The following is a 53,787-nucleotide window of genomic DNA, read 5'->3' as shown; positions in this document are numbered from 1 at the left end:
AGTAAGACTCCCACCTCAAGTGAATACGAGGAAGGTAGTGGGGAGACAACTGCCCGTAAGAGCCCGATTGGTGAGGGCTAATAATTAGTGGGGGATGGACAAAACCCCCCACTGATTAAAGTTTCACTTTATCGTTTTACAAGCGTTAACGAAAAAACATAATAGAACGTGAAAATAGCTCGCCTTTATTATAGGCGAGCTATTTTTTATGCTTCTTTTTTCTCATCATTTGTTTTTTCAGTAGCTAAATGACTATGTTTTCTAGAGTAGAAGAAGTAGACGCATAAACCGACTATAAGCCAGACTGCAAAGCTGATCCATGTCGTTTTAGACAAATTAAGCATTAAATATAAACAACAAATAATAGCGACAACTGGTAGTGCAGGTACGAGTGGTGTACGAAAGCCTCGTTTTAAATCAGGATGAGTTTTCCGTAAAATAAGTACAGCAAAGCAAACGAATGTGAAGGCTGTTAACGTACCGATGTTTACTAAATTTGCTAGTAAATGTAGGTCTAAAAGTCCTGCTAATAAAGCTGCAAATACCCCAGTAATCCATGTGTTTAGTAAAGGGATTTTTACTTTTTTATTTACGCGTGATAACGCTTTTGGGAGTAAGCCGTCTCGGCTCATTGCATAAGAAACACGAACTTGTCCATACATAACGACCAAAAGAACGGTTGTCATGCCTGTCATCGCACCAACTGCAAGTAGCCCCGCAATAGTATCTTCACCAACGAAATGCAGTGCAAATGCAACTGGATCAGAAACATCTAATTGCGTATAAGGAACCATACCTGTTAAAACGAAAGATACGATCATGTATAAAACTGTACAAATAAGAAGAGAACCGATAATGCCAATTGGTAAATCACGCTGCGGTTTTTTCGTTTCTTCTGCCGCAGTTGCGATTGCATCAAAACCTAAAAAGGCGAAGAAGACAGTGGCAGCACCAGTAATAATACCGTCGTACCCGAATGGAATGAACGGTGTCCAATTTTCAGGCTTTACATATTTTGCGCCTGCTATGATAAAGGCGATAATAACTGCTAATTTTATAAGGACCATAATATTATTAATGCGTGCGCTTTCGCGTATACCAAAACTTAAAAGCCCAGTAATGAGAAGTAAAATACAAACAGCCGGTAAATCAATGAGACCACCTTTTCCTGTTCCGGGGGCCGAGGAAATAATGGCGGGAAGGTGTATATTGAACCCTTGAAGCAATGATTGTAAATATCCAGACCAGCCAACAGCTACCGCTGCAACTGCGAGTAAATATTCGAGCATTAAACACCAACCAACGATGAAGGCGACAACTTCTCCTACGGTCATGTATGCATAAGTATAAACACTTCCTGAGACTGGTATAGAAGAAGCGAATTCGGCATAACAAAAAGCTACACAAGCACAAGTAAATGCAGCAATAAGGAATGATAGCATAATACCAGGACCAGAATGTTTTGCTGCTACAATACCTGTTAATACAAAAATCCCTGTCCCAATTACGGCGCCGATTCCTAAAAACGTTAAATCGAGTGCCGTTAATGTTCTATCTAGCTGCCGTGGTGATTCAGTACTAAGCGCTTTTTTTCGTAATAATGACTTCACTTTGAACTCTCCTCCTTTAGTTTTCATCTCCATAACTGCGAATATAGTACGAGCCCATCGGAAAAGAGTATGTAAGTGAATGAAGATACAGTTATGGTATGTAGTTTTTTTGAAATTTCTGGATTAATCTTAATATAATTCAGAATATTTTGTCAAATAAAACTTTAACAAATAAAATGCCGGCTGTAAGGAGAAGCTATGTGCAGACATAGATGCAGGTTAACAATCAGTAGGGATGAAGAATAACCCACTGACTAAAGATTTACTTTATATAGTAGGAGAAGATGCTATGTTATTTTATTTCGAACTTGTTGTTATTTTACTTTGTACGAAATTAGCTGGTGATATTAGTGTTAGGCTTGGACAGCCTTCTGTACTTGGCAAATTAATCGTTGGTATTATTATCGGTCCTGCAGTACTCGGTATTATTAATAGTTCTGAACTTATTGATGAGCTTAGCGAAATTGGTGTTTTGTTACTTATGTTTATGGCAGGACTCGAAACTGATTTAGAAGAGTTAAATCGTAATTTAAAATCATCATTTGCAGTAGCGGCTGGTGGAATTATTTTTCCTTTCATCGGTGGTTATGTGGCAGGGTTGTTGTTTGGATTAATGCAATCTCATGCAATTTTTATAGGGTTATTACTTTGCGCAACATCGGTTAGTATTACAGTGCAAACGTTACGTGATTTAGGGAAGATGAATACGAGAGAAAGTACTACGATTTTAGGTGCTGCCGTATTTGATGATGTAATTGTCGTTATTTTATTAGCGTTTGTTATGAGCTTTTTAGGAACGCAAGATGTGAATATAACACTTGTTATTGCAAAGAAAATTATTTTCTTTGTAAGCATTGTTTTTATCGCATGGAAAGTCGTTCCGTGGATTATGAAAATGCTCGTACCACTTCGCGTGTCTGAAGCGTTAATTAGTGCAGCTCTTATTATTTGTTTCTCTTTTTCGTATTACAGTGAAATGATGGGAATCGCAGGTATTATTGGGGCTTTTGCAGCAGGAATTGCAATTTCGCAAACAGAGTACAAGCATGAAGTAGAACATAAAATTGAACCGATTGCTTACGCGATATTCGTACCAGTGTTCTTCGTAAGTATTGGAATGGAAATTACATTTCAAGGTATCGGAAGCCAACTTTGGTTCATTATCATTATGACGCTCATTGCGATTTTCACAAAGTTAATTGGATCAGGTTTAGGAGCAAGATTAACAGGGTTTAATTTACAATCTTCTATTAGTATTGGTGCAGGGATGGTGTCGCGCGGAGAAGTAGCGCTTATTATCGCAGCAAATGGATTAACTGCGAATTTATTAGCGAAAGAAAATTTCACAGCTATTGTCATTGTTGTTATATTGACAACGATTATTACGCCGCCACTTTTGAAGAAGTACTTTGTATAGAAAGGGCTTATCTGATGTAGGTAAGCTCTTTTTTTTATCGCAAAAAAGCAATGGTTATGCAGCATGAACAGGTTGTAATTATGGTAAAATCTACGTATATGCTAGGGTAAGGAGAGAAATAGATGAAGATTACGAGGGGAAAAGTTATAGGTGTAGTTATACTTCTTTTACTTTGCATACCATTTATTGTAGGAAAAGAATCAAAAGTGAAAGGTTTTCCGGTTTCTATTTTTTCTTCCTATGTGGAAGGGGATAATCCGAAAGAATATAAGTACACTGCATTTTTACCTGACTTCGCAATTTGGATAGACGGATGGGAAAAACAGAGATCTGAAGGTGAAATAACTGCATATAAAAAAGGGAATCGAACTGTAATTGTTCATCATCCTCCTGGTGATGATGGCTATTATCTCCATGAAGAAGAATATGCGAAATAAAAAGCAGCTGTAAGAAGTGGAGGTTAAATGGTGAAAGCTTCAACATTACTATTTAAAATTGAAAATAATATGGATCAATTTTCACCAGCTGAAAAGAAGGTTGCCATGTACATAATGGAGAACGCAGAGATTGTTCCAAATTTAACGACAAAAGAAGTGTCTACAAATGCGGGATCGAGTGAGGCGAGTGTTGTACGTTTTTGTAAAACAATCGGTATTGGAAGCTTTAAAGCATTTAAGATAGCGCTCGTTCGTGAATTAACAATTGTTGATTATAATATTAACGATTTTTCAGTGATGAATACAGAAGATGGACCGTACGATTTGTTTAATAAAGTTACATATGTGAATAAAGCTGCAATTGAGGCGAGTGTTACTGCGATAGATAAGAAGGAACTTGAGAAAGCTGCAGATAGTATTGTAAATGCTAATAAGATCATATTTTATGGTGTAGGTGGATCAGCTACACCGGCGATGGACGGAGCTTATAAATTTACTAGGCTTGGATTTACTGCAATGATGCTATCCGATTTTCATATGATGTTGCCACTCGTAACAAATTTAAAAGAGGGAGATATATTTGTGGCGATTTCAACTTCTGGGCGGACGAAAGATGTGCTTGAAATGGCGCAATATGCGAAAAGACAAGGTGCTACAGTTATTGCGATTACGAAGCTAGATCAATCATCTCCTTTATATAAAGCGGCAGACATTCGCCTTTGTATGCCGGATGTAGAGCAAGATCATCGCATTGCAAGTATTGCTTCACGAATGACGCAACTGAATATGATTGATGCTTTATACGTTATTACTTTTAATCGTATCGGTAATAATGTGATAGATCAATTTATGGAGACGAGAGAAGAAGCAGTGAGGTTACGGAAGTTAAAGTGAAAAGATGGGGCAACCCATCTTTTTTGTGTGGCTGGACATAAATTTGTTATGAAAAGAAATAAGATTTCATAAAATAAGAAAGTGATATCGGTTTTTAATTTCTTAAAGTTACAATAAAATCGTGAAATTATATTTCTAAGAAGGTGACAATATGTTAGAAAATTTATCTACAGAACATCGCAATGAGAAGACGATGAATTTAGATGAGATGAGCATAAAAGAAGTGTTACGAAGTATGAATGAAGAAGATCGAACTGTTGCGTTAGCAGTTGAAAATGAAATAGAAGAAATTGAAAAGGTTGTACAAATTGTTATTAAATCTTTTGAAGAAGATGGACGATTAATTTATATTGGGGCTGGTACGAGTGGTCGTTTAGGCATTTTAGACGCAGTGGAATGTCCCCCGACATTTGGAACAGATGACAAAATGGTTCAAGGATTTATAGCAGGTGGATTGAAAGCGTTTACTAAAGCGGTGGAAGGCGCCGAAGATCGTGAAGAGTTAGCAGAAGAAGATTTAAAAAGTATTGGATTAAACGAGAAAGATACGGTGATTGGAATTGCAGCAAGTGGTAGAACACCTTATGTAATTGGCGGATTGAAATACGCAAGTAGCGTGGGAGCGAGTACAGCTAGCATTTCCTGTAATAAAAATGCTGTGATAAGTAAATATGCAAAACTAAATGTGGAAGTGGAGACAGGCGCAGAAATATTAACAGGCTCAACACGATTGAAGGCTGGCACAGCGCAAAAGTTAGTACTGAATATGATTTCTACAGCGTCTATGATTGGTGTAGGGAAAGTATATAAAAACTTAATGGTAGATGTTCAATCTACAAATGAAAAATTGGTAGAACGCTCAAAACGAATTATTGTGGAAGCGACCGGCGCTAGTTATGAAGTAGCTACAGAGTATTATGAAAGAGCAAATCGAAATGTGAAAGCTGCAATCGTTATGATATTACTACAGTGTGAATATGGGGAAGCACTAGAAAAATTAAAATGTGCGAAAGGATTTGTGAGGAAGGCACTTTAAACTATGGGGAGGGGGATTCTATTATGAAGAAAGAAGAGATAATGGCGAGTAGGATTACGGAGCAACTTGGGGGAGTAAAAAATATTCGTGGCATTGCTCATTGTATGACGAGGTTACGACTAACGCTTCATGATGAAAGTAAAGTGAACATGGACCTTTTGAAAAAGGTTGAAGGCGTTATGGGTGTGATTGAAGATGAAACACTTCAAGTTGTCGTTGGTCCAGGAACGGTAAATAAAGTAGCAGCTGAAATGGAAGTTTTAACAGGATTACGAATTGGTGAAGTGGCAGATCATCACCTTGAAGATCTCGGCCAAGAGATAAAGTCAGGGATAAAGAAGAAAAATAATACACCAGTGAAAAACTTTTTAAGAAAAATAGGAAGTATTTTCATTCCGTTAATACCTGGTCTTGTCGCATCAGGAATTATAAATGGGGTTGCTAACTTTGCGAAAAATGCAGGTGCTGACCCGAATGCAACATGGCTGCAAATGTTACTTTTAATTGGCGGCGGTATCTTTACATTCTTAGGCATTTTAGTCGGCTGGAATACAGCGAAAGAATTTGGCGGGACACCAGTTCTTGGGGCAATTGCAGGTATTTTAATTTTCAACCCAGCGATGGCGAATGTAAAATTATTCGGTGAAGCACTCGTACCCGGACGGGGCGGATTATTTGCAGTTATTTTTGCAGCATGGCTTATGGTTGTAGTTGAAAGACAAGTTCGAAAAGCGGTGCCAAATGCAGTTGATATTATCGTGACACCACTCATTACTGTATTAGTCGTAAGTATAGTAACGATGTTAGCAATTCAACCAGTTGCAGGTTTCTTATCTGAAGGAATTACAAGTGGAATTAATGCTATCTTAAATATTGGCGGAGCATTTGCCGGAGCTGTGCTTGCCGGAACATTTTTACCTCTCGTTATGGTCGGATTGCATCACGGTTTAACACCGATTCATATGGAATTTATTAATCAAACTCACGTAACGCCTTTATTACCAGTACTAGCAATGGCTGGCGCTGGGCAAGTAGGAGCAGCGATTGCGATTTATGTAAAAACAAAAAATAAACGCCTTCGTAATGTGATTAAAGGTGGATTACCAGTAGGGTTTTTAGGAATTGGCGAACCGTTATTATACGGGGTTACATTGCCACTTGGGAAACCGTTTCTTACTGCTTGTTTAGGAGCGGCTGTCGGTGGTGCATTCCAAGCAGTTATGAAAACAGCCGCACTCGGAATCGGCGTATCAGGATTATCATTAATTCCGTTAATTGCTGATAATAAATATTTATTATATTTCCTTGGATTAGTAGTTGCATATACTTTCGGATTCATCTTTACGTACTTCTTCGGCTTTAAAGAAGAAATGGCAGAAAACATATAGAGAAAGGGATTCCTTTCTCTTTTTTTATATTAATAGAAGGAGAGATTTATATGATAGGAGTTTCAATTTATCTTTCAAAAGAGCGAGTAGAGAAACAAGAAGCATGGTTAAAAATAGCGAAAGAAAACGAATTTTCATCTATTTTTACATCTCTTCACATTCCAGAAGATGATCCGAATACGTATAAAGAGTTAATTCAAATACTTGGGAAACAAGCTCTCGAAAATGAAATGGAATTAATGGTTGATGTCTCTCCAAAATCGTTAAACCATTTAGGAATAACATATGAAAATGTGGAAGAATTATTGGAGTGGGGCATTACTGGTTTACGAATGGACTACGGCATTGCGCCAAAAGAAATTGCACGCGTATCTCATAAGATGAAAGTGGCTTTAAATGCGAGTACGATTACAGAATCATTTTGGAAAGAGTTACTTGCAGAAAATATACAAGTAGAGAATGTAGAAGCATGGCATAATTTTTATCCGCGTCCAGAAACAGGACTAGCAAAGTCATTTTTACAAAAACAAAATAAGTATTTACATGATTGCGGAATAAAAACGATGGCATTTATTCCGGGAGATGGTGAAAAACGAGGTCCTTTATATGAAGGTTTACCAACGTTAGAAAAGCACCGCTATATGCGTCCGCTTGAAACGTATTTAGAACTTGTTCAAGAGTGTGACGTCGATAAAGTGCTAATTGGAGACATAAGCGCGAGTCTAGAAAGTGTACAAGAAATCGCGATGGCGAGTAATGGGATTATTCCGGTGCGATATGAGCCATTTACAAATGAAATAGAAGCATTGAAAGTGGTAGAGAAAGTGCATACAAATAGACTAGATCCAGCTCGTGATGTCATTCGCTCGGTAGAATCACGAGAAGAAAATAAAGTGATTTTACAGCAGATGAATACAATTTCAAGAAAACGAGGCAGTATTACAATTGATAATGAATTGTACGGTAGATATGCTGGCGAAATGCAAATTGTTATAAATGATTTGCCTGAAGATAGGAAAGTAAATGTTGTTGGAATGGTGATGGAAGAAGATAGTTCTTTATTGTCTTATGTTCGTGCTGGGAAAAATTTTCAACTTTTTTCTAAGTAATAGAGTAAACGCTTGAATTAACGCTATTTTGTAAAAAACATTATCCGCAGAAAGGATAATGTTTTTTGGTTTCTTTAAAAAAGTATTTGACGAATGAAAAGAAATACCGTATCGTTTTGTCTTGTGAATAAATGTTCATCATAACAAAACAAAAAAGGAGAGTTCAGAATGAATCAATATATTGGTAATTTAATTATTCGTATCGTATTAGGAGTTACTTTTTTTGCACACGGTTTAGCAAAGTTTCAATCAGGTATCGATAATGTAGCAGGGTGGTTTACAAGCATCGGCTTACCAGGTGGTCTTGCATACGGCGTAGCAACAGTTGAATTAGTTGGTGGTATATTATTAATTATCGGTTTAGGCGTACGATATGTAGGATTGTTATTCGCTCTTATTTTGGCTGGAGCTATCGTAAAGGTAAATGGAGCAGCAGGCTTATTAGGAGATGGAAAGAATCCGGGATATGAATTAGATCTTGCATTATTATCAATGGGTGCGTATTTATTCGTTGTAAAAGCAGAAGGATATGTAGATCGTTTCTTAAAAGAGAAAGTAATGAAAACGAAGTAAATTTCATTTTTTAAGTGTTGACTTGGTGACTCGGTGTAACTATAATGATTACATCAAGTCGATTAGTGATAAAATGATTCGTATATTTTTTTATTCTAGTTGTAACTAAGTTAGTTGCAACTAGAATAAAGCTTAAAGAATGAAGGAATATAAAAGAGTAAATAAAAGTGGAGGAAATAACATGTCAAAATTACATTTAGAGGTTTTTACAGGATCTGAGCAAGCATTTCAAGTTACATCCACAATTGTATACGGAGAAAAAGATGCAATTCTTATCGATGCACAATTTTTATTAAGTGATGCACATCGTTTAGCAGCTCAAATTATTGAAACAGGAAAGAATTTAGCTCATATTTATGTAACTCATTTCCATCCAGATCATTATTTTGGATTAAATGTATTACATGAAGCATTTCCAAAAGCGAAAATTGTAGCGTTGCGAAATACAGTAGAGGATATTCGCAATACGTTTGAAAAGAAAGTGGAACAATGGAAACCATCTATTGGGCATAATGTTCCTCATCAGCCAATTGTTCCAGAAGTGTTAGAGGGAGATAAGCTTACGTTAGAGGGAAATGACTTAATCATTAAAGGTGGTCTACAAGGTGATACACCTAATAATAGTTACGTATGGATTCCGTCATTAAAAGCAGTAGTTACAGGAGATATCGTGTATAACAATACTTTCGCATGGACGTTAGAAACAGATGCTGAAGCTCGTCATAAATGGTTAGAAACATTAAGTGAAATTGAAAATCTTCATCCTGAAATTGTTGTAGCTGGACATCGTGATTATGATGCACCAAATACAGCAGATGCGATTAAGCATACTCGTAAATATTTAGTAGCATTTGATGAAGTTCTTGCAGGAAATCCTTCAAGTGAAGAAATTCAAACGGCAATAAAGGAACGATTCCCGCACGTTAAAGCGTTAGAAATTGGACTTGTTTTAGCGGCAAACGCATTTGGGGTGAAAAAATAATGGTACAAAAAACAAATTTAGAAATTGTTCGAAGCACATATGAAGGACCATCTTCTTCAAATGCAAAACATTTAGCGGAAGCTCTCTCTGAAAAAGTAGAATGGACAGAGGCAGAAGGTTTCCCATACGGCGGAACGTATATAGGTACAGAAGCTATAATGGAAAATGTATTTAGTCGTTTAGGATCAGAATGGGATAATTATAAAGCGAGTGTAAATACGTACCATGAAGTAAACGGAAAAGATGTAATCATTGCTGAAGGTATGTATTCTGGAGTTTATAAAGAAACGGGAAAATCATTTGAAGCAGAATTCGTTCATATATGGCAGCTTGAAAATGGAAAAATCGTAAAATTCAAGCAATATGTGGATAGTTATATTGTGCGAGCAGCGATGAAGGTTTAAAATGAAATAAGGAAACAAATGGAATCGGCTGTGCGCAGGCGATTCCATTTGTTTATGTGATTATTAGGGGAATGGGGAATACATAATATGAAAAAATGGATTATAGGGACAATTACAATGATTGTAATTGCGATAGGAGCTGTATTCGGTGTTACTAAACTGCTTAATTATATAGAAGAAGAGGAGAAGAGTCTTAAAGCACAAAATGTAATGGGGCAACAAGGGAAGAAAGCAAAGGAAGAGAAGCAACAAGCTAGTGAAGATGAAATTATTTCTACAATGCATAGGATGGTACATCAAAAAGTGAAATCCTCTGAAAAATGGGGATTTATTGAAATGACAAATAAGGAAATTCGTAGTGCGAAGAACGCAGTAGAAAGCAGTACGAATTTTAAACATAAATCAAAGCTACTTTCTACTTTGGAGCGTTGGGAGAAAGGAGACTTTTCACAAACGGTTGAGGAGCATAACTTTTTGTGGGAAATTCAAGGTGGTGATACCGGAAAGGCAACAGAACGCTTATCGCCAGAAGAAGAAAAACAGTATGTGAAAGAAATGAAAGGTAAATAAAAACATCGCCACTCTGGTGGCGATGTTTTTTCATTAAGAATGCTTTCGCACTAAAGTTCTAGTTGGCTGAGAAGCAACGGTTTTAAAATGAGAAAATAAATAACATCCTGTCACGACGATAATTGTCCCGGAAATTTGAATCCATGTTAGTTCTTCTCCAAGGAAAATAAATGCTAAAATAGCTGTGAAAATTGGATTGAAATTTAGAAAAATACCCGATGTAGTAGCTCCTAATTTCTGTACACCAATGTTCCAAAATACCATACAAAGGACCGTTGAAACGAGTCCTGTATATAAAAGTGATGTTATGAAGGAAGAATTAATATTGGAAACAGTGAAGTTGCCTATGTTAAATGGAAGCAATAAAATGACGCCGAAAATACCAGAATATAACGTCGCCATTAGCGGTGTAACTGTTTTTGTCGCCCATTTACTGCAAACAGAGTAAATACCCCAAATACATACTGCCGCCATCATCCATAAATCTCCGCTATTAAAATGTAGTGAAAATAAAAGTGCGAAATTTCCTTTTAAAAGGACGAGCATAACCCCGAAAAATGAAAGAATCATAGAAAGAATTTGAAGTGTATTTACTTTTTCTTTTAGAAATAGCACAGAAAATAATGCAATCGAAATAGCGTTCAATGTAGAAATAAGACCTACATTCGTTGCGGATGTTTTTTCTAGTGCTAAAAATTGAAAAATGTTAAAAAGAACGACTCCTGAAATTCCCATAAGTATTAACGGAAGTATTGCAGAGCGTGGTGGAATGATTTTCTTCTCTTTAAACCATACCATTGGTAATAAACAAATGATCGCAATTAGCCATCTTAAACTTGTCAGTGTGATCGGAGATGCATGATCGACGAGTGATTTCCCAACGACGAAATTTCCTCCCCATAATAAGCTTGTTAATAATAGTAAAAAGACATAAAAATAAGGCATGCTAAAAACCCCTTTGTTGAAATAAGAATGAACTGTAAATAATTTTAGCATTTTTCTTTATTGTCTAATATATTCTTTTGTATAATGGTAAAAATCCGATAAAATAGTTCGTTAGAAATCTCATTTACAGAAAAATATTCAGTTTTATATAAGTTATGAGATGTTTCTTCGAATAATCATCGGTAAGAAAAAAGGAGGAATTTTGATGGAGTCATCTGTTATTAAAGTGCTTGATGATTTGGATGTGAAAATTTTAGATATATTGCAGAAAGAGTCACAAGTAAGTAATGCAGAGTTAGCACGCCGCGTTAATTTATCACCAGCTGCTATGCATGCAAGAATAAAAAGATTAGACGGGGAAGGATTCATTGATAAGCAAGTAGCAATTTTAAATCAAGAAAAGCTTGGATTTGATTTATTATGTTTCATTTTTATGAGCACGAATATTCATCAGTCGGAAAAACTTGAAGTGTTAGAACGAGAATTAGAATCTATGCCTGAAGTGTTAGAATGTCACTGTTTAACAGGAGAGTATGATTATTTATTAAAGGTTGCAAATCGTGATCGTAAGGAACTGGAGCAGTTTATTAGAAAGTTGAACAAGCTTGGTATTACAAGGATACAGACAAGTTTAGCACTGCGTGAAATTAAATATTCGACGGTATTGCCGATACGAAATGAGGAACCGAGCATCGATTAAGTTGCTTGGTTTTTTGTTTATATAAAATTCAGAAAAGTGATTGACGGAGAGAAAAGAGAGATGTATTATTATATGAAATTATGAATTAAAATTCAACTAATGTTATAAATATTAACACTGGGGGCAAGGGGATATAATATGAAAATCTTTAATGCGGTTACAAGTGATGTGAAAGAAATTTATAATCTCATTGAAATGTATGCAAAAGAAGGAGTTGTTTTGCCGCGTGCTCTTTTGTCTCTCTATCAATATTTACAATGTTTATATGTTATGAAAGAAGGAGAGGAAGTCGTTGGAGTTGCTGGCTTACATGTGTTAGGAGAGGATCTTGCAGAAGTACGATCGTTAGTAGTTTCGCATACATATGCAGGAAAAGGGATAGGGCGTAAGTTAGTGAATCATGTAATGAATGAGGCGGCAAAGATAAAAGTGAACAGGGTAATTTCTTTAACATATGAAACGGAATTTTTTCAAAAGTGCGGGTTTGATTTTGTGAATAGAGAAGCATTACCAGAAAAAGTGTGGATTGATTGTAGACATTGTCCAAAAGTTGATTATTGTGATGAGGTGGCGATGATACGGTATGTTGGGTGAAATTTTTAGAGAGAAAAAAGGCCCACTATTATTTAAGAAATAGTGGGTATCTATATTTTAGTCAGAAATGAGATGTTGTTAAGAATTTGAATTCGTTTGTCTTACTGTAAAATTATAAAGCGGATCTCTAAGCTCAAAGTTATACGTAGAACCATCGACAAGTCCTACAACTTTATCGTTATCATAAAGGTCAAGCATAAATTGTGCCATTTGTTTTGCAGTATGAAATTTCGGTACAACACCATCATATTGGAACTCATCAATATTAAATGAACGTTTCGCAAATTCTGTTTCAGTTGCAGCAGGAGCTAAAACTTTTGCTTGTAGTTTTGCACCTTGTTCTTTCAGTTCGTGAGATAGTCCTTCTGTAAATGCACTTACATAAAATTTCGTAGCACAGTACGTAACAGCATTAGCCACAATCGTGTATCCACCGCCCGATGAAACGTTAATAAGCTGTGTTCCATCAACCATTGAATAATCTCGAACGAAAAGGGAAGATAGTATTGTTGGTGCTTCTATATTTACATGCAACATCGTTTCTATCTTGTTTAAATTTTGTTCAGCAATTGAGGCGAAATTACCAAAACCGGCGTTGTTAATCCACGTTTCAATTTGAAAACTTTGTAGACTTTCATAAAATTTATAAACTTCTTCAGTGACGGATAAATCGGTTTTTCGAATGATAACATCTAAGTCCGGATTCATTTCGTTAATTTTCAATTTTAATTCTTCTAATTTTGCTTGTCTTCGAGCTACAAGTATTAAGTTTTTTCCGCGAGATGCAAAGGCTAAAGCGGATTCATAGCCAATTCCTGAACTAGCACCAGTAATAACAGTATATTTCATATAAGAGCCTCCTAAATTCAAATTAATTTATCCCGCATTAACGGGCAGTAAAACTTCCACCTCAAAATTTGGCTGGAGCAAAGACGGTAGGTGGGAGATTAACTGCCCGTAAACCCCCACTGATTATAGTTTCACTTTATTATGGTTAGATTGTATTTGTTAGAGTATACTCTAATTCAAATGTTTTTTTATTATTTGGAGGCAGTAAAATGTATGAGAGTAAATGGCGTGCGGAGGGAGTATGATTATGTACACAATTAGCGAGGTAGCTAAATTATTAGGAGTGAGCACACATACATTACGTTATTATGAAAAGGAGAATATATTAATTGCAAATCGCGATGCAAATGGGAATAGATTGTATGCAGAGTCACATATAAAGTGGTTGCAGTTTGTAATGAAGTTAAAACAAACACAAATGCCGATAGCGAAAATAAGAGAATACGTTAGATTATATACAGAAGGGGAGCATACAACCGAAGCTCGTTTACAACTTTTAGAAAATCATAAAAAATCTATTCAAACTCAAAGAGAAAACTTAGTAATTACAGAGAAGATGCTTGAAAATAAAATTATTGCATACAAAGACTCGTTGGAAAGTAAATAGCGTACAAAATATTTCGTTCTTTATTGCATGTCGAAAAGGGAGTACAGGTCTTTGTTTTGGAATTTATCTATGAGTATTTTATTATACTGTGCCGATAAATTAAAAAAGAGCAGTTAGCTAAAAGCAACTGCTCGATTCAAAGGGATCTCCAAGGGGGGAATGGAGAAAATATTTTGTTACTACCATTATTGACAGATTATTAAGAAATATACACGTGGATTTAAGAAATCTAAAATATTTTTTGGTTAAGAGAATCCGGGTGTTGACACTTTATCAATTGGTCATGTAGAATATTTATGAATGACATTCAGTCATTTTTATGTGAAAGGGTTTAGATAAGCAACTTTTATATGTAGTTAGCTTAATGACGGAACAAATATAAGGATAAATGAGGATGATATTGGCTTTTTAAATAGTAGTTAGCGTGAGATTATATTTTTTTAATCAAAAATGACTGACGGTCAGTCAGTGTATAATAGAAGGTGAGAGATATGAAAAATAAAGCTTGGTTATATGTCATATTAACATGTATTTTTGAAGTCTTTTGGGTGTTTGGTTTTAATACAGCTCATACTTGGTGGCATTGGGTCATTATTGTAGGAGTTATCGCTGTTGATTTTTATTTCCTATCGAAAGCGTGCGAACATCTTGCAACAGGGACAGTATATGCGGTGTTTGCTGGGGCTGGTACTGTAGGAACTTTCCTAATGGATGTATTCCTTTTCGGCGGCAGTTTCAGTGTAGGAAAACTATTCTTTATCGTGATGGTCGTAGCGGGCGTTATCGGTTTAAAATTGGCTGATAATAAAGAAGAAACTGTGGAAGAAACTATGGAAGGAGCTGCTTAAAAATGGGTTGGATTTTCGTATTTTGTGCTGCAATTAGTGAAATAGTCGGTGTGATAGGCCTTAAAATGTATAGTAAAGATAAGACATTAGCAAATGGAGCGATTTATATAGGTGGATTTGCAACTTCCTTCGCATTTTTATACACATCTTTCTTGTTCTTACAAGTAAGTGTGGCTTATGCGGTTTGGATTGGCATTGGAACAGCAGGAGCAGTTTTATTAAATATGTTTCTGTTTGGTGAATCGAAAAGTAAGGCACGTTTGATTAGTGTAGCTCTTATCGTATGTGGAGTTACGGGATTAAAGGCTCTTTCATAAGAAATTGATATGAAAGTTGAATCTCCTAACGATTTGTTGGGAGATTTTTATTATGAAAAGTGCACTATAATTGACAGTACAGCTAGTTATTTTATAAAATGAGTGACAGTCATTCAATACGCGTGTGAAAGGGTTTAGATGATGAATAAAAAAGAGAAAATTGTCTATGCAGCTATTGAAGTGTTTCAGGAAAAGGGCGTTGAAAAAACGAAGATTTCTGATATCGTGAAATTGGCTGGCATTGCGCAAGGAACTTTCTATTTATATTTTCCTTCTAAGTTATCTGTTATGCCTGCAATAGCAGAAGTGATGGTTGAGAAGATGATACTTGCAGTGAAAGAAAAAGTACAGAACGATGCACCTTTTTCAAGTAAAGTTGAGCAAGTAATAGATGCAGTGTTTAACTTTATAGCTGAATATCGTGAAATACAAGCATTAATGTATGCGGGCCTAGCATCTACTGAACATATAAAAGAATGGGAAGCTGTATATGAGCCTCTTTATATATGGCTAAGTGAATTTTTAATTGAAGCAAAAGAAGCTGGTGAAATTCGTGATTCGGTTCATGCAGAGAGAACAGCGAAGTTATTTATTGCTCTTGTTGAATCAGCAGCGGAACAAGTTTATTTATATGATCATAAAGATGATGAGCAAGTCGAGCTACAAAAGGCAGAAGTACTAGATTTTTTAACACATGCACTACATATAAAGAAATAGTAAGATGAACCTGTCTGAAAAGGTAGGTTCATTTCTGCGGGAAACTGAATGATAGTCATTCACCCTGTATTTATGTATGTGTGGAAGGATAGAGTGAAATTCTAATGAGTGGGGGCATCTCCACTCATTATTAGCCCACAAATAGCAGGATAAAGAAAAAGTTTCTTGGGTATTATTTTTGAGAGGAACTTACGGGAAGAGGTGTTAAAAATTGAAGAAACCGATAAAAGAACAAAAGATGGTATTGATCATTCTTTTGAGTAATATATTTATCGCTTTTTTAGGGATTGGATTAATCATTCCGGTTATGCCATCCTTTATGAATGATATGAATTTAACAGGAAAGACGATGGGCTATCTCGTTGCAGTATTTGCAATGGCTCAGCTTATTACTTCACCTATTACGGGTCGTTGGGTCGATCTTTACGGTAGGAAGAAAATGATAATCATTGGATTATTTATTTTTGGTGTTTCAGAGCTTCTTTTTGGATTAGGAAAAGATGTGTGGATGCTTTATGCAGCGAGGGTGTTAGGCGGGATTAGTGCTGCGTTTATTATGCCGGGTGTTACGGCATATGTTGCTGATATTACCTCTATTCAGGAACGTCCAAAAGCGATGGGATATCTTTCAGCCGCTATTAGTACCGGATTTATTATAGGACCTGGAATTGGTGGGTTTATTGCAGAATATGGTATACGTGTACCTTTCTTTGTGGCAGCAGTGATTGCTTTTGTCGCATGCGTGATTTCTATATTTATTTTGAAAGAGCCTTTAACGAAAGAAGAACTTGCAGAGATTTCTGCTAATACGAAAGAATCAAGTTTTATCGGGGATTTAAAGAAATCTTTAAATCCAATGTATGCAATCGCATTTATTATTGTATTTGTACTCGCATTTGGATTATCAGCATATGAAACTGTGTTTAGCCTGTTCTCTGATCATAAATTTGGCTTCACACCGAAAGATATTGCTGCAATTATTACAATTAGCTCAATCTTTGGGGTAGTTGTGCAAGTATTTATGTTTGGAAAATTGGTAGACATGTTCGGTGAGAAAGTATTAATTCAAATATGTTTAGTTGTAGGAGCTGTGTTAGCGTTTGTTTCAACTATAGTCTTTAATTATTGGAGCGTGCTCCTTGTTACTTGTTTTATTTTCCTAGCATTTGATTTACTTCGTCCAGCTTTAACGACGTTTTTATCAAAAGCAGCTGGAAAAGAGCAAGGATTCGTTGCTGGTATGAACTCAACGTATACGAGTTTAGGAAATATTGCAGGACCAGCGATGGGCGGAATATTATTTGATGTAAATATTAATTATCCATATGCTTTCTCAGGAGTTGTTTTAATAGTTGGTCTCGGCATTACATTTATGTGGAGAGAGAAGCAGTTAGCTGAAAGTTTTGCGAAGTAATAAAACCCCTTACCGTTGTAAGGGGTTTTTGTTTTATCCCGCTATTTGCGGGCTAATAATCATTGGGGGATGGACAAAACCCCCAATGATTAAAGTTTCACTTTATAAACTTAATCCAAACCGCTTTAATTCAATAAATATCCCCTCTAATTGCTTTCCTTTATCCGTTAATGTGTACTCTACACGAGGTGGAACTTCTGGATATACTTTTCTCGTTATAATCCCTTGTGCTTCTAATTCTTTTAGTCGAAGCGATAATGTTTTCGGACTAATGCCGTCCATTGATTTTTGTAAATCACTAAATCGTAACGTTCCTTCGATAAGAAGGTCTCGAATAATTAAAAATGTCCATTTTGTACTAATTACGTCAAGCGTTTTAGCGATAGGACATGGGATGCCAGGTAAACCTTTCGTTAATACAACCGGATCTATATTGTTCATGGAACTAGCCTCCATAAAAATTTTTTGAATGAATTTGCTTTATCGTATCACAAAACTATCCTTTCGGTAACTATATGAAAAAAATATCACTACTTCCATAAAGGAAGTTAGTGCATATACAATAGCAATAGGAAATACAAAGGGTTTGTATGAGGAGGAGGTGATTTCCATGGTTATAAAAAAGTTGTTTACGTTCCTTAGTTTTTTTGTCATTTGCATTGTGCTTGCAGCGTGCAGTGGGGAGCAAAAAACTGAAATTCAGTTATTAAAGGAAATGCCGAAGCCAAAAGCAATGACAATGGATTCTTCATTAAGTAAAAAGGAGGCGACAGAAATTGTTCATGCAGCTCAGCGTTTTTACGCATTTTGGGATACAGGTAAGGAGGAACTTATTCCGCAGACTGTTACTGAAAAATTTTTCGATAATACATTGCCGAAAGGCCGTCCACAAGGTACTGAAGGCTTAAAATTTGCGGCGCAAAATTTTCGTAAAGTCGTTCCTGATATACATTGTGAGATTGAAGATTTATTAGTCGTTGGTGATAAAGTAACAGCTCGTCTTTCTTTTACAGGAACTCATAATGGTAAAAACATTCGTTTTTTTGCAATTGATATTTTACACGTGAAAGACGGAAAGATAACGGAAGATTGGCATTTAGAAGATAATCTTACGCTGAAGCAGCAACTGGGCTTAATAGCTGAAGAGTAAAATAAGGGAGAGAAAAGTTATGAAAAATATATTCATTATAAATGGGCATGAAAAATATGGTTCAAAGGAAGGTCGATTAAATAAAACGCTAGCTGATTGCATGATAAGTTTACTAAGTGAAAATCATCATGTGAAAACAACAACGATTCAAGATGGATACAGTATTAAGGAAGAGCAAGAAAAGTTTTTATGGGCGGATGTTGTTATTTATCAAACACCAATTTACTGGTTTAGTGTACCGGGATTATTTAAAACTTATATGGATGAAGTATATGAATACGGTTTGTTTTTTGAAGGTGCAGATGAATATGGAACAGGTGGTTTATTAAAAGAGAAGCATTATATGTTCTCTACAACTTGGAATGCACCTGAAAAAGCATTTGGAGATAAGACGAAGTTCTTTGAAGGAGAAAGTTTAGAGTCAGCGCTTAGTCATTTACATCGTGTGCAGAAGTTTATTGGTATGAGTCCGTTAAAGAGCTTTGCGTGTTATGATGTGGTGAAAAATCCGGATATTGAGAAGTTTTTGATGGAATTGAAGACTCATTTGGCTGAAGTAATTTAATAATAGTTTGCATCTTTGTGCGTAAAAAGGTTCATCTTTAAAAATGTAAAAGAAGGTACTACTAAGAGTGTAGTACCTTCTCTTGCATTCATAAAAATTGCTTAGTTTTTCTTAGCTTAAAGTCTTCATAAGCGGAATTTAACCTTTTATGAAGTACGTTGAAAATCTTTACTCATACAGGACTGTTTTAGTTTCTTTGATTTTATCAAATATTTAATATCAGAGATGTTATCATATGAAAGCTGAATATGATAATAGTTTATATACTCAAATAATGCAAAAACATAAACAAATAGTGCGAATGATAGCCCTACTAAAGGTAATTGAGGATACCAAATTACAAAATCAATAGTAAACATAATAAGTCCTGTGATAATCAATCCGATATTTATCTTTTTTAGCATTTTTAAATATTGAATAATCACAATAGGTGTAACAGATGTCTTCTCTTTTTTTAGTCGTTTCCACTTTACGTACCAGTAAACAGTTCCTTGTAGTAAGAGAAACTCTAAAAGAAGAAATGAGATCCAAAAAGAGTATAGGGAATATAAATATAATGTAGGATAAGCATAATTAATTAAGTAACTTGTAAAAATAAAAGTAATAACTGAAAATAATTCACCTGTATATAGATAGGAAAGCCTTTTTTCTAGGTTGCTTTTCATGGTTCTTCTCCTTTTATAAAAAACTTTGCATTTTAACGCAGGGATGGCTGTATCCATAACTTCGCAAAATTCGCCCAACCGAATGAATCAATTGTTACGTTTTTTAAAGAAGAGGGATAGGTTTTTCTTTTTAAAATGTGATAGTTAAATAAAATAATGTACTCAGTTTGTAAAAACTCTTCAATTTCATATATGAGCTCATAGCGCTTTTCTTTATGTTCTTCTAATAAAAATGTATCTAGCAAGCAATTAATTTGCTTCGCATAGTGCGGGTCCAAGAATCGATTGATAAAACAACTTTTATTTTTAAATACGTTTAAAAATGCCATTTCATGCTCGGCGGCAAAAACTTCTCCCATTAAAATAATATCGGCATGTTTATCAATAGAACGATCCGTATAATCTGAAACAAGGAATGGGTGAAGTTCTGCGTACACTCCTAATTGTTCACAACATTCTTTTAGGAAGTCAGCGTCGTTTGCACTATCTTTAAATGCGAAGAAGTAAATATGTATCGTTTCGCCATTATAGGTGCTCTTTTTCAAATACTCTTTCGCTTTTTCTAAAGAGTAGGACCTATTAGGAGCTTGGCGGCTTCTTTCAGGAAAGAAGCTTGATGCTGTGATTGTTCGATTTCCTTCTAAATCACGGAGGATCGTTTCAACATCATATATTTCTCTCCAAGCTTTACGAAAGTAAATATCGTGATGTGGACCAGGTTTTGTAAAGTTGAAGCTAGCGTAAATACAACCTATTTCTTCTATTTGTATATTGTGTCTTTCGTTTTCCTTTTCATTTGGTAGTTCATAATCAGCATCAATTTGCACATGATCTGGAATACGCCAAAACTCAATGCGGTCTAGTAACGCACGTTCTTTAAAATAATGGGTAAAAGCTTCAAGCACGATATTATCTTCAGAGTAATGAGTAAGTTTGAAAGGCCCAGTACCTATGTAATGATAATTTTGGATACTCGCATCATGCGGTAAAATTGCGAGTTGCATGGAACTTACATAATGTAAGAAAAATAAATTCGGTTTTGCTAAATGGAATCGTATTTGTAGTGGTGATGGTGTTTCAATTTGAACAATTTCTTCTGTTAACCATTCGAAAGGAGATTGAATTTGCTTTAATCTTTCAAATGAAAATTGCACATCTGTAGAAGTTAAAACCGTTTCATTATGAAAATGTATATCTTTTCGTAAATAGAACGTCCATGTAAGCTGGTCTTCACTTAATTCCCACGTATGAGCAATGTGCGGTTCCATTTTTTCGGTAACATCGTTATAAACGACTAATGTATCAAAAATTTGACTAGTAAGATGGCTCTCTGTTGTGACAGCCGCAAAAGCCGGATCTAGCGGCATTACTTTTCGTGATATGGGGATTTTTAATATATCGTACATATCATTTGAAGGTTCATAGCCAAAATGATGATGGAGTTTATTTTCTATCTTTTTTTGAAGTGCAAGAGGAAGGGGCTCTTTTAAAAGAAGAAAGACATCTTTTAATTTTTCTTGGGTTAACAGTTCATCTGTATGGCATTCAATTGATTCTACTAAACTATGTACAAATATAATTTCAGTTTTATTCCCGCGGCCTCGCCCTGGAGTCCAGTAAATTAGTTGTTCTTCGCTCATTTTCTTTAATAAAATCTTCACGTTTTTCGTACTGCAATATAAAACATCCGCTAATTCTTGTAAGCTATTTCGCATATGTTGCTGATCTTGTGAATGTAACCTTAAACGAATGTAATAGTCCATAATTTTCATATGTGTACACTTCCTTCTATATAAAAGGGGAAACTCTTTAGAATATTCTAACCTTTTTCTTCCTCTTTTTCAAAGTAAAATGAATAAGCATAAGGAGGGGAAAACGATGGGGTTTTGGAGTATGCATCGAAATATAAAAATTAGAATTATAACATCATTTTTAACACGAGCTGTATCAACGATGATTTTTCCGTTTATGGCAATTTATTTTTCAATAAAGTTAGGTAGTGCGATTGCAGGTGCTTTACTATTAATTAATGTAATAGCTTCATTAATAATTGGTTTATATGGCGGGTATATTGGAGATCGGCTCGGTCGTAAAAAAGTAATGATTATTGGCCAAAGTATACAGGTCGTTTCCATTGCTTGTATGGGAATTGCGAACTCAGATTATGTAGATTCATCGTGGTTAACGTTTTTATTTATGCTCGTGAACAGCTTAGGATCTGGACTTATGAATCCAGCGACCGAAGCGATGTTAATCGATGTGAGTACACCTGAAAATCGAAAAGTGATGTACAGCATTAACTACTGGGCGATTAATTTATCAATTGCTATTGGAGCGATATTTGGCGGATTACTATTTGAAAACTATAGATTTCAATTGTTTATCGTATTAACGGCTGTGGCGGTCATTACTTTATATGTGATGGCTATATATATGGAAGAAGTGTATGTGGCGCGAAAAACTGTAGAGAAGAAAAACGTATTAAAGGATATGGCGGATAGTTATAAAGTTGTGATGAAAGACCGAGCGTTTTTAATTTTTTGTGCAGCAAGTATATGTACATTATCTTTAGAGTTTCAAATTAATAATTATTTAGGGGTACGTTTGCAGAAGGAATTTGAAACGGTGCACTTTTTATTCGGGAATGGTTTTACGTTTGATTTAACAGGTATTCGAATGCTGAGCTGGATATCAGCAGAGAATACAATTTTAGTTGTGTTATGTTCAGCGCTTCTTATTAAAATGCTGAAAAGCTTCAACGATTTGAAAATCTTATATGTAGGCTTATTTATTTACACGATTGGCTTTACGATACTCGGAACGAGCAATAGCTTATGGATTTTATTAATTGCAGGGCTTTTCCAAACGGTAGGTGAGATGATGTATGTGCCGGTTCGTCAATCTATTATGGCAGATATGGTGCCAAATGAGGCAAGAGGTTCTTATATGGCGATTAATGGGATGGTCTTTCAAGTGGCAAAAATGAACGGGGCATTAGGTGTTATGCTAGGTTCATTTATTGCATCTTGGGGCATGAGCGTTCTATATTTCATCGTAGGTATGAGCAGTATTTTATTATTTATGAAGGCGATTGGGAAAGAGCAGTATCAAGATGAACGAAACGTTTCTAAGATTGGATAAAGCTATCTAAAAAGCGAACCGGTTATACTGGGATTCGCTTTTTAGATAGCTTCTAAAACGGATCAACTTCAGCTAAATTAGGATTGGCATTTGGATTTGTTAATAAGGTTTTTAGTTCACCCACTTCTGAGAGAGCGACGAGAATATAACCACTAATGAGGACGATGAGTCCGATGACTCGTAATGTTTGCAATTTAATGTCACGGCTATTTTCCTCTGAGGTGTTTTGGGGCGTTGCAGGCGGATTGTTGTTCATAATAGAGCTCCTATCTTTTTTATTTATATGTGCGAAATCATTATTTAACGTATGGATAGGAATTGTATAGTCATTTTCACTATATGAGAAATGCCTATGAAAAGTGATTAGAAATTTTAGGACGAGAAAAGAGGCTGTTGTATACAGCCTCTTTTTTAGTTATAAAGAAGAAATACGTTTCTTCGTTTTTTGTACAATAATAAACTTTATCCAAAGTACGCCGATCACCATAATAATCAAAGCATGTAGTAATTGTCCTGTAGCAACGAGTATAACACTTGAAAATACAATGAGTTGAATACTTAGTAATGTGAGAATTAAGCTGAGAAATTGATTCATTCTTTCTTCAGTAGCAATTGGATATAATGCCACGATAATATTTCCTGAAAAATATTTCCACAGCGAACGAAGCTGCATAGAGATCATGTATAGGACGATGTAAGCGATAGCGCCTTTTACATATAGATTCGGTACGAAATATACGATAAAGGAACCGATTAACCCCAAGCGAATATATATACCAAAATAATCATTCCCACGTAAAAACGATAGTGTATGTAAATAGAAGAAAGTAGCTTGTTTTTTATGTAGTAAAGGTTCGATCCAATTTGTAAGCCATTTTCTGCCGTTTACTTGTTTTTTTAGCTGCGGAACATCAGTGAAGATGCTAGCGAATTGATAAAAGCGTATGTCCATTTTTTCTTCTTGTTCGATTATGTATTCCCACGGTATTCGCTTTGTGGGCTGTTTTTTTGTATATAGGAGTAGGAAGGCAAGAAGTAATAGTAAGCCACCTAGCACAATGATATTTGCAACATAAAACAGCATGTAAATGATAAGTGCATTACAAGCAACACGAATGATAAGCCATATGCTTTTTTCATAACTATCACGCCACATCCAGTGTATGTACATGTTCCAAGCTTTCGTAATCATTAAAACGATAAAGATTGTACATAAAAAAGGTACGGTTAATTGTAATGATTGCATGGCAAGCGGTACGATAATAAGGAACATAAATACAAGCGGGAAAAGTTGAATGATGTAATTATATAGAAGAGATTTTTTAAAATAAGATGTTAATTTCTCTTCTAGCGCTAGTAAATAGACAGCGTCAGGTTTTTGAATAAATGTGCGAATTGGGCATCTCGTTATAATGAGTGTAAGTACGATTGTGATGAGTAATAAAGATATTCCTTTAGAAGGATCCGTTTTAAGAAACTTGGCGTAATAATATGCACCTACACATGAGACGAAGATGAAGCTATATAGCAAACCGTTAATCATACGTGCAAAGTATGTGATGGCATTTTGAATATGTTGTTGAAAGCGAGAGCTCCATAGTGATTCGATTGACATGTTTTTCACCTCTTTTTTCTATTATATATGTTTTATTAAGCAAAAAACGAGCAAATTGCGTTATGCAACTTGCTCGTTTTTCTTTTCGTTATTTTTTTTCTGATCACGATTCATTAATGGATAGAAGGCAAAGCCAATTACGAATAAACCAATCCCGAGAAGGAATGTTTTTATATCGGATGCGCCTGTTTTAATAACCCATAGTGCATAGCAAAGTGCGATCGCTGCGACTATGCCATCTGTAATTCTTGCCCGCATTTCATTTTTGTATGTTTCACCAGTTGCGACTAGCTTTAACTGGAAGATTGGTGAAACGAGATATGGAATGAGGTAGGCTAAAGTTGATACGGTAATAACGAATGTATAAGCTTCCGCAATTGTTCCTGATAATGTTGAGAATAAGAACACTTGCGACATAATGTTTGTTAATCGTAGTGAATGAATTGGACTTCCTTTTTTATTTGTTTTTGCGAAGAAGGAAGGGAAGAAACCTTCTTTTGCTGCTTGATAAGGCACTTCTGAGCTTAATAAAATCCAGCCTAATATGGAACCGAATAGGGAAGTAAGAGCAAGTAATGCCATAAGTTTCCCGCCGCCGTGACCCATTGCAGCGTTTAATGCATCTGCTAATGGACGTTCAGAAGCTTGTAATTTATCAACGTGAAGTACACCCATTGTTAAAATTGTAATTCCTAAGTAAATTGCAACTGTTATTAGTAAACCGGCAACTGTTGCACGTTTTACCGTTTTGGGAGAAGTAGCTCGGTTTGATAAAAGAACGGCTGATTCAATCCCGATAAATGCCCAAAGTGTTGTAAGAGCAGCTAAATTTACTTGTGAAAGGAGACCGTGTGATACGCCTTCTTTATCGATCATTGGTGTGTACCATTGTCCAAATTTTGAAGCTTCGAACGCAAATAACGTAACAATGATGAATAGAAGGAATCCAGTCACTTTCGTTGTTGTTGCTAAGAAGTTAAGTTTCCCAGCTCCGCTTACACCGTTTGTTAAAATTAAATGAGTGCCCCATAGTAAAACAGAACAAATAGTAAATGTAAGTAGTTTTCCAACTTCTATATTGAAAGAGCCGATTGAAAACAATAGTCGTGTATCTTTCATAATCGGGAAGAAGAGCGATAAATATCCCGCGAAAGATGTAATGATGGCAACGTTACTTGCCCAGTTTGCAACCCAATATCCCCATACTATGCTGAAACCAGCCATTTTTTTCTTTTTTGGTGATGAGAATAAGGCATATGCATGACTTTGTGGTCCTGTCGTTAAATCAGGACGACGAATTGCTAAATTACCGAAAACAAGAGCTAGCATTAAAACACCAAACCCTGTTGTTAACCAAGCTAAAGTGACACCGAGAGGGCTAGCTGTTTGTGCCAACGTACTTGGCACCATGAAAATACCAGCACCAACCATGTTACCGACAACGAAAGCTGTTAGTACCCAAAAGCCCCATTTTTTTTGTTGCATAGAAAATACCTCCAAAGTTAGTATAACCAAGTCAAGCGAGGAGATATGTATGTCTTCCTAAGTAAGGAAGAGAAGTCCCAAACAAAACAAAAAAAGCACGTAATTTGCCGCTACATGCTTTCTATCTTATAAGAAACCCACGACATACCTCTCGATAGCTCTCCACAAACGAAACGTTTGTGACAGTTCTGCACTTATTAAATGCAGACCCAGCAAGCGCGCATGGTGGGCACGTCTTACTTCGGCAACCATTCCTTTCTCATTCCTTCATCAATGCCACTACATCTCCTGAAATGATACTTTTAATGATTGCAACCTCTACCTCACCGAGATACGAATGAGGATTTAAATATTAAATTAACGTATTTAAGAGTAACAAATGTATTTTTATACGTCAATGGATATGGTAATAATCAGATTATAGAGAAGAGTTCGTTATTTGGGGTGGAGGGTTTGAAGTGCATTCATTGAATAAATATATATTGAATTTTTAACAGGGAATGTACTTTTAATGGGAATGGGGATTATTTAAATGATACGTGCTTATAGTGAAAAAGAGGATCGGATTGGGATATTGAATTTAATAAAAAATATGGGGACAGAAGAAGAGATAGGTTTTTTAGATGATATTGTATCGAACTCTACGCATTTGCTTTTATATAACCAAAATGGGATTGAAGGATTCGCGTATTCATCTTTTTATACAAATAGCAATGAAGAGTCTATTGTTCAAATAACTGTGTATGTGGAACAGGGTTCTCGTTTGAAAGGTATTGGTTCTGCATTATACAAGGCAATAGAAGAGTTAATTTCTAAAATAAAATCGGATTTTGTGTGCACTTATATGAGAACAGAATCAGAAAATTGTATTGGTTTTGCTAAGAAAATGGGATTTGAAAGATGGTGGGGATCGCTTGAAGTGATATATAAGGGAGGAAGTCTTCCTGAAACGGATATCACTGTTATTAAGTATGAAGATAGATTTTTCAACCAGTTTGTAAAAATGGTACAGGAATGCTATTACGAATTGCATGAAATGAATGATATGAAGCCTTATCTTGCTCCGGAAGATAGTATAAAGAAATACAAATTGAACAATGAAAGTAATGTGTATGTGGTTTTAAAAAATGAACAGTTGGTTGCATCAGTTACGGTAGGGGAAGGGACAATAGAGAATTTAATGGTTGCACAAAGTCATCAAGGAAATGGATATGGGCGTAAAGCCTTGCAATTTGGTATGAACAAGTTGTTAGAAGACGGGTACGAAGACATTAGACTATGTTATATAGAAGGAAATGAAAGTGCTGAGAGGTTATACAACTCTGTAGGATTTAAACCGCTTCGTAATACACAAGTGTACCGGAAATTTTTTTGAATAAAAAGAAGCTGATCTAAAACTAGATCAGCTTCCACATATAAGATTAAACTAAGTTTAATACAGTTACTTTTTCACGTGTCATAGACTCAAGGCTCTTATGAATACCTTGTGCGCCCATACCTGAACCTTTTATACCGATGAATGGGAAGTGGTCAGGGCCGCGCTCTGTGCGTCCGTTAATTTGAACAGAACCAGTGTCGATTTTGTTAGCAATTGCAAACGCTTTGTTAATGTCTTTCGTGAAGACACTTGCTTGCAGACCGAAGTCTGATTTGTTAGCAATTTCAATCGCTTGTTCGTCAGAAGAAACACGGATGATTGGAAGGATTGGGCCGAATGGCTCTTCCCAAGCAACTTTCATTTCTTCTGTTACGTGGTCAATTAATGTTGGGTAAATTAAGTTGCGCTCACGTTTGTTACCGATAACGATTGTTGCACCTTTTTCTACAGCATCATCAACTAAACCTTGAACGAAGTCAGCAGATTTGTCGTCGATTAATGGGACGATTGTGCTGTCTTGTTCTGGAGATCCAACTGATAATTTAGCTACTTGCTCTTTTAATAAGCCAACAAGCTCGTCTGCTACATTTTCGTGTACAAGTACACGTTTAATAGCTGTACAACGTTGACCAGAGTAGGAGAATGCACCGCTTACGATATGGTTTGCAGCATCTTGTAAGTCAGCATCTTCACGAACGATACCAGGGTCTTTACCACCAAGTTCTAATACAAGTGGAATCATTGCAGCTTTTTTCGCTAAATGTTTACCTGTGTTTGTACCACCTGTGAACGATACCATATTGATGCCAGGATGTTCTACTAAGTAGTCACCAATTACAGAACCGCGTCCTGTAGCTACGTTTACAAGACCTTTTGGAAGGCCAGCTTTATGAAGTGCTTCAACCATTTTAACACCGCTAATTGCACCTTGAGTTGCTGGTTTGAAGATAACAGCGTTACCCATAATAAGTGCTGGTGCAAGTTTTGCAGCAGATAAGTTTACTGGGTAGTTAAATGGTGCGATTGCTAATACAACACCAAGTGGTGCGCGTTGGATAATCGCAAGTTTAGATTTCGTTCCGCCAGGGAAGCTATCGCCCATCATGCTCTCTCCGTGCATATGAAGAGCTTCTTCAATAGTGTAACGAATGAAGTCAGCTGTACGAACAACTTCTTTTTTCGCATCTTTATACCCTTTACCGACTTCTTTCATAATGATATCGGCAATTTCATCTTGCATATTTACGAGCTCATCAGCCCATTTATATAAATATTTTGCGCGATCTTGTAGAGAAGCTTCAGCCCATGATTTTTGAGCTTCTTTTGCAGATGCAATTGCTTCATCCACTTCTCCTTGAGTAATTGCTTGTACTTGCCCAATTACTTCGTGTAAGTATGGAGATGGAATGTCGATTGTTTGACCAGAAGAGCTTTCTCTCCATTCTCCGTTTAAATAAAATTTGTACGTATTGCTAGTTGTCATGATTAGTCCTCCTAAAATAGCAACTTGTAAGAGTGAGTATAAGGTGATTGTAGGTGGTTTGATAATATTTTTCAAATGAAATGTTTGTGAAAACGATTTCTTATTATTTTTTTATTTTGTATGCCCTTTCTTACAGAAGATTCTCTTATTTCAAACTGAATTATAAGTAGAATGCATCACTTTCATTTTTTGTGATAAAAGATTATTTTATTCTAAAGCGAAAAAAATAATTGACAGAATACTCAATAAAGTTGTAAGATTATAAATGGAAAATAAATGAAGGGGGTGTGCGTAATGATTGTAATCGTAAATGTAATGGGCTTAGCTCTGTTAAATGGCGGAAAACATTCATATCATTACGCAACCCGTGCGGATATATAGGACCTTTTTGTCTTATGAGAAGCGTACGTTGCGTATATCGTAACGTACGCTTTTATGCATTCTATTGCATATCGTCAAGCGGCGGTATGCTTTTTTTTGTTTATTTTCCTCGTTACTATAAAAAATAAGAATTTGGAAGGTGGAAAAATGTGATGAAATACTGTGGTTTTCAAAATGTAAATGTGATGGATTTGGATAGCGGATAAAGAAATGTGAATCAAATGAGAACGAGAAAGGAGAGGTTATATTGTTTTCAGTATTACTAAAGTTAAGCTGGTTTTTTAGGGAGCATTGGAAAAGGTATAGTATCGCAATTGGGGTACTTTTAATTGTAAACGTGATAGAGGTAATTCCTCCGAAAGTGTTAGGAATTACAATTGATAATATTAAAACAGGAGCCTTAACGAACGAGGCGATTATGCAATATATTTTTATTTTACTTGGGGTAACGATTGGTGGGTATGTGCTTACTTTCATTTGGCAGCACCAATTATTTGGCGGTGCGTTCGTACTGGAGAAAACGATGCGTTCAAAATTTATGGGGCATTTACTCAAGATGACACCGACGTTTTATCAAAAAAACCGTACTGGCGATTTAATGGCGAGAGCGACAAATGATTTAAAAGCAATCTCCATGACAGCTGGTTTTGGTATATTAACGCTCGTTGATTCTAGTCTATATATGCTTACAATCGTTTGTATGATGGGCTTTTCAATTAGTTGGCAGTTAACATTTGCTGCGCTTATACCGCTTCCGATTATGGCGTATGCGATGAATAGATACGGAAAGAAATTGCATGAAAGATTTACTGTCGCACAAGATGCGTTCGGAGATATGAACGATAAAGTGCTGGAATCAATTGCGGGTGTACGCGTGATTCGTGCGTACGTACAGGAGAATGCTGATCAAGAAAGGTTCCATCATTTAGGAGATGACGTATACGAGAAAAATATGAGAGTAGCAAGAATCGATGCATTATTCCAGCCGACTGTGAAAATGCTCGTCGGTCTTAGTTATTTAATTGGTTTAGTGTACGGTGCATATCTCGTATTCCAATCAAAGGTGACACTTGGTGAGCTCGTTTCTTTTAACGTCTATTTAGGGATGATGATTTGGCCGATGTTTGCAATTGGTGAATTGATTAATGTTATGCAAAGAGGAAATGCTTCGCTCGATCGTGTAAATGAAACGTTAGCTTATGAACCGGATGTAAAGAATCCGAAAGATCCAAAGGTTGTACAAGAGCCAGATTACATTCAATTTGATAACGTTACTTTTTCATATCCTTCATCAATTGAAACAAATTTAAAAAATGTTTCGTTCTCATTAAAACAAGGAGAGACACTTGGAGTTGTTGGGAAAACAGGAAGCGGGAAAACGACGCTTGTACGTCAGCTTCTTCGTCAATATCCACTTGGAGAAGGGGATATTGCAGTTTCTGATGTGAAGCTAGATAAAATTCCGAATGATAACGTACTTGGCTGGATTGGGTATGTACCTCAGGAACACATTTTATTTTCAAAAACAGCGAAGGAAAATATTTTATTTGGAAATAGAGAAGCGACTGAAGAAGAACTTGAAAAAGCGATTGAAATAGCTGCGTTTAAAAAGGATTTAGAGTTTTTACCAGAAGGTTTAGAAACGCTCGTTGGGGAAAAAGGTGTTTCTTTATCAGGTGGGCAAAAGCAAAGGATTTCGATTGCGAGGGCTGTTATTCAAAATCCGGAAATTTTAATTTTGGACGATTCTTTATCAGCTGTTGATGCTCGTACGGAAGCGGCAATTATTGAAAACATACGAACAGAAAGAAGCGGGAAGACGACGATTATAACGACGCATCGCTTGTCAGCTGTGCAGCACGCGGATTGGATTCTCGTTATGGATAACGGTGAAGTTATTGAAGAAGGTTCGCATGAAGCGCTCATTCGAAATGGGGGCTGGTATGCAGAGCAGTTCGACAGACAACAAGGTGAAAGTGAAAGTGCGGATAGCGGGGTGAAAATATGAGTGTTTCAAAACGATTGTTTCAATATGCGATGAAAGTGAAGGGGCCGATTTTTGCAGCGATGGCGATGCTATTTGTTTTTGTTATTGCAGAACTCGCGGGTCCTTTCGTCGCAAAAACGATGATTGATGAGCATATCGTTGGAATAGAGAGGCCTTGGTATGAAACAGAAAAGAGTGAGGATGCAGTTTCATATAATGGCGCCTTTTATAAGCGAAGTGATCGCCTTGAAGAAGGTGAGAAAAAAGGGAAAGAAGTCCGAGTGATTCAAGTTGGTTTTCAGTACTATTTTGTGCCGAATAAAATAACGCTTGAAGGAAGTCGTTCTGTTAAGGGTGATGTGCTTACAGTACAAAGTGGTAAGGCTGTGCAAGTGTATAAAACGAAAGCCTTAACGAAAGAAGAAGTATTTGCGTTTTATAAACCGGAAATAAATCGTTTACTATTACTTGGCGGTGGTTATTTCGCTTTATTAGTAGTCGTATCATTATTTGCATACGGAAAGCAGTTCTTCTTACAGAAGGCGGCAAACAAAATTATTCAAATTATGAGGGAAGACGTCTTTTCCCATATTCAAACGTTGCCAATTCGTTATTTCGATCATTTACCAGCAGGGAAAATTGTATCGCGTGTAACGAATGATACAGAAGCGATTCGTGATTTATATGTAACAGTGCTTGCGACATTCGTCTCTAGTATCATCTATATTATCGGGATTTTCGCTGCACTATTTTTACTTGATGTAAAACTGGCGGCACTATGCTTACTTATCATCCCAATTTTAATTGTTTGGGCGATTATGTATAGAAAGTATGCGTCTGTATACAATCATAAAATGCGTTCGCGTTTATCGGATATTAACGGAACAGTGAATGAATCGATTCAAGGGATGCCAATTATTCAAGCATTTCGTCAAGAGCGTGAAACGAAGAAGGAATTTGAAGAACTCAATGGCGATTATTTTAAATATCAAAATAAAATTTTAAATTTAAATGCAGCAACTTCGCATAATTTAGTGTCTGTATTAAGAAACATCGCTTTTACAGGTGTAATCTGGTATTTCGGTGGTGCTTCATTAAGCGCTTCGGGCATCGTTTCACTCGGGATACTATATGCTTTCGTCGATTATTTAACGAGATTATTCTCGCCAATTACGAATATGGTGAACCAACTTGCTAACTTAGAGCAATCGCGTGTTGCATCAGAGCGTGTCTTTGAATTGCTAGAGGAAAAAGGAGAAGCAGTAGAAGAAGAACGTATGCCTCGCTTAACCGGAAATGTGAAATTCGATAATGTTTCGTTTTCTTACAATGGAAAAGATGAAGTGTTAAAAAATATTTCTTTTGAAGCGAAACAAGGGGAGACAGTGGCACTTGTCGGCCATACTGGATCAGGAAAAAGTTCCATTATGAATGTGCTCTTTCAGTTTTATGAATTTCAAAAAGGGAAGCTTACGATTGATGGTCACGATGTAACAGAGATGCCGAAACAAGCAACACGTGAACATATGGGAATTGTATTGCAAGATCCGTTTTTATTTAGCGGGACAGTGGCATCCAATGTAAGCTTAGAAAATGAAAAAATTTCAAAAAATCGCATCGTAAAGGCATTACGTGATGTTGGTGCTGAAAGGTTTGCAAACAATATAGATGAAAAAATTACGGAGAAAGGAAGTACACTTTCAACCGGAGAACGTCAGCTTATATCGTTTGCTAGGGCACTTGCTTTTGATCCGGCGATTTTAATTTTAGATGAAGCGACTTCCAGCATTGATACAGAAACAGAAGCGATGATTCAACAAGCGCTAGAAGTTGTGAAAAAAGGACGAACGACGTTTATTATCGCTCATCGTCTTTCAACAATTAAAAGTGCTGATCAAATTATTGTGCTTGATAGAGGAACGATTTTGGAAAAAGGTTCCCATGATGAATTAATGAAAAAGCGTGGGCGCTATTACGATATGTACAAAACGCAAATGGAAGGAAACCAGAGCGCTTAATTTTTAGAAGAACTTGCGATTTTCGCAAGTTCTTTTTTAATCGTATTGTCCGCTCTGAAGTTAATATATTTCACCGGTAGAAAAACTTATAAATAAGTAAGTATTGTTTTACCTTTTTCTTTATAAATGCTATATTAAAAAATGTTACTTATTTTTTGTATGTAGCGGTATTTTTCCATTTTGTTTGATTATGAAGAAAAAGGATAAACTAAATAAGAACATTTTCATTGAAAAATTGTTCGAAATTGCATACAATCAATATAGTTTTTAAATTCCTATCAGAATACTTGGAGGACTACTATCATGAAAAAATTATTTTCAGTGCTTGCAGTAACTACATTAGCGATTGGGATTGTAGCGGGCTGCGGCAAAGAAGAGAAAAAAGATACAGCTAGTCAAGATGCGTTACAGAAGATAAAACAAAGCGGTGAGCTTGTAATTGGTACAGAAGGTACATATCCACCATTTACGTTCCACGATTCAAAGGATAAATTAACTGGATTTGACGTTGAATTAGCAGAAGAAGTTGCAAAACGTTTAGGTGTAAAACCTGTATTTAAAGAAACACAATGGGATAGTTTACTTGCAGGAGTAGATGCAAAACGTTTCGATATGGTTGCGAACGAAGTTGGTATTCGTGAAGATCGCCAAAAGAAATATGACTTCTCTAGTCCATATATTTCTTCTTCAGCAGCATTAGTTATCGCAAAAGATAAAGATAAGCCTGCTACATTTGCTGATGTAAAAGGATTAAAAGGAGCACAATCTTTAACGAGTAACTACGCAGATATCGCTAAGAAAAACGGTGCGAATATCGAGGGTGTAGAAGGATTTAGTCAAGCAGCAGAATTATTAAGTTCTGGCCGCGTTGATTTCACAATCAATGATAAATTATCAGTGTTAAACTATTTAGAAATGAAAAAAGATGCAAAAATTAAAATTGTAGATACAGAAAAAGAAGCATCACAAAGTGGATTCTTATTCCGTAAAGGTAGCGACAAACTTGTACAAGAAGTAAATAAAGCGTTAGAAGATATGAAAAAAGATGGTACGTACGACAAAATAACGAAAAAATGGTTCGGTGAAAATGTTTCTAAGTAGTGCAGTGATCTCAGATCGATTGTCTACATGGATAGATATTATGCAGACTTCCTTCTCGCCTATGCTGAAGGAAGCTGTCTTTACGACAATTCCGTTAACGCTTATTACATTTATTATCGGTATTATACTTGCGACGTTAACAGCGCTCGCGCGTATTTCAGGTAGTCGTATTTTACAATGGATTGCTCGTATCTATGTATCTATCATTCGCGGAACGCCACTTCTTGTACAGTTATTTATTATTTTCTATGGTCTTCCAACTCTTAATATTGAGGTTGAGCCATATACAGCAGCAATTGTTGGTTTTTCATTAAATGTCGGTGCATATGCATCTGAAATTATTCGTGCTTCTATTCTTTCTATTCCGAAAGGACAGTGGGAAGCAGCTTATACAATTGGGATGACATATCCGCAAGCATTAAAACGTGTTATTTTACCGCAAGCAACGCGTGTATCTATTCCGCCGCTTTCGAATACATTTATTAGTTTATTGAAGGATACGTCATTAGCGTCGTTAATTTTAGTAACAGAAATGTTCCGAAAAGCGCAGGAAATTGCGGCAATGAACTATGAGTTTTTAATTGTTTATTTTGAAGCAGGTCTAATTTATTGGGTAATTTGCTTCTTATTATCTATCGTGCAACAAATATTAGAAAAACGTTCAGAACGTTATACTCTAAAATAACCCTTTCATAAAAGGAGTTTTTGTTTTTATGATTTCAATTCAACATTTACAAAAAAGTTTCGGAGATAATACCGTACTAAAGCATATAGACTTATCAGTTGAGAAGGGTGAAGTAGTTGTTATTATCGGGCCATCTGGATCTGGTAAAACGACATTCTTACGTTGCCTCAACGTGTTAGAAACGCCGAACGCTGGTAGCATTCGCATCGGTAATAAAGAGCTCGATTTCTCTCAAAAAGTATCGAAGAAAGATATTGTAAATCTTCGTACGCAAACAGGTATGGTATTCCAGCACCATAATCTATTCCCACATTTAACAGCAATTCACAATGTAATGGAAGGGCTCGTTACAGTGAAAAAGATGGGGAAAGAAGAAGCGAAGAAAAAAGCGAACTACTTCCTTGAAAAAGTTGGTCTTGCGGATAAAGTAGACTTATATCCGTTCCAATTATCAGGTGGACAACAACAGCGCGTTGGAATCGCTCGTGCGCTTGCGATGGAGCCGGAAGTATTACTATTTGATGAGCCAACGTCAGCACTTGATCCGGAGCTAGTTCAAGAAGTTTTAAAGGTTATGAAAGAACTTGCTAAAGAAGGAATGACGATGGTCATTGTAACGCATGAAATGCGCTTTGCTCATCAAATTGCGAACCGTGTTATTTTCATGGATGGCGGTGTCGTTGTCGAACAAGGTACACCGGAAGATGTATTTACAAATCCAAAAGAAGAACGAACGAAGAAGTTTTTACAAATGTTGCAGTAAATTAAGGAAGGTCTCAGGGCATATGCCCTGAGACCTTTTTGCCATATATATTTATTTTTGGAATCCGCCAAGGCTTTGCTCAGCCATTGCAACTAAACGTTTTGTAATTTCTCCACCAACAGAACCGTTAGCGCGAGCCGTAGAATCTGCTCCTAATTGTACACCAAATTCTTGAGCGATTTCGTACTTCATTTGATCGATTGCTGCTGTTGCACCTGGTACTACTAATTGATTGTAAGAACTTTGGTTTGCCATAGGAATATATCCTCCTTAGAGTTATAAAAGTTTTTTTGGTTGGACTAGCTGGATTTGAACCAGATTATCGCCCCGTTTGGCGCTAATCCATCGGTAATTAAGTTTGTACTCATAGTATGGATGTTACCTAGAAAGATATACAAAAAAATAATTTGTAAATTTTGTAAAAAATATTTCATCATTTCGTAAATTATGAAATAAGAGTAATCGTTGTATTTTTAAGAAAGAAGGCTAAACTAAGAGCGAAATCATATGCGTTTTTTCATTGTATAACCAGCTTGGCTTACTTAACTTATGATTTGTTAAAGTAAGAAAAATTCCAGCTTAGTAAAATGAAAACTAAATCGGTATTAACTGTATAGTTCTGTTTTAACCCGGGATGGGGCAGAAAAAGGAACTAACCGCGTCTACGCAAGGCTAGATGCTCTCTTCAACCTAAAAAAAGAGGCTTTTTAATTGTTTTTAAACGCCAACGTATGGAGGAATAACGATGGGAATTTGCCCGCTTTGCAACGCGCTAGAATCACAAACATATTCTTGTCAAAATTGCCAAGGAATACTCCAAGATTATGGGAAAGCTGTAGATTACATAGATGATTACAGTGCATATATGGATCAGGAATTATTAAGTGCGGTAGACGGTTTAACACATAATAATTCAAATGAGTACTGCAATCATATTTTTTATTGCGGAGTATGTAATGTGGAAACGGAAGTTGTAGTGAAGTTTGTATAAATAGAAAACTTCCACCTTATGAGTGAGGTGGAAGTTTTTGTATTTGTATTTGTGAGTTAATCATAGGGGACGGAATATTTCCGGTGTTAGGTGCAGTATTCGATTGGATTTGAGATGTTTTTTCTTTCGGACCGCACAAAGAATGTTCAGTTAAATAGATGGCATATTCATAAAATAATTGACGCGTAAGTTCACTTTGTTCTTTTAACTTTTCATCTTGGAATACAGTTCGCCCCGGTTTAGAATTTGCTTCAAATAGCCACGGATTTTCCGCGGTGTCTAAACCAATGTCAAAACCAATTTCTCCAATGTTTCCGGTTACTTGTTGGTCGAGTGCATAACTGATTTGTAAGGCTGTTTGTTTTAGTTTATTTTCAATTTGAACTTGCTTTGTTGAATCAGGAAACAGTTCCTGAAGTAATTTCGTATCACCACCGCTATTTACATGAGTTGTTAAGCTACCTTTGCCGGCGATTTTTGCGACGATTGCACTGACGACCCAATTACCAAAATGATTTTTATTTGTATGAATGCGAAAATCGACGTGTTGCCCTTCGAAGCGGAGCAGTGAGATACCTTGTTGTACGATAAACTTTTTTAAATCATGTCCTTTTAATACATGGTTAAGAAGTGCTTCTAATGATTGATACTTTCTTAGTTTATTTTGTTCATTTTCACGATAACGACAATAGTAGCAATTATCAGTTTGAGAATAGAGTATTTGATGAATATTTCTTCCGAAGCTACCGTGTATTGGTTTCATATAAATGTACTTATACGTACCGAGAAGTCGTTCTACTTGTTCAAAATGTTGAAATACTTCTGTATTTGGTAAGAATGGTTTAATTGAATCTTCTTTCATTAAAAGTTGATGCACTTCCCATTTATTGAAAAATCCCGGATTAAACCACGGAATCGCATAGTCGCTTTCTAAACGTTTTTTTGCTCTTACGATAGGTTTGTAATTTTCTGCTTGCCGATTTGGTAAACGGTCGTAAATGACATTTGGTAAAGGGACTTTGTTTTTTACCCATTTGCTTTCTTGAAAGAAGTACCCTTCAATTGTTTCCTCTTCCCAGTTTATATGTTGAATGCCAAAGACAAATACAAAGGGCTGCAATGTGAATGGTGGTGTTAGTAACTCGCCGAGAGAGATGGAACGATTCCCTAAAGGAGAATTAGAATCATCGTTAAAGCCAGTTGTGAAAATCCCGATTAATGGACCGAAAACAATGGTTTGATTTTGTATGAAGGCATGGATTGTTGCTGAATGCGGTAGTAAAAGTTTAGCGGCAATTTGTTCTCCAATAATGATTTCTCGAGTGAATGAATAATGAATTTTAATACTCTCACATGTAATATAACGTAAGCCAAAGGAAAGGGATGTAATTGGTGGTGTAATAGAAAAAACGTAAGGTAAAGTAATACTATTTGGATTCTCATCTGAAATACTTAATGTATATATGTGCTCTTTCAACGGGGATTTCCTCCTTTCGTTATGGTGTAAATCGGCTAAACTTTAATGGACCATGAAAAATTTGTTCAGCGAGTTCGTCGTTGTACCTAGTATAAACTTCGTAAGACGGCATCGTATTGACGTACATAAGCCAAATGGCACCTTTTTGATCCATAATGGTAGAAAGCTCTAATTCAAATAATGACGAATAGGACTGATCGAGTGTTTTAAACACTTCATTTACAACATCATGTAAAGCATCTTTCAATAATTGAACACCAGTTGAAGAAAGCAAATATTTAATTTTGGAAAATGGATGTAACATGGACCGCTCTGTTACTGAAAGTAAAAATTGCGCTGGGAATGAAGACTTTTGTATGAATTGACCGAGTACTTCCCAATTCTGTTCTTTGTTTTTTTGCATAATGGTTCGAATATGAATTGGATATGATAGTTGATTTGGAGGTTGTAACATTGGATGGATCATATAATGGGATGAGTGTACGTTCGATTTGCACCATGATATAAAGTCATCTGTCCGTTTGAACTTAGTAGAAGTACAATGCTGTTCATTTATTGTATCGATATGAAATGTTTTATGTTTGTAAGTGACTCGATATAAACTTTCATTAGAGTGTATATTGATAGGACGTATAACAATATCTCTTGTTTCTAGTAGTAATTTGAAAATTCCTTGGACCGTTCCTTTTTTTATTTTTGGAATGTAAGGAGAAAGACGTTTATTAGTAAGAAAAAGATTGTGTAAATCACTTGGATTAATAAGAGTGTTATTTAAAAAAGTAGTCGAGGAACGTTTGCGTAATGAATGAATAATCGATTTTGCTTGTTGGAATACTTTATCCTCCTTGAAATGACAGCGATCATATATATATGAAGGAATGGGAAAGGTTTGATCTATCCAATTTCCTGTATCTGTATCGTAAATAAGACCAGAAACAAGATCTGTCTTTGAATCAATGCTAAACGGTGTGAATTGGGCAACGACGTTATGATAAAGACGAGCTCGCTTAGCGATTTCGGTGTAATACATTTGCTCGTGATGAAATTTAGAAGTTAAAAGACCAAGAACCAACGAAATCACTCCTTTATTAACAGGATGTTTGCATAATAGGCGAAGCTATATATTGCAAATACATTTTTATACCATTATACTTTTGTCCGTATGATGATATGCTATAGTTTTGGAGAAGTGAAAGGTTGATTATGATGAATATATGGTTGAATATGTTAACAACGACAGGGCTCGGGGCGATTATTGGAGGATACACCAATCATTTAGCAATAAAAATGTTATTCCGTCCTCATCGTCCGATTTATATTGGGAAGTTTCAAGTTCCATTTACGCCAGGGTTAATTCCGAAGCGCCGCGATGAGCTTGCTGTTCAATTAGGGAAAATGGTTGTAGAACAGTTGTTAACACCAGAAGGAATCGGAAAGAAATTAACAAATGAAGAGTTTCAAGCCAGTTTAATTCGCTGGGCACAAGTGGAAGTTGATAAAGTAATTACGAATGAACAGTCGTTACGGGATATGTTAGAAAAATGGAATTTAGAACATGTAGAAGAAGAGGCGACTCAAAAAATCGAACATGTTATTACAGAAAAAATTCATGCATTTTTAGCAGAGTACTATACATATACATGGGAACAGGCTTTACCTCATTCTGTTCATGAAAAAATAGAGAATACGATTCCGAATCTAGCATCTTTTATTTTGAAAAGAGGAATTAGCTTTTTTGAAAGTGAAGAAGGAAAGGCACGCCTTTCAAAAATGATTGACGACTTTTTCGCTTCTCGCGGGACACTACTTAATTTAGTCGGTATGTTTTTAGGGAATGTAAGTTTAGTGGATCGTGTGCAGCCGGAAGTAATTAAGTTTTTAGGACAAGATGGAACAGAGCGGCTTTTAACTGATGTACTGCAAAAAGAGTGGGAAAAGTTAAAAGGAAGAGACGTACAAGAATTAGAAACGTTTGTAGAGAAAGAAATGATTGTGAGCTCCATATTGTCAGCTGTTAAAGTAGAGGAAACGGTGAGTAAATTTTTAAACCAATCTGTGCAGAAAGTATGTGAACCAGTTCGAGAAACGGTTATTGAAAAAGTAGTTCCAAGCGCAGTAACGAAAGGCTTGAAGTGGGGAACAGAAAATGTAGAGAGCATATTAAACAATCTACAGCTTGCGGAAATTGTCCAGCAAGAAGTAGCTACATTTTCAACAGAGAGACTAGAAAATCTCGTATTGTCCATTACAAAAAATGAGTTGAAAATGATTACGTATTTAGGTGCATTATTAGGCGGAATGATTGGACTTATGCAAGGGTTGTTACTTCTGTTCCTTAGGTAATAAAGATGAGTACATAGAAATAAAAGTGAAATTTCTTCACATCTCTTGCATAGTTTGATATGGTAAGAAGAGGTGCCTATGTAAATGCACTTAAAAGGCAGTGCGAGCGAAAAGCGCTAGCCTTCTAAAGGAGGAAAAATAAAATGACAAAAAACATTCATGATGTTGCATATGAATTACAAAAAGCAATCGCTGAAAACGAAGATTTCCAAACATTAAAAGCAAGCTACGCAGCAGTACAAGGAGATGCAGAGTCAAAGAACTTATTCGAAGAGTTCCGCACGATGCAACTTGGCCTACAACAAAAAATGATGCAAGGTCAAGAAATCACTGAAGAAGACAACCAAAAAGCACAAGAAGTTGTAGCTCGCATTCAACAAGATGCTAAAATCACAAAGTTAATGGAAACTGAGCAACGTTTAAACATCGTTATCACTGACGTTAACAAAATTATCATGAAGCCACTTGAAGATTTATATAACGCGCAACAACAAGCTTAATGATAGAAGACGCTCCTACTATAGGGGCGTTTTTTTTGTTTTCTACCATTAAGTTTATCCCGCTATTTGCGGACAGTAAAACTCTCACCTTAAAATTCGGCTGAAGCAAAGGAGTTAGGTGGGAGATCANNATAATCAGTGGGGGATGAACAACACCCCCACTGATTATAGTTTCACTTTATTAAAGCGCTTTGGGAAAGAAAAACCTGTCTTGAACAAGTTATCAACTTGTGTGAGTTTGTTACCTGATCTAGTTCTACTGAAAGTACCGTAGACGCCGCTTGTTGAAATGACGAAATCACAACCGATTTTTTTCGTTTAAAGATACGGAACGATGACTGAATTATCAAGAGAAAACTTAGAGAATGATATCGTGGCCGCGGAAGGTACGGAGTAAAAAGGAATCGAAATTATGTATTCTCTATATAAAGAACCGAAGTCTTGTTCAGGCTTCGGTTTTTATCATTGGTTCGTAATCCTCTCGTGAAATTCCCCTATCCAATTTCACCGCAGGCCTCATTATGTGTAATTTGTAAAATGAAAACTCAATTTTGAAGCAAAAGAAATATAAATTTCTCTCCAAACATATACATCAAAAGGATAGGGGGGATATGATGGAAAACTCCATTACTATTAGTTTATGCATGATTGTAAAAGATGAAGAACAGACTATATCAAAATGCTTAGAGTCGGTCAAAAGTGTTGTGGATGAAATTATTATTGTAGATACAGGTTCAACAGATGCTACAAAAGAGATTGTGAAGAAGTACGATGCGAAAGTTTATGATTTTCAATGGATTGAAGATTTTTCAGCGGCACGAAATTTTGCATTTTCTAAAGCTACAAAAGAATATATTCTTTGGTTAGACGCAGATGACATAATAGATACGGATGATGGAAAGAAATTGCTACAGTTAAAACGTACGTTAGATCGTAGTACGGATGCAGTATCTATGAAATATTATTTAACTTTTGATATAGAAGGAAATCCAACACATTCTTTAAGGCGATATCGATTAGTCAACAGAAGTAAAAATTTTCAATGGCATGGATTTGTTCATGAATATTTAGAGGTGTATGGAAATCTTATAAATAGTGATGTAGGGGTAAGTCATAAAAAAGAAAAAGCATATACTAATCGTAATTTGAAAATATATGAAAAACATCTTGAGAGTGGAAAAGAATTTAGTCCCCGCGATGTGTACTATTATGCAAATGAATGTAAGGATCACAGATTATATGATAAGGCTGTTAATTGGTATTCAAGGTTTTTAGATGAAGAAAAGGGTTGGGTTGAAGATAATATTCAAGCTTGTTTAAAAAGAGCCGAATGTTATTTTGAGTTGGGGGACTTAAAAAAATCTATCCATTCTTGTTTACAATCATTTATGTATGACACACCTAGAGGAGAACTTTGTTGCCACCTAGGACGTGTATTTTTGCAACAAAGTGAATATGCCAAAGCAATATATTGGTACCATGCAGCAATTGACGGACCGCGATCAAAAGATTCTCCATTTGTCCGGGAAGAGTGTCATACATGGTTGCCGCATATTCAGCTATGTATTTGTTATGATCGAATAAAAGAATATGAAAAGGCAATTTATCACAACGAACAAGCTGCACAGTTCATACCTAATAATCCAAGTATTGAATATAATAGAAAATATTTTGATGGTTTATTTAAAAAATAGTATTTAATAATACTAGATAATTATTTCGGTTGCTGAGAGGAGTCTGATTCATGCTCACAAGTATAATTATATTAACTCATAATCAATTACAATACACAAAAGAATGCATCCAAAGTATTAGAACTTATACAGTGGAACAAGAGTATGAGTTAATAGTTGTGGACAATGCATCAACAGATGGTACTGTAGAATGGTTACAAAAACAATCGGATATTATACTAGTGGAAAATGCAGAAAATATGGGTTTTCCAAAGGGATGCAACCAGGGAATTAAAAAGGCAAAAGGTGATAATATTCTATTATTAAATAATGATGTGGTCGTAACTAAAAATTGGTTAAGAAACTTAATTCGGTGTTTGTATGAAAACGAAGATACTGGAGCTGTAGGACCCGTCACTAATAATGCTGCTTACTATACTGCTATACAAACCTTTTATAAGGATATTCAAGGGATGCAGAATTTTGCAACTTTATATAATCAAAGTGATAAAAATAAATGGGAAGAACGTATGAAATTAATAGGATTTTGTATGCTTATAAAAAAATCAGTGTTAGATGAAGTTGGAGTATTAGATGAACGATTTACACCAGGGAATTATGAAGATGATGATTTGTCGTTAAGAATTTTTGAAAAGGGATATAAATTGTATTTATGTAAAGATACATTTATTCATCACTATGGAAGCGTATCGTGGAGAGAAGACAGTGTTAACTTTTCCATAGTTTTACATGCAAATAATATAAAATTGTATGAAAAATGGGGATTTTATGGTGAAAGTTTATACATTCATTATGATTTACTAGCAATTGTAGATCGATTTGCGCCTGATCAAGTAAATATTCTTCATATAGGAGCTGGATGTGGTGCAACTTTATTAGAAATGAAAAGGCGTTACCCGGCAGTTTCCACATTCGGTGCAGAAGTTAATGAAAAAGCGGCAGCTCTTGCAAATAGGGTAGGGCCTACAACTTCTAGCGAGTATGACAAGTTACACGAGGTATTTAAAGATGAAAAATTCCAGTACATTCTATTATCACATCCTATTGAGCCAGCGCAATTACCTCATGTCATACAATCTATTTCTCAGCTTTTAACGCCAACAGGAACTTTCATTATGACGAAATTCAATTTAGATAATTATAATGCATTAAAAAATTCATAAGAAAATTAATGTTTTTTTAGGTTCCTCTTCGGAGGTGAACTGTATTTGGGAATTTTGGAGAGGAAATGGTTCCTTCTATATATACAAAACCGAAATCCGAGCCCGGATTTCGGCTTTTCGATGTGTGATGAAATACGAAATTACCTTCGTATTTTTGTTAGTTTGGTCACTTGCAAATATACAGGATGGGGCAGTTCAAAGTCAGTGAAACATTATAGGATAGCTCCTTTACTTTGAAACACACGGATGCTTTTCATAATAAAACCGCCATGGATAGTGAACGGCTTCTTCTGCATAATCAATATTAATACGAGGACCAGCTAGTATGTTATGTGTGGATGATAAATGGCCTTCTTCAGGAACTAATTCAATATGTAACGTATCACTTTGAAGTGATACGCCGCGCTCTTCTAAAGTGATTCCGAGTGCGCGGCATAGTTTTCCGGGTCCATTTGTTAAGTTTTTATACTGAGCTTTCGTAATGTCAGTTTTGTTGTAGCGCGCTAGTGTCATGTCTTCGATTCCGTCTACAGGTTCAAGAGCACGAATAAGAACTCCTTGCGGGGTGCCGATTGGTGCTGTAATTACGTTAAAGCAATGATACATACCGTAAATTAAATATACGTAAGCATGTCCTGGTGCGCCGAACATTACTTCTGTTCGATTAGTCCGTCTTCCTCCGTAACTATGAGCGGCCTTATCATCTGGACCTTTGTATGCTTCTACTTCTACAATAATTCCGCTTCGCTTTATGTCGTCTACAATATGAACGAGTTTATGCCCGAGTAACTTCTTTGCGACCTCTAACGTATCGCCTTCATAAAAAGAAGGTGGTGCCTGCATTGTACTATCTCCTTTGCTAGTCGTATATGTATATAGTAAACCAAATTTTGAGTAGTAATTCTAACTCGTTCTATTTACTACATTTATTTCATAAATTATGGATAGAGTACAACAGCGAAGAGGGGGAGTGCGACATGATTTATCGCTTACTAGCTCTTAATATAGATGGGACACTACTATACAACAACGGAAAAATCGCAAAAGGGTTACGGGAGACAATTGACTTTGTGAAAAGAAAAGATGTATACGTTACATTATTTACGAATCGTAATTTTCAATCTGCTCATAAAATAGCGAAGGCGTTAAAATTAGATTCTATATTAGTTACACACGGTGGAGCTTTCATTTCAGCAACGTTAGATAAGCCGTTCGCTCAAAGGAGATTATCTGAAGAGAAAACCTTTAATATTGTGCAAGTGTTAGAGCATTTTGATTGTAATATTCGCATTTCTCATGAAAGATATTCAATTGGGAATCGTGAGAGAAATACACCAAACTTAATTGCGCGTACTGTATTATCAAGCGCAGATCCGTTATTTTATCCGGTTCAATTTGTAGATTCGCTAGGGGATGCCCTGCGTGATCATCCAGTAGCTGCACCAAAAATTGATATTGTTTTCCATACGAAAGGTGAAAAAGAAAGAGGGATGAATACGTTAAGAAAGGCATTTCAAGATGTAGAGTACGTCGAGTGTGATGCGAGGCGTATAGAAATTCTCCCTCAAAATGTATCAAAACTACGTGGTTTACAATTACTTGGGGAGCATTTAAATATTAACCTTAGTGAAATGGTTGCGATTGGAGACAGCACAGAAGACTTAGAGGTAATTGAAAATGTTGGCCTTGGGGTAGCAATGGGGAACGCTCCTGTAGAATTAAAGCAAGCCGCAGACTGGATTACACGTTCTAATACTGAGAACGGCGTAGAGTATATGATTAAAGAGCATTTTCGTAAGCAATTCCCGCTTCCTTTTTTAAAGAATCATAAACATACACCGAAACGATGAAAGAAAAAGGCTTTAAAATGGGAACTGTATCTGAGATCTATACAATTCCTTTGAATACTTTAGGCAACTATTGATGTTGTCAAAACTTTATGACGTGAATGCATCAAGTTGTATAATCTTAGCGGCTGCAACTGGAGAACTAAGCGAAGGTTTAGAAAAACCACCAACAACAGAAAGCTTCCAGTTACAAGGTGTAGTACACATTCTCTGCCACTTATAGGTGTGATTTTTCTGTTACTTGGAATACGTTTAAGATTTATGACTAAAAATAGTTAATAGATGTATAAAAGGCAAAAGAGATAATATTATCTCTTTTGCCTTTTAAGTTAATACAGAAGGATTAAAGTAAAAACATTTAGTTATAAATGTTTTTAAGCTTCAATCACGTTAAGCATTCTGTTTATAAATGCAGCTGCGTGAGCGCGTTGTGATGGTCCTTTTGGTACGAATTGATTAAATTCATTACCTTTTACAATTCCATATCCATACACTCTTTGTACTTCTTCTTTAGCGTAAATTAAGTTTTGGTCTACGAATGGTAGTTCAACTGGTTTTGCGAAAATACCAGCGTGTTTTAGAGAACGATCAATCATAATAACAGCTTCTTCGCGTGTAATTGTAGTATTTGGATCAAAGGTATTATCACCACGTCCGCGGATTATGCCTGCGCTTGCTGCACGATTAATACCGTCTCTTAAAGATGGATGTACTTGTTCTAAGTCTGTGAAATTAGCATTTCCATTTGGTAATTGTAAAGCACGAGTAATTAATGTAGCAAATTCAGCACGCGTTACAAGACGTTCTGGGAAGTACTTGCCGTTCCCTTCTCCTTGCATAATGCCTCTAGCTGCTAATTGACGAATGTCTTGTTCATACCATCCACCTGTAATGTCATCAGTTACTGGATCTTTTCGGTTTTCCTTATAGTATGTTTCAGTTCCTTTTAAGAAAGCATCCCATTGTCCGCGTTGAATCATATATGCAGGGCAGTTTTTTCCTGACCAAAATTGGTGTTTTTGGACATTATCTAGAGAAATATTTAATTCGTTCATTAAATAAGCTGCCAATTTACGGGCATTCTCTACCGCTTTTTCATAGTTTCCATCTTGATTAACGGCAATTTCAATTCCGATAGATTCATAGTTTCCAGTTTTATTTCCAGCATGCCATCCAACTTCATTTACTGGAAGATGTTGATAAATTTCTTTATCATCTACTGTGAAATGCCAAGATGCGGCGCGATCAGCTGTTCCGCGTGCTTGTCTATCTAAGAATTTTGCATGACTTAGAGCATTGGCACCTTTTTCTGGATTAGCCGTTTCGTGAATCGTAATATATTTAGGTACCATCGCGTAGCCAGGGCGAATATCGTCATTTCCTGTTGGGACAATCATTTCTTTAAATGTAACGCCATAAATATTGTTTGTTTGTAGAGTAGCTGGAGCTCTCAATAAATTGCTTTTAGCAGAACGACCGTTTTTTAATAATGAAGCTTTTGTGCCTTCAAACGTAGCAGAAGGTGCATAAATCCATTTTGATGTTTCATTTATTTGGACTTTAAACCAATTTCCTGCCTGTTCAGTAGGAATAATTACTTGTGGCTGCAGTTTACCCTCTTCTTTAAACGATTGGAATGGTAATGAATGTATGGAAGCTTCTTCTTTCACAATTAATTTTTGATTAGATAGTTTATGAATCTCTTGAACTTCTAAGCTATTATCATTGTTATTTATCCACCCAGCGCCAGCTGGAGTTGTTATGTAGTATGCATTCCCTTTTTTCTTTGTCGCCATTACTACTTGTTCTGTAACCTCTACATTCGATTTGTTTTTTAAATCACTTGCGTCATATAATGAATGTTTTTTTGATGTGTATAGTAGGAATTCGCCAGTGACCTCGATATCCTCTTCATGTGTGCTATGCTCTTTAACATGTTCTTCAATACTTTTGAAAACTTGCTCATCCGTATATACTTCCGCGGATTTTTCAGCACTCTCTGCAAATGAATAAGTAGGTGCCATAACAGTTTGTAATGCAAGAGAGAGGGTTAAAACGCTATAAAGTTTCTTTTTCATATTTGTTTTTAACACATTAGATTGTTGAATCTTGTGTTAATATTCCTCCTTTATATATTTTATTTTTTGCTAAGCCTTAATTTAGCACTACTAAATTTTAACAAGAGTCAATCAGTGTGTCTATATATCTAAATAACATTCGAGAAAAAATATATGTAAGAGAAACAGGTAAAACCTTCTGTATTGACCTGTAAACGCCCTTCAAGTAAACTAAAGAGAGTTTGCAAATGAAAAGGTGATAATGTTGTTAATTTCAATTAAAACGTTACAAGATGATCGTTTTTTACGTCCGCTACAAAATATTGGCGGTTTATTTTTTGAAGAGAGCAAGATAGGGTTTGAGCAAGAAGAAGCAAATCTTATCGTTGATATACAGATAGAAGGTAATGTGACAGCATCGGCTCGTTTAACAGATGTTGCAACCGGAAATGTGTATGAAGAAACATTCGCAAAAGATTTATCTGCTTTCACAGAAGAAAAAGAACGTATGAAGCAAGTGAAACATGTTGTTTCTTACGTATATCTTTCTGTACTTCAACAGCTAACTGGACTTGAACAGAGCTGGGGAATATTAACTGGGGTACGCCCAACGAAACTTCTTCACAAACTGCTTCAAAATGGTATGTCAAAAGAAGAAGCGCATAAAGAACTTCGTGAAAGTTATTTAATTCATGAAGAAAAAATTGAGCTTCTTCAGCGTATCGTTGATTGCCAATTAGCGGTTGTTCCGGATTTATACCGTTTGAAAGAAGAAGTAAGTATTTACATCGGTATTCCGTTTTGCCCTACAAAATGTGCGTACTGTACGTTCCCGGCTTATGCAATTAACGGACGCCAAGGATCAGTTGATTCGTTCTTAGGCGGGTTACATTATGAAGTTCGTGAAATTGGTAAGTTTTTAAAAGAAAAAGGTGTTACAGTTACGACGATTTATTACGGCGGTGGTACGCCGACGAGTATTACAGCAGAAGAGATGGATATGCTGTATGAAGAAATGTACCAAGCGTTCCCTGATGTGAAAGATGTACGTGAAGTAACAGTTGAGGCAGGTCGCCCAGATACGATCACACCAGCAAAGCTAGAAGTGTTAAATAAATGGAACATTGACCGTATTAGTATTAATCCGCAGTCATACCATCAAGAGACACTAAAGGCAATTGGACGTCATCACACTGTAGAAGAAACGATTGAGAAGTATCATTTAGCACGTGAAATGGGAATGAACAATATTAATATGGATTTAATTATTGGTCTTCCTGGTGAAGGATTAGACATCTTTAAGCATACGTTAGATGAAACAGAAAAGTTAATGCCAGAATCGTTAACAGTTCATACGTTATCATTTAAACGTGCTTCTGAAATGACGCAAAACAAACGTAAATATAAAGTAGCAGGTCGCGAAGAAATTACTGCGATGATGCATGAGGCGGAAGAGTGGACGAAGAACCATAATTACGTGCCATACTATTTATATCGTCAAAAAAATATTTTAGGTAACTTAGAAAACGTTGGGTATGCAATACCGACGCAAGAAAGTATCTACAATATTGTTATTATGGAAGAAGTACAATCGATTATCGGACTTGGTTGCGGGGCATCAAGTAAATTTGTTCACCCACAAACAGGAGCAATTACACACTTTGCGAATCCGAAAGATCCAAAATCATATAACGATGGCTTCGTGAAATATACAGAAGATAAACTGAAAATTTTAGAAGAGCTATTCGTTTAAGGAGAAGGGGGTTGTTCCAATGTGGAACAACCTCTTTTTATATTGTCAGTTTTTGTCGGTAAGTCGATATATTCGAAAAATCGCTGATATAAATTGAGTTGCGTGCGATATATTTTAAAAATCGCCGATATATTTCAAGTTGCGTTCGATATATTCAAAAAATCGCCGATATAATTTCATTTACCATCAAACGGTCCATTTGTAAAACTATGTCGATAATAATCAGAAAAATTAGTCAAATTATTAGAGGACAATGTCTACTTATAGACGAAATGATAGATTTATGAAAGAGAAAAGGGGGAAATTGTTGGCATGTACATGACGATAGGGAGAATTTTTGATTTGGCAGTTGGCAAATATCCGAATAAAGAGGCGTTAGTAGAACCAGAAAAAAATATTCGCTGGACATATAAACAGTGGGATGAGCAAATAAATAAAACGGCGCAAGCTCTATTGAAAGAAGGAGTAAGAAAGGGAGATTGTGTATCTGTTTACTTATATAACTGTCGTGAATTTGTAAACGTTTACTTAGCCTGTGCCAAAATTGGAGCGATCTTTAATCCAATTAATTTCCGCTTAAAAGCAAAAGAATTATCGTATATCCTCCAAGATGCAGCCTCGAAAGTAGTTGTCTTTGAAAAAGCAGTTGAATCAACTGTTGCGATGATTGAACGAGATTTTCCAAATTCGTCTTTTTGGTATGTAGAAGACGATGCACCTTCTTATGCTAGTTCCTACCATGAAAAAGTAAATGAAGCATCAGCTGAAAAAGTAGATATTGTAGTCGATGAAATGGATTATTGCTCTATGCTTTATACGAGTGGTACGACGGGTCATCCGAAAGGCGTACTACATCGCCATCGTGATATGGCTGAGCATAGTATGATTTGTACGTATTTCATAAAATATAACAGGGATAGTGCCGGACTTGTGGTAGCGCCTTTATATCACTGCGGCGAGTTAAATGCTGGAATCATACCGCGCATTCAAGTTGGCGGAAAGAATGTTATTTTACATCATTTTGATACGGATAGAGTATTACATACCATTCAAGAAGAGAAGATTACGACGTTTTTTGCAGCACCGACGATGTGGAATATGTTACTGCAAAAAGATCTAGCCGAGTATGATTTAACTTCGATGAAGATCGGTGTATATGGCGGGGCTGCGATGGCTCCAGCGCTAGTGAAGGAATGTCAAGAGCGTCTTTATATTGATCTTGTCCAAATTTACGGAATGACAGAAATGGGTCCAGTTGTTGCGTTTCTCGTAGAAGAGGATCAAATTACGAAAGCTGGTTCAGCAGGAACACCGTGCTTTAGCCATGAAATTCGAATCGTCAAACCGAACGAAGATGCACCAGCAGAGCCAGATGATATGTTGCCTCCTTATGAAGTAGGGGAAATTATTTTGCGCGGCCCGACTATGATGGCTGGTTATCATAATCGAGAAGAAGCAAATAAAAAATCGATGTATAAAGGATGGTATCATTCTGGTGATTTAGGCTACTTCGATAAAGACGGTTATTTATTCGTTGCAGATCGCGTTGATGATATGGTAATTAGCGGTGGTGTAAATATTTACCCTCGTGAAGTGGAAGATTTCCTTCATAGTCACCCAGGTGTATTAGATGTTGCAGTACTTGGTGAGCCAGATGAACTATGGGGAGAGCGTGTCGTTGCGGTTGTTGTAAAGAAAGATGAAAATATTTCAGAAGCTGATTTAGAAATGTATTGCAAAGAAAGTGATGAATTAGCAGATTATAAACGTCCGCGTCATTACTTATTTGTAGATGAACTTCCGCGTAATGCGAGCGGAAAATTACAAAAATTTGTGCTAAGAGAGTCGTTAAAAGGTGCGAAGAAATAAGGAGTAGAGCAGTTGTCTATACGAATAAGGCTATCTTTCTTAATAAGGAAAGGTAGCCTTATTATTGTGAAATTATTAAAAATGAGGAGATAGCAGGTTGAAAAATTTGTATGTACCTTCTATTTATAATTACTTCCTATTATTATAGTGGAATATATTTTATTGCTTACTGTTCTAATTTTAAAACTATAGGATCTTTGTTAAATAGGTTGGGTTTTGAAATGGTGAGAAATATTAAAATAGTAAATATGGGTGTGTAATTTCGGAATATGTTCGTGCTTCAGTACTAGTGGAATAAAGTTATTAGGGGAGAATGGTAATGGATAACATTCGAAAGAGAAAAATAGTCAGTCATCAGATGACCATATGAATAAAATGGTCATTCGGTACATTTTTGTTACTACTAAAATAGTAACAAAATAATATGTAAATGAACAGTCTTGTAATGCATTTTCATAAGTACTAATATTTATTGTTGGCTGCCAAAACAAGCGAACAATATGGTTAATGAATCGTGTTGTTTACCGCTTTGTTTTGCATGATTAAAGATAGTTTGATACTGCAAATATTCTTTAGTTGTAACCCTTTTTCAGAGTGGTTTAGGGTGGAAAGGATTTCACCGCAGGAAAATTTGATAATTAAAAACGGAGGCGTTATGAGTACATATTTAAAAAGAATATCTGTAATTTGTTTTATTTTTACTGTTATTATTGGACAAGTTTTTATGCCTATTATAAGTCATGCTCAAGAATTAAACACAACAGGATTAGTTGATAGTTTTACATTCGACAAAACGGAATTAAATTATGGAGAACGATCGGGAATAAGAGTAGATTTTAGTGATAAATCTGGAAATCAAATGAAGGCCGGAGATACGCTAACATTAACACTACCTGCAGAACTAACAGGGTATAGTAAACGAATTGACTTGAAGAATGATGCGGGTGTTAGTTTTGGTACTTGCGAAGTAACAAAAACTAATGTGGTATGTACATTTAATGATACGGTTGAGAAACTTCAAAACATTAGAGGCTATTTGTATTTGGAATTCAAAGCAACTAGTAATGTAGGAGTGAATCAAACGATACCAGTTGATACAAATTTAGGTACAGGTTTAGCAACTTAAAGGGTAACAATTAAAGGGCCCACAGAATCGACGGGTTCATCATCATTTATCTATAAAACAGGTGAAATTTACCCAGACGCTCCCAATGAGGTGAAATGGGAGTTGAATGTAAACGCTAGTAGTAACAAGGAACAGTTAGGTGCTGATATTGTTTTGACTGATACTTTACAATCAGGTCAAACGCTGAAGCAGGAAGGATTTATTATAATAGTCGGAAATACGGGTGTAACTCCGCAACAATTTATCGATCAAGGTTATGGTACGATTACGCTTAACGGTAACTCTTTTTCCCTTAGAGGTTATAAGGATCAGGTAAGTGGTAAGGGTATCAGTATTCGATATAGCTCGATTATAACTGATAGCGGAATGAATCAAGATGAGTTTTATAATGATTATACAATTGATTACCAGATTTTAAATCAGCCGCCAGTAACTGTTTCAAAGAATGCATGGGTTAAAAATATAAACGCAGGTGGCGGTGCGCAAGGTGATTTACCTTCTAAAGGAACGTTAAGAATTGTTAAGCATATTGAAGGAGACGAGGGGAAGGTTATCCCAGGTGTTTCTTTTAAATTGTACACAGAATCAGGTCAGCAAATTGGTGATTCTTATACAACAAATCAAGACGGAGTAGTTGAAGCACCAAACCTTGCTCCAGGTAATTACTATGTACAAGAAATTTCAGCACCGAACTATGTAGAGTTCGATCCGCAAACGAAAATTCCTTTTACAATTAAGAAGGATGATGTAAATGGAATAAAACTTATGGTTCCAAATAAGTTGAAAACTACATCTGTTGCAGGAACGAAAACGTGGGAAGGCGATAATATAAATAATCGCCCGGAAACAATTAAAGTAGATTTACTGCAAGATGGTAAAGTAATCGCAACGAAAGAAGTAACTGCAGCAAATGATTGGAAGTATGAGTTTGAAAATTTACCAGCTGTTGATACGGCAGGAAAAGCTTATAAGTATGAAGTGAAAGAGCAACCAGTATCGGGATATCAATCGCACGTTAAAGGATATGATATTATAAATATAAAGATACAGGAAGCGCCAGAAGTAGAAGATCCAGGTAAAGAAGAAACAACAGAAGAAATAAAAGAAGAAAAACCGGAAGAACCAAAGGTAACAGAAGA

At 35.9% G+C, this 53,787-nt stretch carries 51 protein-coding genes and 1 riboswitch; of the genes, 36 read left to right on the top strand and 15 right to left on the bottom strand.

The features are described 5' to 3' along the window. Positions 1-206: 206 nt before the first annotated feature. Positions 207-1,610, bottom strand: a complete 1,404-nt coding sequence (locus V7038_RS06190) for an amino acid permease (RefSeq protein ID WP_199692868.1) — start codon at positions 1,608-1,610, stop codon at positions 207-209. A 235-nt stretch (positions 1,611-1,845) separates the two neighbouring features. Here V7038_RS06190 and V7038_RS06185 point away from each other — a divergent pair, with 235 nt between their 5' ends. The 10 genes from V7038_RS06185 to V7038_RS06140 all read left to right on the top strand — a co-directional run bounded on the left by V7038_RS06185 (position 1,846) and on the right by V7038_RS06140 (position 10,420). Continuing rightward, positions 1,846-3,027, top strand: coding sequence for a cation:proton antiporter (locus V7038_RS06185; RefSeq protein WP_335469526.1), 1,182 nt, complete (start codon positions 1,846-1,848; stop codon positions 3,025-3,027). A gap of 122 nt (positions 3,028-3,149) precedes the next feature. Continuing rightward, positions 3,150-3,464, top strand: coding sequence for an outer surface protein (locus tag V7038_RS06180; protein ID WP_335469524.1), 315 nt, complete (start codon positions 3,150-3,152; stop codon positions 3,462-3,464). A gap of 30 nt (positions 3,465-3,494) precedes the next feature. Beyond that, positions 3,495-4,358 (top strand): MurR/RpiR family transcriptional regulator, encoded by an 864-nt coding sequence (locus V7038_RS06175; protein ID WP_335469522.1) that lies wholly within the window; start codon positions 3,495-3,497, stop codon positions 4,356-4,358. A 151-nt stretch (positions 4,359-4,509) separates the two neighbouring features. Continuing rightward, complete coding sequence (murQ, locus tag V7038_RS06170; protein ID WP_335469521.1) at positions 4,510-5,394, top strand: N-acetylmuramic acid 6-phosphate etherase; 885 nt, start codon at positions 4,510-4,512, stop codon at positions 5,392-5,394. A gap of 23 nt (positions 5,395-5,417) precedes the next feature. Then, complete coding sequence (locus V7038_RS06165; RefSeq protein WP_199661374.1) at positions 5,418-6,782, top strand: PTS transporter subunit EIIC; 1,365 nt, start codon at positions 5,418-5,420, stop codon at positions 6,780-6,782. A gap of 50 nt (positions 6,783-6,832) precedes the next feature. Next, positions 6,833-7,891: a DUF871 domain-containing protein gene (locus V7038_RS06160; protein ID WP_199661373.1), complete on the top strand. Its 1,059-nt coding sequence runs from the start codon at positions 6,833-6,835 to the stop codon at positions 7,889-7,891. A 168-nt stretch (positions 7,892-8,059) separates the two neighbouring features. Then, on the top strand, positions 8,060-8,464 hold the full coding sequence (locus V7038_RS06155) for a DoxX family protein (RefSeq protein WP_001077751.1): 405 nt from the start codon (positions 8,060-8,062) through the stop codon (positions 8,462-8,464). A gap of 181 nt (positions 8,465-8,645) precedes the next feature. After that, positions 8,646-9,446: an MBL fold metallo-hydrolase gene (locus tag V7038_RS06150; RefSeq protein ID WP_070127963.1), complete on the top strand. Its 801-nt coding sequence runs from the start codon at positions 8,646-8,648 to the stop codon at positions 9,444-9,446. Continuing rightward, positions 9,446-9,850: a nuclear transport factor 2 family protein gene (locus V7038_RS06145; RefSeq protein ID WP_070127964.1), complete on the top strand. Its 405-nt coding sequence runs from the start codon at positions 9,446-9,448 to the stop codon at positions 9,848-9,850. Before V7038_RS06150 ends, V7038_RS06145 begins: the two co-directional genes overlap by 1 nt. 87 nt (positions 9,851-9,937) lie before the next feature. After that, on the top strand, positions 9,938-10,420 hold the full coding sequence (locus V7038_RS06140) for a PRK06770 family protein (protein WP_002159153.1): 483 nt from the start codon (positions 9,938-9,940) through the stop codon (positions 10,418-10,420). 33 nt (positions 10,421-10,453) lie between these two features. Here V7038_RS06140 and V7038_RS06135 read toward each other — a convergent pair whose 3' ends face one another. After that, on the bottom strand, positions 10,454-11,365 hold the full coding sequence (locus tag V7038_RS06135; protein WP_335469516.1) for a DMT family transporter: 912 nt from the start codon (positions 11,363-11,365) through the stop codon (positions 10,454-10,456). A 205-nt stretch (positions 11,366-11,570) separates the two neighbouring features. Here V7038_RS06135 and V7038_RS06130 point away from each other — a divergent pair, with 205 nt between their 5' ends. Together V7038_RS06130 and V7038_RS06125 are read left to right on the top strand one after the other, a co-directional pair. Continuing rightward, on the top strand, positions 11,571-12,065 hold the full coding sequence (locus V7038_RS06130; RefSeq protein ID WP_016103820.1) for an Lrp/AsnC family transcriptional regulator: 495 nt from the start codon (positions 11,571-11,573) through the stop codon (positions 12,063-12,065). A 138-nt stretch (positions 12,066-12,203) separates the two neighbouring features. Continuing rightward, positions 12,204-12,659 carry an N-acetyltransferase gene (locus V7038_RS06125; RefSeq protein WP_002114911.1) on the top strand — a complete coding sequence of 152 codons (456 nt, stop codon included), beginning with the start codon at positions 12,204-12,206 and terminating at the stop codon, positions 12,657-12,659. Between the two features lie 78 nt (positions 12,660-12,737). Here V7038_RS06125 and V7038_RS06120 read toward each other — a convergent pair whose 3' ends face one another. Then, positions 12,738-13,508, bottom strand: coding sequence for an SDR family NAD(P)-dependent oxidoreductase (locus tag V7038_RS06120; protein WP_335469514.1), 771 nt, complete (start codon positions 13,506-13,508; stop codon positions 12,738-12,740). Positions 13,509-13,755: 247 nt separating this feature from the next. Here V7038_RS06120 and V7038_RS06115 point away from each other — a divergent pair, with 247 nt between their 5' ends. The 5 genes from V7038_RS06115 to V7038_RS06095 all read left to right on the top strand — a co-directional run bounded on the left by V7038_RS06115 (position 13,756) and on the right by V7038_RS06095 (position 17,411). After that, the gene (locus V7038_RS06115; RefSeq protein ID WP_335469512.1) at positions 13,756-14,115 is read left to right on the top strand and encodes a MerR family transcriptional regulator; all 360 of its coding nucleotides are present in this window, start codon (positions 13,756-13,758) and stop codon (positions 14,113-14,115) included. Positions 14,116-14,606: 491 nt separating this feature from the next. Further along, positions 14,607-14,963: a DMT family transporter gene (locus V7038_RS06110; protein ID WP_070138797.1), complete on the top strand. Its 357-nt coding sequence runs from the start codon at positions 14,607-14,609 to the stop codon at positions 14,961-14,963. Between the two features lie 2 nt (positions 14,964-14,965). Continuing rightward, a complete protein-coding gene (locus V7038_RS06105) occupies positions 14,966-15,280 on the top strand; it encodes a DMT family transporter (RefSeq protein WP_000539702.1) in 315 nt (104 codons plus the stop codon). Between the two features lie 138 nt (positions 15,281-15,418). After that, entirely contained in the window at positions 15,419-15,997 is a 579-nt protein-coding gene (locus tag V7038_RS06100; RefSeq protein ID WP_335469507.1) for a TetR family transcriptional regulator, read from the top strand. A gap of 211 nt (positions 15,998-16,208) precedes the next feature. After that, a complete protein-coding gene (locus V7038_RS06095; protein ID WP_002114904.1) occupies positions 16,209-17,411 on the top strand; it encodes an MFS transporter in 1,203 nt (400 codons plus the stop codon). Positions 17,412-17,513: 102 nt separating this feature from the next. On the opposite strand, the gene V7038_RS06090 is transcribed toward V7038_RS06095, so the two are convergent. Then, positions 17,514-17,852 carry a winged helix-turn-helix transcriptional regulator gene (locus V7038_RS06090; RefSeq protein WP_001059473.1) on the bottom strand — a complete coding sequence of 113 codons (339 nt, stop codon included), beginning with the start codon at positions 17,850-17,852 and terminating at the stop codon, positions 17,514-17,516. Positions 17,853-18,021: 169 nt separating this feature from the next. Between V7038_RS06090 and V7038_RS06085 the strand changes: the two genes are divergently transcribed. Together V7038_RS06085 and V7038_RS06080 are read left to right on the top strand one after the other, a co-directional pair. Then, positions 18,022-18,561: an ester cyclase gene (locus V7038_RS06085; RefSeq protein WP_335469502.1), complete on the top strand. Its 540-nt coding sequence runs from the start codon at positions 18,022-18,024 to the stop codon at positions 18,559-18,561. A gap of 19 nt (positions 18,562-18,580) precedes the next feature. Then, positions 18,581-19,126 carry an NAD(P)H-dependent oxidoreductase gene (locus V7038_RS06080; protein ID WP_335469499.1) on the top strand — a complete coding sequence of 182 codons (546 nt, stop codon included), beginning with the start codon at positions 18,581-18,583 and terminating at the stop codon, positions 19,124-19,126. A gap of 146 nt (positions 19,127-19,272) precedes the next feature. On the opposite strand, the gene V7038_RS06075 is transcribed toward V7038_RS06080, so the two are convergent. Beyond that, positions 19,273-19,791, bottom strand: coding sequence for a general stress protein (locus V7038_RS06075; protein ID WP_335469497.1), 519 nt, complete (start codon positions 19,789-19,791; stop codon positions 19,273-19,275). A 32-nt stretch (positions 19,792-19,823) separates the two neighbouring features. Then, positions 19,824-21,563, bottom strand: a complete 1,740-nt coding sequence (locus tag V7038_RS06070; RefSeq protein WP_335469495.1) for an SgrR family transcriptional regulator — start codon at positions 21,561-21,563, stop codon at positions 19,824-19,826. Between the two features lie 106 nt (positions 21,564-21,669). On the opposite strand from V7038_RS06070, the gene V7038_RS06065 reads away from it, so the two are divergent. Next, a complete protein-coding gene (locus V7038_RS06065) occupies positions 21,670-22,932 on the top strand; it encodes an MDR family MFS transporter (protein WP_335469492.1) in 1,263 nt (420 codons plus the stop codon). Between the two features lie 52 nt (positions 22,933-22,984). Here V7038_RS06065 and V7038_RS06060 read toward each other — a convergent pair whose 3' ends face one another. The 3 genes from V7038_RS06060 to V7038_RS06050 all read right to left on the bottom strand — a co-directional run bounded on the left by V7038_RS06060 (position 22,985) and on the right by V7038_RS06050 (position 26,032). After that, a complete protein-coding gene (locus tag V7038_RS06060; RefSeq protein WP_002114883.1) occupies positions 22,985-23,188 on the bottom strand; it encodes a hypothetical protein in 204 nt (67 codons plus the stop codon). A gap of 159 nt (positions 23,189-23,347) precedes the next feature. Beyond that, positions 23,348-24,547: an ABC transporter permease gene (locus tag V7038_RS06055; protein WP_335469490.1), complete on the bottom strand. Its 1,200-nt coding sequence runs from the start codon at positions 24,545-24,547 to the stop codon at positions 23,348-23,350. Positions 24,548-24,607: 60 nt separating this feature from the next. After that, on the bottom strand, positions 24,608-26,032 hold the full coding sequence (locus tag V7038_RS06050) for an amino acid permease (RefSeq protein WP_002114879.1): 1,425 nt from the start codon (positions 26,030-26,032) through the stop codon (positions 24,608-24,610). A gap of 147 nt (positions 26,033-26,179) precedes the next feature. Next, positions 26,180-26,361: riboswitch (Lysine riboswitch) on the bottom strand. 203 nt (positions 26,362-26,564) lie between these two features. Here V7038_RS06050 and V7038_RS06045 point away from each other — a divergent pair. After that, positions 26,565-27,407, top strand: a complete 843-nt coding sequence (locus V7038_RS06045) for a GNAT family N-acetyltransferase (protein ID WP_199661361.1) — start codon at positions 26,565-26,567, stop codon at positions 27,405-27,407. 46 nt (positions 27,408-27,453) lie between these two features. Here V7038_RS06045 and gapN read toward each other — a convergent pair whose 3' ends face one another. Then, a complete protein-coding gene (gene gapN, locus V7038_RS06040; RefSeq protein ID WP_002201632.1) occupies positions 27,454-28,893 on the bottom strand; it encodes an NADP-dependent glyceraldehyde-3-phosphate dehydrogenase in 1,440 nt (479 codons plus the stop codon). A 628-nt stretch (positions 28,894-29,521) separates the two neighbouring features. Between gapN and V7038_RS06035 the strand changes: the two genes are divergently transcribed. From V7038_RS06035 to V7038_RS06015, 5 genes are all read left to right on the top strand, one after another. Next, positions 29,522-31,282 (top strand): ABC transporter ATP-binding protein, encoded by a 1,761-nt coding sequence (locus V7038_RS06035; protein ID WP_002114872.1) that lies wholly within the window; start codon positions 29,522-29,524, stop codon positions 31,280-31,282. Further along, positions 31,279-33,279 (top strand): ABC transporter ATP-binding protein, encoded by a 2,001-nt coding sequence (locus V7038_RS06030; RefSeq protein ID WP_335469486.1) that lies wholly within the window; start codon positions 31,279-31,281, stop codon positions 33,277-33,279. The genes V7038_RS06035 and V7038_RS06030 overlap by 4 nt, the downstream gene beginning before the upstream one ends. 303 nt (positions 33,280-33,582) lie before the next feature. Next, positions 33,583-34,380, top strand: a complete 798-nt coding sequence (locus V7038_RS06025) for an amino acid ABC transporter substrate-binding protein (RefSeq protein WP_002114867.1) — start codon at positions 33,583-33,585, stop codon at positions 34,378-34,380. Continuing rightward, complete coding sequence (locus V7038_RS06020) at positions 34,367-35,065, top strand: amino acid ABC transporter permease (protein ID WP_078179875.1); 699 nt, start codon at positions 34,367-34,369, stop codon at positions 35,063-35,065. Before V7038_RS06025 ends, V7038_RS06020 begins: the two co-directional genes overlap by 14 nt. Positions 35,066-35,093: 28 nt before the next feature. Beyond that, on the top strand, positions 35,094-35,828 hold the full coding sequence (locus V7038_RS06015; RefSeq protein WP_002201630.1) for an amino acid ABC transporter ATP-binding protein: 735 nt from the start codon (positions 35,094-35,096) through the stop codon (positions 35,826-35,828). A gap of 51 nt (positions 35,829-35,879) precedes the next feature. On the opposite strand, the gene sasP is transcribed toward V7038_RS06015, so the two are convergent. Further along, entirely contained in the window at positions 35,880-36,083 is a 204-nt protein-coding gene (gene sasP / locus V7038_RS06010; protein ID WP_000013349.1) for a small acid-soluble spore protein, SasP family, read from the bottom strand. A gap of 490 nt (positions 36,084-36,573) precedes the next feature. Here sasP and V7038_RS06005 point away from each other — a divergent pair, with 490 nt between their 5' ends. After that, entirely contained in the window at positions 36,574-36,819 is a 246-nt protein-coding gene (locus V7038_RS06005; protein ID WP_002159132.1) for a hypothetical protein, read from the top strand. 16 nt (positions 36,820-36,835) lie between these two features. Here the strand turns inward: V7038_RS06005 and V7038_RS06000 are convergent, their stop codons facing one another. After that, complete coding sequence (locus V7038_RS06000; RefSeq protein WP_070127977.1) at positions 36,836-38,296, bottom strand: YheC/YheD family endospore coat-associated protein; 1,461 nt, start codon at positions 38,294-38,296, stop codon at positions 36,836-36,838. Between the two features lie 19 nt (positions 38,297-38,315). Continuing rightward, positions 38,316-39,368: a YheC/YheD family protein gene (locus tag V7038_RS05995; RefSeq protein ID WP_335469480.1), complete on the bottom strand. Its 1,053-nt coding sequence runs from the start codon at positions 39,366-39,368 to the stop codon at positions 38,316-38,318. Between the two features lie 125 nt (positions 39,369-39,493). Between V7038_RS05995 and V7038_RS05990 the strand changes: the two genes are divergently transcribed. The 4 genes from V7038_RS05990 to V7038_RS05975 all read left to right on the top strand — a co-directional run bounded on the left by V7038_RS05990 (position 39,494) and on the right by V7038_RS05975 (position 43,996). Further along, positions 39,494-40,639 (top strand): DUF445 domain-containing protein, encoded by a 1,146-nt coding sequence (locus V7038_RS05990; protein WP_335469477.1) that lies wholly within the window; start codon positions 39,494-39,496, stop codon positions 40,637-40,639. A 143-nt stretch (positions 40,640-40,782) separates the two neighbouring features. Then, positions 40,783-41,139, top strand: a complete 357-nt coding sequence (locus V7038_RS05985) for a YlbF/YmcA family competence regulator (protein ID WP_002114853.1) — start codon at positions 40,783-40,785, stop codon at positions 41,137-41,139. A gap of 614 nt (positions 41,140-41,753) precedes the next feature. Then, positions 41,754-42,833: a tetratricopeptide repeat-containing glycosyltransferase family 2 protein gene (locus V7038_RS05980; protein WP_002114849.1), complete on the top strand. Its 1,080-nt coding sequence runs from the start codon at positions 41,754-41,756 to the stop codon at positions 42,831-42,833. A 50-nt stretch (positions 42,834-42,883) separates the two neighbouring features. Continuing rightward, complete coding sequence (locus V7038_RS05975; RefSeq protein WP_002159126.1) at positions 42,884-43,996, top strand: glycosyltransferase; 1,113 nt, start codon at positions 42,884-42,886, stop codon at positions 43,994-43,996. Between the two features lie 228 nt (positions 43,997-44,224). Here V7038_RS05975 and V7038_RS05970 read toward each other — a convergent pair whose 3' ends face one another. Beyond that, entirely contained in the window at positions 44,225-44,839 is a 615-nt protein-coding gene (locus V7038_RS05970; protein ID WP_070127979.1) for a DNA-3-methyladenine glycosylase, read from the bottom strand. A 134-nt stretch (positions 44,840-44,973) separates the two neighbouring features. On the opposite strand from V7038_RS05970, the gene V7038_RS05965 reads away from it, so the two are divergent. After that, positions 44,974-45,846 carry a Cof-type HAD-IIB family hydrolase gene (locus V7038_RS05965; protein ID WP_335469473.1) on the top strand — a complete coding sequence of 291 codons (873 nt, stop codon included), beginning with the start codon at positions 44,974-44,976 and terminating at the stop codon, positions 45,844-45,846. Positions 45,847-46,217: 371 nt separating this feature from the next. On the opposite strand, the gene V7038_RS05960 is transcribed toward V7038_RS05965, so the two are convergent. Next, positions 46,218-47,921 carry an S-layer homology domain-containing protein gene (locus tag V7038_RS05960; RefSeq protein WP_283746828.1) on the bottom strand — a complete coding sequence of 568 codons (1,704 nt, stop codon included), beginning with the start codon at positions 47,919-47,921 and terminating at the stop codon, positions 46,218-46,220. A 241-nt stretch (positions 47,922-48,162) separates the two neighbouring features. Here V7038_RS05960 and V7038_RS05955 point away from each other — a divergent pair, with 241 nt between their 5' ends. The 4 genes from V7038_RS05955 to V7038_RS05940 form a co-directional block, all read left to right on the top strand. Next, entirely contained in the window at positions 48,163-49,653 is a 1,491-nt protein-coding gene (locus tag V7038_RS05955) for a coproporphyrinogen III oxidase (RefSeq protein ID WP_002201625.1), read from the top strand. A 312-nt stretch (positions 49,654-49,965) separates the two neighbouring features. After that, a complete protein-coding gene (locus tag V7038_RS05950; RefSeq protein WP_199661356.1) occupies positions 49,966-51,522 on the top strand; it encodes a fatty acid--CoA ligase in 1,557 nt (518 codons plus the stop codon). A 604-nt stretch (positions 51,523-52,126) separates the two neighbouring features. After that, complete coding sequence (locus V7038_RS05945) at positions 52,127-52,648, top strand: Ig-like domain-containing protein (RefSeq protein WP_335469471.1); 522 nt, start codon at positions 52,127-52,129, stop codon at positions 52,646-52,648. 102 nt (positions 52,649-52,750) lie between these two features. After that, positions 52,751-53,787: Cna B-type domain-containing protein (locus V7038_RS05940; RefSeq protein ID WP_335469469.1), on the top strand; the 1,037-nt coding region annotated here is incomplete at its 3' end.

The sequence above is a fragment of the Bacillus sp. JJ783 genome, from assembly GCF_036963225.1.
In the GTDB taxonomy this organism is placed as follows: domain Bacteria; phylum Bacillota; class Bacilli; order Bacillales; family Bacillaceae_G; genus Bacillus_A; species Bacillus_A cereus_U.
Note: the sequence above shows the minus strand (reverse complement) of the source record. Positions and strands in the feature narration are given on the sequence as shown.

Excerpts from the sequence above, each read along its gene's own strand:
- V7038_RS06080 (WP_335469499.1), top strand. The coding sequence starts at position 18,581 with ATGAAAAATATATTCATTATAAATGGGCATGAAAAATATGGTTCAAAG.
- V7038_RS06160 (WP_199661373.1), top strand. The coding sequence starts at position 6,833 with ATGATAGGAGTTTCAATTTATCTTTCAAAAGAGCGAGTAGAGAAACAA.
- V7038_RS06055 (WP_335469490.1), bottom strand. The coding sequence starts at position 24,547 with ATGTCAATCGAATCACTATGGAGCTCTCGCTTTCAACAACATATTCAA.
- V7038_RS06145 (WP_070127964.1), top strand. The coding sequence starts at position 9,446 with ATGGTACAAAAAACAAATTTAGAAATTGTTCGAAGCACATATGAAGGA.
- V7038_RS06060 (WP_002114883.1), bottom strand. The coding sequence starts at position 23,188 with ATGAACAACAATCCGCCTGCAACGCCCCAAAACACCTCAGAGGAAAAT.
- V7038_RS05960 (WP_283746828.1), bottom strand. The coding sequence starts at position 47,921 with ATGAAAAAGAAACTTTATAGCGTTTTAACCCTCTCTCTTGCATTACAA.
- V7038_RS06150 (WP_070127963.1), top strand. The coding sequence starts at position 8,646 with ATGTCAAAATTACATTTAGAGGTTTTTACAGGATCTGAGCAAGCATTT.
- V7038_RS06020 (WP_078179875.1), top strand. The coding sequence starts at position 34,367 with ATGTTTCTAAGTAGTGCAGTGATCTCAGATCGATTGTCTACATGGATA.
- V7038_RS06115 (WP_335469512.1), top strand. The coding sequence starts at position 13,756 with ATGTACACAATTAGCGAGGTAGCTAAATTATTAGGAGTGAGCACACAT.
- V7038_RS05965 (WP_335469473.1), top strand. The coding sequence starts at position 44,974 with ATGATTTATCGCTTACTAGCTCTTAATATAGATGGGACACTACTATAC.
- V7038_RS06125 (WP_002114911.1), top strand. The coding sequence starts at position 12,204 with ATGAAAATCTTTAATGCGGTTACAAGTGATGTGAAAGAAATTTATAAT.
- V7038_RS05975 (WP_002159126.1), top strand. The coding sequence starts at position 42,884 with ATGCTCACAAGTATAATTATATTAACTCATAATCAATTACAATACACA.
- V7038_RS06185 (WP_335469526.1), top strand. The coding sequence starts at position 1,846 with ATGAAGAATAACCCACTGACTAAAGATTTACTTTATATAGTAGGAGAA.
- V7038_RS06110 (WP_070138797.1), top strand. The coding sequence starts at position 14,607 with ATGAAAAATAAAGCTTGGTTATATGTCATATTAACATGTATTTTTGAA.
- V7038_RS06100 (WP_335469507.1), top strand. The coding sequence starts at position 15,419 with ATGATGAATAAAAAAGAGAAAATTGTCTATGCAGCTATTGAAGTGTTT.
- V7038_RS05985 (WP_002114853.1), top strand. The coding sequence starts at position 40,783 with ATGACAAAAAACATTCATGATGTTGCATATGAATTACAAAAAGCAATC.
- V7038_RS06075 (WP_335469497.1), bottom strand. The coding sequence starts at position 19,791 with ATGAAAAGCAACCTAGAAAAAAGGCTTTCCTATCTATATACAGGTGAA.
- V7038_RS06025 (WP_002114867.1), top strand. The coding sequence starts at position 33,583 with ATGAAAAAATTATTTTCAGTGCTTGCAGTAACTACATTAGCGATTGGG.
- V7038_RS06120 (WP_335469514.1), bottom strand. The coding sequence starts at position 13,508 with ATGAAATATACTGTTATTACTGGTGCTAGTTCAGGAATTGGCTATGAA.
- V7038_RS06155 (WP_001077751.1), top strand. The coding sequence starts at position 8,060 with ATGAATCAATATATTGGTAATTTAATTATTCGTATCGTATTAGGAGTT.
- V7038_RS06180 (WP_335469524.1), top strand. The coding sequence starts at position 3,150 with ATGAAGATTACGAGGGGAAAAGTTATAGGTGTAGTTATACTTCTTTTA.
- V7038_RS06135 (WP_335469516.1), bottom strand. The coding sequence starts at position 11,365 with ATGCCTTATTTTTATGTCTTTTTACTATTATTAACAAGCTTATTATGG.
- V7038_RS06165 (WP_199661374.1), top strand. The coding sequence starts at position 5,418 with ATGAAGAAAGAAGAGATAATGGCGAGTAGGATTACGGAGCAACTTGGG.
- V7038_RS06065 (WP_335469492.1), top strand. The coding sequence starts at position 21,670 with ATGGGGTTTTGGAGTATGCATCGAAATATAAAAATTAGAATTATAACA.
- V7038_RS06015 (WP_002201630.1), top strand. The coding sequence starts at position 35,094 with ATGATTTCAATTCAACATTTACAAAAAAGTTTCGGAGATAATACCGTA.
- V7038_RS06070 (WP_335469495.1), bottom strand. The coding sequence starts at position 21,563 with ATGAAAATTATGGACTATTACATTCGTTTAAGGTTACATTCACAAGAT.
- V7038_RS06105 (WP_000539702.1), top strand. The coding sequence starts at position 14,966 with ATGGGTTGGATTTTCGTATTTTGTGCTGCAATTAGTGAAATAGTCGGT.
- sasP (WP_000013349.1), bottom strand. The coding sequence starts at position 36,083 with ATGGCAAACCAAAGTTCTTACAATCAATTAGTAGTACCAGGTGCAACA.
- V7038_RS06005 (WP_002159132.1), top strand. The coding sequence starts at position 36,574 with ATGGGAATTTGCCCGCTTTGCAACGCGCTAGAATCACAAACATATTCT.
- V7038_RS06130 (WP_016103820.1), top strand. The coding sequence starts at position 11,571 with ATGGAGTCATCTGTTATTAAAGTGCTTGATGATTTGGATGTGAAAATT.
- V7038_RS05955 (WP_002201625.1), top strand. The coding sequence starts at position 48,163 with ATGTTGTTAATTTCAATTAAAACGTTACAAGATGATCGTTTTTTACGT.
- V7038_RS05970 (WP_070127979.1), bottom strand. The coding sequence starts at position 44,839 with ATGCAGGCACCACCTTCTTTTTATGAAGGCGATACGTTAGAGGTCGCA.
- gapN (WP_002201632.1), bottom strand. The coding sequence starts at position 28,893 with ATGACAACTAGCAATACGTACAAATTTTATTTAAACGGAGAATGGAGA.
- V7038_RS06045 (WP_199661361.1), top strand. The coding sequence starts at position 26,565 with ATGATACGTGCTTATAGTGAAAAAGAGGATCGGATTGGGATATTGAAT.
- V7038_RS05950 (WP_199661356.1), top strand. The coding sequence starts at position 49,966 with ATGTACATGACGATAGGGAGAATTTTTGATTTGGCAGTTGGCAAATAT.
- V7038_RS06140 (WP_002159153.1), top strand. The coding sequence starts at position 9,938 with ATGAAAAAATGGATTATAGGGACAATTACAATGATTGTAATTGCGATA.
- V7038_RS06050 (WP_002114879.1), bottom strand. The coding sequence starts at position 26,032 with ATGCAACAAAAAAAATGGGGCTTTTGGGTACTAACAGCTTTCGTTGTC.
- V7038_RS05980 (WP_002114849.1), top strand. The coding sequence starts at position 41,754 with ATGGAAAACTCCATTACTATTAGTTTATGCATGATTGTAAAAGATGAA.
- V7038_RS06030 (WP_335469486.1), top strand. The coding sequence starts at position 31,279 with ATGAGTGTTTCAAAACGATTGTTTCAATATGCGATGAAAGTGAAGGGG.
- V7038_RS06085 (WP_335469502.1), top strand. The coding sequence starts at position 18,022 with ATGGTTATAAAAAAGTTGTTTACGTTCCTTAGTTTTTTTGTCATTTGC.
- murQ (WP_335469521.1), top strand. The coding sequence starts at position 4,510 with ATGTTAGAAAATTTATCTACAGAACATCGCAATGAGAAGACGATGAAT.
- V7038_RS06090 (WP_001059473.1), bottom strand. The coding sequence starts at position 17,852 with ATGAACAATATAGATCCGGTTGTATTAACGAAAGGTTTACCTGGCATC.